This is a genomic window from Akkermansiaceae bacterium, assembly GCA_024233115.1.
Lineage (GTDB): Bacteria > Verrucomicrobiota > Verrucomicrobiia > Verrucomicrobiales > Akkermansiaceae > Oceaniferula.
Genome location: JACKQB010000005.1, coordinates 403,700 through 461,370, shown reverse-complemented (window position 1 = coordinate 461,370; position 57,671 = coordinate 403,700). Strand labels below are relative to the sequence as shown.

Below are 57,671 nucleotides of genomic sequence, written 5' to 3'. Positions count from 1 at the left end.
TCGACTCGGAGAACAACATCGTTTTCAACGCCCGCAAGGATACCAAGATAGCGCTGTTAGGTGTTGATGATTTGATTGTGGTCCAGACCGATGACGCCCTCCTCATCGCCAACCGCCACCAGGCCGACGCGATTAAAAACCTCGGGCCGCAGCTGCCCGATCATCTATTGTAATTTATTTCGGACAGGATTAACTATTCTAATTACCCATGACCCCAGAACACCCAGTCCTAGCCATCGACCACGGTGACGCCCGTATCGGTATCGCCGCGACGGATCCGGTCGGCATCATGGCGCATCCGGTGGAGACCATTCAGGTCAGGGTGTGCGACCCTATCGAACGCATCGCGGAACTCGTGCAGCAACGTCAGATCAAACAGATGGTGTTAGGCCTGCCGCTCCGCCTCGACGGCAGTGAAGGCAGCGCTTCTGAGAAGGTGCGTAAATTCGGCAAAGAACTCGCCGAGCGACTGCCCTGCATCCCGCTTCATTTCTGCGATGAAACCCTGACAACCGTCGCAGCGGCGGAAAAACTCCATCAGGCAGGAAAAAACGCCAAACGCCAGAAAAGCCTCATCGACCAAGCGGCAGCGGTGGAGATTTTGAACAACTGGCTGGGGTGGAGTTAACCATCGGATTAGATATCCCGCCTTATTCTCCTCCGCATTCCCGCAAATTTGGCAAGAATGGGAGTAACCGATGGCCATTTTGAATGGTATACTGATACCTGCGCCATTTTACCTCTATATTAATTATGAACGAAAAACCACGTCTCTCATTCTGGCAAATCTGGAACATGTCCTTTGGATTCCTCGGTATCCAGTTCGGTTGGGGCCTGCAAATGGCTAACATGTCATCGATTTACTCTTTCCTCGGAGCCAAGGAGGACCAGCTTTCCATCCTCTGGATCGCCGCGCCTCTCACCGGACTGATCATCCAGCCGATCGTCGGTTATATGAGCGACCGGACCTGGACGGGACTCGGCAGAAGGCGACCGTATTTCCTGGTCGGGGCCATTCTCGCTAGTATCGCTCTGGTGGCGATGCCACATTCGTCGGCGCTGTGGATGGCGGTCGGGCTACTGTGGATTCTGGATGCATCGATCAACATCACCATGGAGCCGTTCCGGGCTTTTGTGGCCGACAAGCTCCCAGCCGATCAGCGCGCCAAGGGTTTTTCCGTGCAGAGTTTATTCATCGGTCTCGGTGCAGTGATTGCCTCTGCCATGCCGTGGATGCTGACGAATTGGTTTGGGGTGGAAACTGGCGCCTCTGAAGGTGACTCCATCCCGAAGGCGGTGATGATTTCCTTCCACATGGGTGCGGCAGCCCTGTTTATTGCTGTGGTTTATACCATTATGACGACTCCAGAGTATCCCCCAGAGGATATGGAGGCATTTAAAAAAATGAAAGCCGAGTCACGTGGTGTCGGTGGCTTTCTGGTGGAGCTCGTCGAGGGAATCGGCTCGATGCCAAAAACGATGCGCCAGCTCGCGGTCGTGCAGTTTTTTACCTGGACGGCCCTTTTCTGCATGTGGATTTACTGGACTCCCGCGATCGCACGCCAAGTCTTCGGTGGTGACCCCGCCAACGAAGCGGCATGGAAATCGGTGATCGAGGAAGCGGGTGCCTGGACAGGTATCTGTTTTGCCACCTATAACCTGGTGTGCTTTGCCTTCTCCTTTGTGCTGCTGGCTCTCTCCAGAAAATTCTCCCCCAAGATGATCCACCTCGTCTGTCTCTTGATTGGTGGAGCGGGTCTGATCAGCGTCAAATTCGTTACTGACCAGCACATGTTGCTGGTTTCCATGACCGCCGTGGGCATCGCCTGGGCATCCATCCTGTCGATGCCCTACGCCATCCTGTCATCCGTCCTGCCCCCGGCCAAGATGGGATTCTACATGGGAGTCTTCAACTTCTTCATCGTCATCCCCCAGGTCGTCGTCTCCCTGAGCATGGGGAACATTGTCGGCTCTGTCTTTGGTGGCGACTCGATGATGGCTATTCTGACCGGTGGAGTTTCGCTCATCGTCGCCAGTTTGTTCATGCTCATCGTCCAAGAGGATGGCAGCGGTGCAGATACCAGCACCCTGCCCGCAGGCCACTAATACCCCTTCCGCGTATTCAGTGTATTCCGTGGTTTTCGAAATTGAACACATAAGCCAAGTCTTCCTTTCGCGCATTTCGCGTCCTTTCGCGGTCATCTTCCTCAAAAAATGAAATACCTCCTCCTTGCAATCATCTTCGCGCCAGTCACACTGCACGCCGTGGATCAGACTACCCGACCGCATATCTATCAGCTCATGGTGCGCCATTTCGGCAATACCAATGAGACGCGTAAAACCGACGGCACCATGGCCGAGAATGGTTGCGGCAAGTTTGACGACATCAATGACGCGGCCCTGAAATCAATCAAGGAGCTCGGCATCACCCACATCTGGCTGACCGGTGTGTTAGAGCAGGCCAGCTCCACCGCTTACCCAGACCGACCCGCCGACAATCCCATTCTGGTCAAAGGCAAGGCAGGCTCGCCATACGCCATCCGTGATTATTTTGACGTTTGCCCCGACTACGCCACCGTTCCTGCCAACCGACTCGATGAGTTCCGCGCCTTGCTCAAGCGCATTGAAAAACATGGGTTAAAGGCAATCATCGACTTTGTCCCGAACCACGTCGCCCGCTCCTACAGCAGTGATGTTAGACCCGAATTATCCTTTGGGAAAAACGACGACACCGGTCACTTTTTCAACATCAACAACAACTTCTTCTACCTCGGTGATCTTCACCCCGGTGGTGGTGCCCCCCTCAAGCTGCCTACCAAGGATGGACAGCATGTGCCTTACGAGCCTGAGAGCAAACACGGCAAGGTCACGGGCAACAACGTCATCTCCTGGTCACCGTCGATCAATGATTGGTTTGAAACCATCAAACTCAATTACGGTCACGACTTCACCTTGGGGCCGCCGCGTGACGACCTCCACCCGCTTCCCAAGGCGGATGCCAAACCTGGTGACACCCCGGATACCTGGCGGAAAATGGATGCCATCCTCGCCTACTGGCAGGATATGGGCGTGGACGGTTTCCGGGTCGATATGGCGCACATGGTGCCCATGGCTTACTGGAGCTGGCAGACACAACGCTGCAAGGCGCGCGACGAAAAGGTGTTTTTTATGGCGGAAGCCTACGATAACGACCCCTCCAAACTCACCGAAGGCAACGTCCTTGAGGACCTACTGACAGCTGGGTTTGACGCTGTTTACGACGACCCCACCTACGACACCATCAAACATACCGTTGAGGGCCAAAAATGGGCCAACGACATCGATGGGGCCGCCAATCCATTTTCCAACCTGCTCCACAAATCACTACGCTACGCCGAGAACCACGATGAAGTCCGGCTCGCCTCCAAGGGGAACTGGGCCGGCAGCGGCCGGGAAATCGGCATTCCTGTCTCGGCCATTTTATTTGGTCTCGGACGCGGACCGATCATGCTCTACAGCGGTCAGGAAGTCGGCGAAGCCGCCGAGGGCGCCGAGGGCTTCAGCGGTGATGACGGCCGTAGCAGCATCTTTGATTACTGGTCGCTACCCAGCATGACGCCGTGGGTCAACAACCATCGATACGATGGCGCCAAACTAACAGCCGGACAGAAGGACTTACGGAGCTTCTACTCCAGACTCATAAACACCTGTGCCGAACCCGCGTTCACCCGGGGTGATTTTTACGGGCTTAACCATGCCAACCAGGGAAATGAACATTACGGCAGAACACACGGCGAAGCAGCGTCCGGCCACTGGCTCTATAGCTTCCTGCGTCGGGATCAATCCACCGGCCAGGCATTCCTCGTTGTCGCCAACCTCAATCCTAACGAGGCGCTCAGCAACGTCCACATCCAGATCCCGGACGGTGCCATCGAATGGTTAGGCGGTAAACTCAGCACCCGGGAATTACTGACGTTTACGGATCGACTCGGCTCAAACATCACCCTCAAGGCCAATGATACCGATCTTCCTTCGAAGGGGCTGGTGATTGACCAGCTACCCGCCAAGGCAGCTCTCTATTTGGAGATTGAGTAATTAGGAGTGCGGCGAGCAATCGCCGCTTTTGGATCACCGAGGATATATGCTCCGTCAGGAAAGGTGACACGCCAAACAACTCGACTTCTGCAATCGAAGAGCAAGGACATGCCAAAGCGGCAATCGCTCGCCGCACTCCCAAAGATCAGAAGTCATCACGCACATTGACTCGATCAATCTTAAACGACTCCACTGTTTTCCTAAATGCAGGTGCAGCATGTTCCGCAAACCATGCGGCAGAGCACCAGTCGTAAGCTTCGGCATGAGTGACCAGGCCGTATTTAACCGGGTTCTCATGGACGTAGTGCAGTCTGGCGTAATACGATTTCTCGAAAGTAATGTGGCTTTCCCAATAATTGTGCCAGACTTTTCTTCCCGGCGTCTCATCAAGCTTGTTGACCATGGTGGCAGACCGGCGATGCAGTGCCCCAAGCCACCTTCCTAAATTCTGTGCACCATCCTCTGGCGATGATGCGATAAAGTGATAGTGATTGGAAAACACAGCCCAAGCCTGCATCTGCCACTGGTGTTGCTTTGCTAGTGCAATAAGGTTGTTGGTCAGATGCTGGAGGCGATTTCTGTTACGGAAAAAATGCTCTTTCCCGTATGTCCCGGCCGTTACCATATACACCCCAGCAGCCCCAAGATAATGCGGTGGAGCATGTGGCCAGAGTACAGGACTGGCATCACTAGACATGGATGCATTTTACCCCGCCTAACACATGCATCAATATTTTTCGAGGTCAATCTTTGGGAGTGCGGCGAGCGATCGCCGCTTTGGCGCGCCCTTGCACTTCGATAGCAGAAGGCGCGTTACTTGGCGAATCCACCTTTCATGACGGAGCATACATCACCGGCGATCCAAAAGCGGCGATCGCTCGCCGCACTCCCAAAGCAACCAATCACTTCAGCCTGATATCCAACCACTGCTGCATGGTCTCGGCGGGGGGGATTCTGGATTCGCTGACCAGTAAAACGTCATTTCCCACATCATCGGATGGACTCGTGATAGAAAAACTCCCTGCCAAGGCTGCTCTCTATCTGGAGATTGAGTAAGTTATCGGTCGGCGAACAGATTCGGCAGACGCTCGGCGAGCCATGGGTACTTCCTCATAAGACTTTGAGTGGGATAGCTCGTCACAGCTCCATCTATTCGCAGCACGACCCACTTTCCCCTGACCGGTCTGGGGGAGATGATGAGGGGATACTCGTTAGATCCTTCCTTTTCACTGCCATCGAAAAATGACTTACCTTCCCCGAGGTAAATCCATGGCTCGGTGGCCCTTTCTCGCTCTGGATGAAAACTTAATTCTTCCATCGCCCCAGCTGAAACAAGCCCCTCAATGACGAGAGCTTGCAAGTGGTCCGGGAACTGCCCGTGCTCATCTTCATACTCAACGAGTGAATAGAAAATCTGCTTCGCGTTACTCACGTTCACAGTGAGGAGCGCGCGGTTGCTGCTTTGGGTCAGAGGTTCACGTGCCATCCACCCGAGCTGATGGATGATTCCTGTCATTGAGATGGAGGCGGCAAAGAGCATCAACATCATGGCCGTCATGCTGACCGTCCACGACCACTTCCACGGTTTGTCTTTTCTTACCCAAATGAGAAACCGGTGGAAACCAAACACAGCTAACAGCAGTGCGCCTACCCCACAGGCTGCCATCTCCCAGTTGAGTTCCAATGCCCTGACATTCGACAGCAGGAAGAAAACCCAACCAACGGCGAGATGGTAGGGAATTTCGACTAAAATCGTGGACCCGAAAACGACCACGCCAAAAAAAAGAAGGACCAAACCGATGACAAGGCACCCTGCAAGTCGGGAGACCTGCGTGGCTGCTTTTTTCTTAGCTGGCTGATTTGCCGTTGATGCTTCTTCACTCATCGCGTTCCAATGCTGTCCTCAGCGTATCTTCAGACCATGCTTCCACACTGCCATCGGTGAGTATGACAAAGCGTTTTCTGCCCATCACGCCCGGCTCATAAACAAGGATGTCCCGCCCACCACCTAGCTTTTGTGTTGGAATGTAGGCATAGTATCCCGTCACCTCTGGCAATGCCCAGTGGTAGGAGTCAAACGACTTGTCAAAAATCCCGTGCGGTAATTTTCCATCGTGTTCCCTCGCGTATACCCAGAGCTTGGTTTTGAGTTTTTGAATGGCTTCTTTGCGGACCTCCTTGCTTGGCGGCTTTTCCCCTGAGCTTAACTCATAGCCTATACCTTGTTTTTTCCAGGCTCCCGGCGTCAGCAATTCCCGCGCACCGGAGATCATGGTGAGAATCACGTAGAGAAACAAACCACTTACCAGCATCAACGCGAGCGCACGTCGGTAATTAATCCGTGGCATCCACCCGAACGACTTTGCCAGATAGTTCCAAAGCAACTTCACCCCCCATGCTAACAACAGGTAAACGACGCAGAAAAAGGAAACGCTCTGCAACCGGGCCTCGGCCACATCGGTGAGTGTAATCACCGTCATCCCGGCATGCACAGGCAAGCAAGAACCCAACAATAAGCCTGCAACCAGCGCTGAAAATTTTCTAGCCACGCCGACAGGCTAACACGTTTGCGCCAGCTGACGGAACCATAAAAAGGCGAAAATCACTTTAACCTGATATCCAGCCATTGCTGCATGGTCTCGGCTGGATTGTTGGCGCGCATCAGGGTTTCACCGACCAGGATGGCGTTGGCTCCGGCCTCGAGGACGCGTAAGCAGTCGGCTGCCGTTTTAATCCCCGATTCACTGACAAGTAGAACATCGTCACCCACCTCATCAGCCAGCCGTTCGGTGGTGGCGAGGTCGGTTTTAAAAGTTTTCAAGCTCCTGTTATTGATCCCGATCAGATCCGCCCCGAGGTCGAGCGCCCTGTCCATTTCCGCCAAATCATGGACTTCCACCAAGACATCCAACTGGAAATCGCGGGCCTCCCGATAGAGGCGTTTCAGGGTTTCATCGTCGAGAGCGGCGACAATGAGCAAAATAGCATCCGCGCCCGCAATGATCGCCTCGTAAATCTGGATCTCGTGACGGATGAAGTCTTTTCTAAGCAGCGGGATATTGGAAATGGGGGAAATCCTTGTCAGGTCCGCCAACGAGCCTTGGAAGTATTTCTGATCCGTCAGCACCGACATACAGCTGGCGCCCCCGTCGAGGTACATGCCGGCCTGGCGAAGTGGGTCAAAATCGGGGTCAATCACCCCAGCCGAGGGGGATGCGTGTTTCACCTCCGCGATGATACTGAGTCGGTCCGGGCCTAGATCAAGCGCGGCCCGGAATCCACCGAAGTCGTTTCTCTCAAGGGCGGCGGCGCGGTATTTTTCAAGATGCGGAAGGATCGCTTCCACCTCACTACGCTTGTGCTCCATGATTTCGCTGAGAATGTCCATGCGCAGTCTTTTAAGTTCCAAATTCCAAATTCCAAATACCAAGTTACAGAATCCGCATTTTTTTCAAAAATTGGCTTGTCACTAGCCGATCTAAGTGTAAATAAGCCCCCGCACCGACCAACCAGTCAGTGCCCCAACACTCAATGCGGGTGTAGCTCAGTGGTAGAGCGCGACCTTGCCAAGGTCGATGTCGAGAGTTCGAATCTCTTCACCCGCTCCAATTTCTAAAAGCCCGGATGACCATCAATAGTGATCCGGGCTTTTTCGTGTCCACAAACCAACAAGTGAAGAGATGAGAACGAAGTTCGAGCGCACAACGCAGTGCCGTGGATCACGGCTCTTTTAGAACGGGAATCCGGAGGAGGATTCCCGCAAACTGGCACAGGCCGAGTGGGCGAGGCCAATCTCTTCACCCGCTCCAATTTCCTAAAGCCCGGATGACCATCAACAGTGATCCGGGCTTTTTCGTGTCCACAAACCAACAAGTGAAGAGATGAGAACGAAGTTCGAGCGCACAACGCAGTGCCGTGGATCACGGCTCTTTTAGAACGGGAATCCGGAGGAGGATTCCCGCAAACTGGCACAGGCCGAGTGGGCGAGGCCAATCTCTTCACCCGCTCCAATTTCCTAAAGCCCGGATGACTCCAACTAGTTATCCGGGCTTTTTTGTTGTTTTGCAGGCCTGAATTTGGGGCATATTCAACACATGCTCCGCTTGTTTTTCGCACTCGTGTATATTTGCCTGATCCAGCCGGACCTTCGTGCTGATGACATTGATGTCAAAATTCTGACTTACAATATCCGCTACGATGCACGTGGGGACATGGGCGTGCGCGACTGGCAACAGCGTAAGAGCGCGGTCACCGACTACCTGGCAAACAGCAAAGCCAGCATCATCGGACTGCAGGAAGTGGTGCACAATCAGCTCCTCGACGTCGACAAAGCTTTGCCGGGCCACGCCTATGTCGGAGTCGGGCGCGACGATGGTAAAACGCGCGGTGAATACTCCCCTATTTTCTATGATACGAAATTATGGAAACTTGATCCGAGCGAGCAAGGCACGTTTTGGCTTTCGGATACTCCGGAGGTTGTTAGCAGTCGGACCTGGGGCAACGGCATCCCGCGCATCTGCACGTGGGCCAGGTTGATTGGAAAAAACGGCAAGGCGGTCTACGTCTACAACACCCACTGGGACCACCGCAGCCAGAACTCGCGTGTGCACGCCGCCGGACTCATCCTCAAAAAAATCCGTGCCCGCACCCACGCCAGTGAGCCGTTTATCCTGATGGGCGACTTTAACTCCAACACGGAAAACCCCGCGATCCAAACCCTCCTCAGGTCGGGCATACTGACAGACCCAGGCAAAAAACAGTTCCTCACCTTCAGTTCATGGAAAGCGGGACTCGTACCCGGACTGCGCATCGATCACATTTTCACCTCCACCTTGATCAAGAAGGCCAAGGTGGAAGTGCAATCGAATGACGACGACGGTGGCCACGCGGCATCCGACCATCATCCGGTCGTGTTGACGATGCGGAGTCCTTTCAAACCTCCAAGGTGATATCGGGGCTCCAACGTAGGACAGTTTTCAAGCTGTCGGCAGGATGGGTGCCTGGGTTGCCGACAGCTTACAAAGCTGGCCTGCCTTCCGCCGCCATTTCAACCCACGCCGGGTCATCCTTTTTTACACCTGCTTGCCTGAAGTCAAATGGCTTGAAACCGATCTTCTTGAGTAGCGAAGTGTTCAGCGGGGTGAAGTCGCCGCGCGTGGCATCGACAAATTGCGGGTCACCAATCACGCTTTCCGTATCCCTGCCGCTTTTCCGCCACGTCGCCCACGAGGCACCACCAAACATACGCCCTTTCGGATCAGTGATTTTTTTCGGGTCAGCACACCAGATCAGGTTATGGTTGATCCGGTTTTTGATCTTCATAAACTGCCCGGCGTAGAGTGTCCCTTGATAAAAGGAAATGATGTTGCGGCTGAACTCAAATGACAGGTGCGACTCGGGTCGGGTCGCCTGCACCTGATAGAGGGTGCCGTCGGCAAAGATGTTGTTCCTGATGATGTTTTCCTTGCCGTAGTGCTGGTGAAACCCACCACACTTGGTGTTATACACGAGGTTGTTCTCCATTTTGATTCCGGTGCTGCCCTCGTCGGTATAAAGCCCCCAGCCGCCGTAGCTGTAGCTTTCGATCCCGTGCACCACGTTGTTGGAAACCTCGGTGCCGGGGCTGGTCCCCAGGCAGTAAACCGCCCCCATGTCACTGAGCAACCCGTGACCGATATCGTGGATGTGGTTAAAGAGGATCTTGTTATTGGTTGCCAGGCTTTTGCCATACCCCCAGGTCCATCCGACGGATACGCCCGTGTAATAGAAATCGTTGATTTCGTTGTGGGTGACCCGGTTGTCCGGGCTTTGGCCGATCCATACCCCCACCGCGCAGGGGAGCAATCGACCACCCCGGCGGATGATACAGTTATCGACCACGGTGTGTGACGTTGGAGTGCTGCTGCGGGGGTGCATTTCCCCGATCCTAACACCTCCGGCACCAAGGTCTTCAACCAGGCATTTCCTGACGCTACACCGCTGGCAGTTTTCCCGGAACCACAGACCGTAACGACCTACTTGTGAGATACTACAGTTGGAAAAATGGATCTCACTCGCGTGATCCACCATCACTGCGGCATCGATGCTGCTTGCCGCTTGGTTCGGAGGCATTCCGTTGGGCAAGTTCAGGGTCGAATGCATCCACCGGAACCCCTCGAAGCGAATGTGCTGCACGGGCTTGTCCTGCGCTCCCTTGATAACCAGCAGTTTTTCTAACTGCGGTGCCATCAGCTCCGTTTTACCGAGCACCTCACCTGGTCGAGGCGCGTAGTGAAGGGTGCGACCGTGCAGCATCCAGTGCCCGGGTTCCAGCTTCGCGCCCGCCACATTCTGCAGGAAAAAGCGTGTCCCTTTTCCCCACTTGTTCCAGTCCTTCATACCCCCGCCACGCGTGACGATGGATTTTTCACCCCTGTCAAAATCGAGTCCATTACGCAAGGTGCAATCCCACTTGTGCAGCACATACATACGGGCGTTTGTTAGATCGATACCCGATAATTGTCCGGCCGCCTGGTCATCGAGCTGGATCGTCTGCGTTGCCTTATCCGCGAAACGTTTGTTCTTCCCCTGCACTTCCACCTTCTGCTGCACACCCTGCATGGAAATAAATCCCTGCTTGGGAAACCGGGCTGGTTCTGCACGGACACCATCGACAAAAAGCTGGTCGAGTTGAAAACCCTCGGGCAATTCACAAGTCCAGTATCCCGCAGGAGCCTTCCTCATAGCGGGCACCGCCTTGGCCGAGCTGAACATCGTCTTGTCCGGCTCAGTGACTCTAAAAACAACGGGCCGCCCTGCCGTGCCGCTGTCGTCGGGACTCAGTGAAACAGGTTCACTCAGTGTGTAGCGACCAGGCGGGATGTTGACCACCACCGGCCCCTGGCCTGGTTTGGCCTTGAGCTGTCGGGCTTGCGCAATCCACTGGTTAAAATCACCCGCATCCAGTGATGCAGCGCCAAGGGATATGGATAAAAATACACCTGGAACAACATACCTCATCTTCATACCCGTGGCTACGTGTGCGGGTACTCGTTTTTTACAGCTATTTCCACCAGCTGGCCTTGCCCCACACAAACGGCGCAGAAGAAGTGGCTGGGGTGAGCGGCCAGCACATTTGGCTTTTTGCATAGGTTGTCGACTGCTTGCAAAGCTGTCCTACTCGAAGGCCGAACGCAGGTCGTTGGCCGCGGAGCCGGGGTCGGGTTTGTTTTCCGGCTCCGGCCCGGTGAAGCCTTCGAAGCCGAAGTCCTCATCAGCGGGGGCGGTGAAACCTTCGCTCGGGGTGATGGCGAATTCCCCACCGCTGGGGATCGGCTGCTCGACAGGAGTTGGTAAATCGGCGTTCAACTGGCGTGGGACGGCCTCGGCGGGGTTGACGTCGTTGAGCTTGGAGTCTTCCGAGGCCGCGCCAAGCTCGGGGAATTTTCTTGCGCCGGGGATCACGGAACGCTCGAAGGAGCCGACCGCACTGTTGTAGTTCTTCACGGTGGTTTCCAGGTTTTTACCCACTTTGGTCAGGTGCGAGGCAAAGACGCCGAGACGCTCGTAGAGGGTTTTACCGATGGCGGAGATTTCCCGGGCATTTTGTGCCAACGCCTCTTGTCGCCAGCCGAAGGCCACAGCACGCAGCAGGGCTATCAGGGTGGTGGGTGTGGCGAGGATGACGTTCTGGTTGACCCCCTTTTCAATCAATCCCGAGTCCTCATTGAGGGCGGCGGAGAAAAACGACTCACTCGGGAGAAACAGGACCACAAACTCCGGGGTGGTCTCGAATTGTTGTTGGTATTTTTTACTGCCAAGCTGCTGGATGTGGGTGCGGACCTGGGCGGCGTGCCGGGCCAGGGCGGCGGCGCGGACGGTGTCATCATCGGTTTCGATGGCATCCAGGTAGGCATCCATCGGTGCCTTGGAATCAACCACCACCTGCTGGCCACCAGGGAGTTTGACGATGAGGTCGGGCCGGAGACGTCTACCCTCGTCGGTGGTGGTGGTGGTCTGGGTTTCAAAGTCGCAGTGCTCCTGCATACCGGCCATTTCCACGACGCGGCGCAGTTGCATTTCCCCCCACTGGCCGCGACCGGTCGGCTGGCGCAGCGCCTTGACAAGTTTCCGGGTTTCCTTCTGCAGTCCGAGGTTGGCCTCGGTGATATGGACGATCTGCTGCCTCAGTGCCTGCTTGTCGCCTTCGCGGAGTTTTTCGGTTTCGGAAATCTGGACCTGGACTTTTTCGAGTGTCTGCGAGATCGGCTTGACCAGCTGCTCGACGGCGACTTTGCGTTTTTCCATCTCGTTGGTCGCCTCCTGCTGTTGCGCTTTCAGGCTGTTTTTGGCCATCGAGAGAAACTGGCCCTGGGTCGACCTCAGGGCCTCGGCCGACAGCACCTTGAAGGTGTCGGTCAGACGCAGCTCGGCTTTTTCCAGCAGTGCCTGCTTCTCGGCGGCGGCTTTTTTCTCCTCCTCGAGCCGGACTTCGAGCTCGGTCTGACGCTGGCGCAGGTCGCGTTCGCTGTTATGCAGTGTTTCGTAGCGGGCCTGCAAGGCCTGGAAATTCCGGGCTGTTTCCTGACTGCGCTGTTGTTCAGCCTTCAGTTTTTCGGCGTCCACGCCCGCCCTGGCCTTGTTTTTTGTGGAAAAAACGAGCCATGCAATGAGGACACCGACAAGGAAGCCGGCGGCGGCGGTGACAAAAGGTAGTTGTTCGGGAGAAATCATCATGGGAATGCTGACACAGAGTTTTACTTGCGGTGACGGATAGCTGCGGCATAGTGCCGTGGTCATCCGCCCGTGGGATATCAATAGTCCTACGTCACCGGGATGACAACTCATACAACCCAAAAAAGAATTATGGCCCACGAATTACCCGAATTAGGATACGCCTACGACGCCCTGGAGCCGCACATTGATGCGCGCACCATGGAAATCCACCACAGCAAACACCACGCAGCCTACGTCGCCGGACTCAACGGCGCGCTCGAAGGCAAGGACGACCTTCAAGGCGTTTCAGTGGATGCCCTCATCCAGAACCTCGACAAGGTTCCTGCCGACATCCAGACCCCTGTCCGTAACCACGGCGGCGGCCACTTCAACCACAGCCTTTTCTGGAAGGTGATCGCCCCCGGTGGCGCATCCGCCCCTTCCGGTGACCTGGCTGCCGCCATCGACGCCAGCTTCGGCTCACTCGACGCGATGAAGGAGGCATTTGCCAAGGCAGCCGCCACACGCTTCGGCTCCGGCTGGGCATGGCTCGGCGTACAAGGTGACGGCTCACTCTGTGTGTGCTCGACCGCCAACCAGGACAACCCGCTGATGGGTGAGATCGCCGGCGCCTGCCCATGCAAGCCGATCCTCGGACTCGACGTCTGGGAACACGCTTATTACCTCAACTACCAGAACCGCCGCCCCGACTACATCAGTGCATTCTGGAACGTGGTAAACTGGGACGTGGTCGCCGTTAACTTCTCCGGCACCCAGTGCTGCGGTGGTTGCGGATGCAGCTAGACCCCTGGACGACTACACTCCAGGATTAACTCCAGGATCAAATAATCAACCAGGCGTGGCTCGGCAGGTGATCTGTCGGGCCACGTTTTTTTATACCCGCTGGATGATGATGCTTATTCGGAGGCCGCCTGACGCTTTTGCGCGGCATCCTCAATCGTCCCGGTTGTTTTCTGCTCGCCTTCCGTCACGGGCTGTGGCGCGTCATCAGTTAGACCGCTCACTCCCGCAGTCCGACCTACGGCCCGGAGGAGGCCAACGGGGATTTTGAGCAGACTGTTGACAAGTCCGCACGACGACAGGAGACCAAGGCAAAATGCTACGACGATGATACGAGTGGCTTTCATAGGATAAAGTAGGTGGTTCCTCCACACCCTAGGTGGTAGCACCTATCCGTCAATGCACAAGTGACACCCCGGCGCCGGCTCAGGGACTCGGAGATGTGGTTTCCACCCCTTCAACGCTGAGTAGCCCCCCGGAAAAACCACACCCGTTGCTGTCGGGCTATGCCCCGTGGAAGCGGTCGATCGCGAGCCGGATGCCCTTGGCTTTATCCAGGGTCTCCTGATACTCGGCGGGTGGATCGGAATCCGCAACGATACCGGCACCAACATGGTAGTGCAGGCTGTCACCATCCCTGACCAGCGTGCGGATGGGGATATTGAACTGGCTTTCACCATTAAAACCGATGTAGCCGATGGCTCCCGTGTAAAGACCCCGTGGCACTGGCTCAAGCTCGTCGATGATTTCCATCGCCCGCTTCTTGGGTGCCCCCGTGATACTACCACCCGGAAAACACGCGGCCATGGCATCCAGGTGATCCACATCCTCGCGCAAGGTCCCTGTAACCGTCGATACCAGATGATACACATGCTCGAGTTTTTCCAGGGTAAGCATATCCGCCACCCGGACACTGCCAAACTCGCAGACCTGGCCCAGGTCGTTGCGTTCCAGGTCCGTGATCATGATCAGCTCGGCATTCTCCTTTTCCGATGTCAGTAACTCATGCGCCGACGCCCGGTCCCTTTCCCCATCCTCAAAACGAGGGCGCGTGCCCTTGATCGGCCGGGTTTCAATCGCCCTGCCACTGATCCGCAGAAATGTCTCCGGCGAGGACGACAGCACTTCACGCCCCTCAAGCCGCATCCAGGCCGCAAGCGGCGCTGGCGCACCCTCCCGCAAATGACGGTAGAGGGAAAAAAGGGAACCTCCCGATACTTCAGCCGCGAACCGTTGGGTCAGGTTGACCTGATAGATATCTCCGGCGGCGATGTAATCGTGAATCCTGCGCACCCCGGCTTCATATTCGGGCTGGGTCATCGACGACTCGAATGGGCCGATTTGAAGAAGCCCCCCAGTGCCTGGCTCAGGTGAAATCTCATCCGCCAGTCCTCCACACTGCCACCACTGCTGTCGATCGTGCTGATAAACCAACATCTCCGGATATATTCCAAAACAATACGTGCCTTCGTAATCGACCCAGCCACAGGCACCCCCCGCAGGAAAACCAAGAGAACGCGAGTGCACGTCCCACTCGCCCAGGGCTTCACGCAAGCGGTCCACATCACCACGATCATGGATCTGGCCCTGGAGGATTTTTACCGGACGAGCCGCAATGATCGATACCGGTGCATGACCGCGCGACGGGATGTTTCCCGAGGTATCAAAAAACACCAAACCCGGAAGATGCTGTAAACCCGACGCCACCTCCATAGGCGACAGCGCCAATGCCAAGGGCCGGGGTGCAGGCACCGGGAAAGATGCCGCATCGCTGCCTGCTTGACCGGGTGAATGATCCACACCCGAATGAAAGGGCAAACCCCTCCAAGAGCAAGCCCGATCGTCATGCTCCGGGCTTCTCTCTGGCCCAAACCCCAGCCGCCATGCCCAAGCTCATCAAAACACCCAGCATCTGTGATTTGAAAACAAGACGTGATAAAGCACCCATCCGGGACGGCATCAATCAGGATGCAGCATCGGGCCCCCGAGACTGACTGGGTCAAACACGGAACCCACAACGCCGATCGCAGGGCTTCGTTACAAGCACCGCTCAAAACCTACAAATAAGACCTGTCCCCATATAAAGAAAAGTTGACTTAACCCTGTTGTTTGCCAATATCTCTTCGCCATGAGACAGAAACGCTTCATTCCGCCGTCGGCCGAGACCTCCCCCTGCCTTTACCACTGCGTTTCCCGCGTCGTGGACCGGGACTTCAAGTTCGGCCCCAGGGAAAAGGAGGTGTTTGTAAAAATGATGCGTGCATACGAGGAGTTCTGCGGGGTTCAGGTGCTTGCCTATTGCGTGATGGGCAACCATTTCCATGTCCTTGTCGAGGTCCCTCCGAAGGTGAGGGATGCCGCTGTTTCGATGTCCGACGAGCTGTTCCTTGTGAAAATAAAAAAGCTCTACTCAAGGGCGTATTACCTGGATGTGAGGCAGATGCTGGAGCTCCTCCGCGAAGGGGGCTCGGACAAGGCCGCCGAGGAGCTCAAGGAGAAATACACACGCCGGATGCACGATCTATCCTTCTTTATGAAGGGGCTGAAACAACGCTTCACCCAGTGGTTCAACGGCCATCACGGACGCAGGGGAACCTTGTGGGAGGGGCGGTTCAAGAGTGTGCTGGTGGAGAGCGGGTATGCCGCCCGGGTGATGGCGGCCTACATCGATCTGAACCCGGTCAGGGCCGGCATGGTGGAGGAACCCGGGGACTACAAGTGGTGTTCCTACGGCGAGGCCGTCGGGTCGGAAAACAACGGCAAGGCGCGCGCCGGATTGTGCCGGGTGATGCAAAAACACACGGCGTCCCAGCAGCAGCGCGACGACACCGGGGTGGGGCTTCCTGATTGGCATGGCGAAGTGGCTGGGATGTATCGCGTGATGCTGTTCTCCGATGGTGAGGAGGTGTTTACCGATCAGAGGGAAACAGGCACCGGGCACAAGCGGGTGCGCAAGGGGTTTAAACGCAAACAGGTGGAACGCGTGTTGGCCGGGGGCGGCAAGCTGACGCTGGGCGAGACGCTGCGCTGCAAGGTCCGGCATCTGAGCGACGGCGTGACCTTCGGGAGTAAAAGCTTTGTCAACGAAGCCTTTGCCCAGGCGAGGGAGTGGTTCAGCGGAACCCGCAAGGACGGAGCCCGGCCGATACGGGGCGTCGGATGGCGGAAAAAGGAAACGCGGCTCTATTCGATGAGAAGCCTGCGCAAGGATGCCCTGGGCTGAGCGTAAGGGCTCAACAAACGATCGCGTAACAAAATCGGCATCATTCCAACGTGCGCCTAGTGCTAGTGCTGCTGGGAACAAGCGTTCATGCCGTCCACCAAACCCATTTCCCTGGCCTTTTGCATGGGGATGGCTTTGGCCTGACAGACTTGTTGCCAACCAGGGAAGTTCCATTTGTTAGGAAAACCGCGGCATTGCTCGGGTTTGACCGGGTTGATCCGGCAGGAGGTGCCGTCGAGCATGCTACACTCGTGGTTTTCCTTTTCAATCAGGGAGAGGCCCGAGCGGTTGGTACGGAGACGGGTAAATTCATCAATAAACGCCTGGGTCTCCATGCCGAGAAACGCGGCTATTTTTTCGATCTCGTCATCCTCGACACGCACATCACCTGGCCACTTGCAGCAGGCGGTGCAGCGGTCGCATTGATACCATACGTCGGACATGTCGGAGGGCCGGAATCGGGATGTGTCTCCTGTTAGGAAAAAAAATCAGGGCAGCCGGAGCCTCTGGCCGATGCCAATGGTGGTGCTTCTCATCCCATTGGAACGCTGGATGGCACTGACGGAGGTATGGTACCGGCGCGACAGGCTGTAGAGGGTATCACCTCTCTTAACGGTGTGGTAGCGTGTGACGGGCCGGGGAGCGGGCTTCTTAACCGGACGCGATGGCGTTGCCACCGGGCGTGGAGCAGAGGCAACCGCAACCGGGCGGGAAGCCGTTGCAACAGGAGTTCCATAGCTGCTGGATGGCCGGGTGGGTGCCACAGGCATCGGCACACGTGTCGGCGGGCCACCACTGATGGATTTGTAATGGGTATTGACCTTGGCGAGGAACCATTGCCACTTGGCTCCCGGATGACCATTGTCGAGCAGGTAGTGCGGGCAGTTTTTATGAGGTTGGCTGAGTCCGCGGCGTGGCCAGTGGTAATGGGGGACCACTTTGCGGAGCGGGATGTCATACTTGTGCATCAGGCATGCTGTTAGCTTGGCCGTGCGCTCGATGGTGGCCGTCCGGCTGTTGCCTTTGTTTTCGCACATCTCAATCCCGATCGAGTAACGGTTGCCCGGACCATCGAAATCGGCGTGCTCTCCCTGCTCATCGGTCGGGAGGTGCTGGACGGCGCGGGTCTGGTCGGTGGTGTAGTGCCAAACGAGGTAACCGATGCGATTGCCGCCCTTGCGTTTGTAGGCGCGGAGTTTGCCGTTTTTCAAGGCCATCGAGTGACGCAGGGCGTCGGCACTGCGGGAGTAGTTCTGGGTGCTGTGGATGGTGATGTATTTAGGGGACATCGGCCTGCGGTATTTACGCGCGTGGGTGCCGCGCGGGATGATGTCCTGTTTGACATTCACCTCGCGGTAGAGGGCGGCGGGGCTTTTGGTAGGAGTGCCGGGAACAAGGCGATAGCCGTTGCCAGACGACGCGGTCGCACCATACGACGACCCCGCTGATGAACGGTCAAACCGATGTTTTACCGCATCCATCGTTGAACACGACGACAGCACAACAAATACCCCTAACAGCGTCAAACACTGCGATCCGATGATGATACCCCATTTCATGGGTCGATTATTACCTCAAATCCGCGCGAAACGAAAGGGATCATTTTATTTATTTTCATTTTCTTAACTATCAGGAAGTTCGCACCTTCTTTACGCATGGCATCCGTCCAGCATCATGCTGCTTGCGCTTGTCCCGCAGTCCAAGTATACAACTCTCCCGGTGTCCAAAACGCCCCCCAACCAGCCTCCGGTCACCCCCCCCGGATCGATCCCGGTCCCAGGTATCACCGGCTCAAGAGCCACTCCACCGTTCAAACAACGGCTGGAGTCGCTTGTCCGTGGTCAAAAACCTAGACGCACGGCAACCGGACCGGCAAGGTTTGAGCCGGTGGACGAATCGGCCTGTGCCTTTGTCACGGCTCTAGCCGCCCACACCCTTCAAGAGAGCCACCAAGGTGGCCGACTCTGGCTGACACACCCGAACCCCCGGGTCAGGGACCGGATTGCGGCGGAGCTGGACCTGTGGCAAGTCAGGCCGCTCGTGCTTCCGGACCTGCCTGACTCCAAGGACGACGAGGTGATGGCTGCGCCGGAAACCATTGCCGAACGCCTCTCGGTGATGAACACACTGTGCTCCCACGCCCCGGGGAACAAACCACAGGTCGTCATCCTGTCGCCCGATTCGCTCACAGACGCCACTCCATCGCCCGAGAGCCTGCGGGACTCCGCGCTCAGGCTCACCATCGGCGACGACCTCGACCCGGAGGAGTTGGAAAAACGGCTCATCGCCCACAGCTATGAACGGGTCACCCAGGTGCACGCACACGGACAGCTGGCCCGTCGCGGCGGGATCATGGATGTTTTTTCCTGGCATGCCTCGTCGCCATTGAGGATGGAGTTTTTTGATACCGAGATCGAGTCGTTACGTGAATTTGACATCGACTCCCAAGTGTCCACACGCCGGGTGAAACAAGCCGAACTCACACTGGCGGAGGCTGAGCAGTCGGCGACGGTAGCGGACTACATCCAACCGCACGACCGCTTGTTAGCCGCCGGTGATGAGATCCCGGCCGACGTCGACGGGCTCATCAGCGAGCTAGGTGATGTTGATCAAGAGCCGCTCTGCACGGGAAGTCCGTTAGGGACATTCGAGGCCGGGGACTTCATTCTCAACGAAGCCAGAAGACACCGGTTTTTCCAACAGATCGCCGAGTGGCGGGCGGATGCGTGGTCGGTGTTTCTGACCTTTTCCAACAAAGGCGAAAAAGAACGCTTCGATGAGCTCGTGGGCGATGGTTTTTTTACGGAGGGCAGCGTTACCCCATTGTCGGGTGAACTGGTCCAGGGCTTTACCGTCCCGGCCGGCAAACTGGCCTTTATTTCCTCGGCTGAACTTTTTGGTAGATACCAGACGCCGCAGACCCGGAGGAAAACCAACCGCTTGGATCATCAGCGGCGCGCGCGCGCGCAGACAGCGCTCGAGGACATCAACGACGGTGACCTGGTGGTGCACGCGGAGTATGGGATTGGCAGGTTCGAGGGGATCGAGGTTGATGACGAGGGGCATGAGGAAATTCATATCGGGTATCGCGATGGCGCCATTCTCAGCGTGCCGTTAGACCACTCCCATTTACTTTCCAAATACATCGGCCTCGGCGGAAAAGAACCCGATCTCACACGCCTCGGCAGCACCTCGTGGAGCAAGGCGCGGAGTTCAGCGGAAAAGTCGATTCTCGATTATGCGGCCAAGCTGCTCCAGATGCAGGCGGAGCGCCAGACGATGGCGGGCTACTCACACCCGCCCGACAGCCGCTGGATGTGGGAGTTTGAAAATTCGTTCCACTACAACCTGACACCCGGTCAACGCGATGCGATCGAGGATGTGAAGGAAGACATGGAATCAACCAAACCGATGGATCGCCTGATCTGCGGCGACGTCGGGTTTGGCAAGACCGAGGTAGCGATCCGGGCGGCGTTCAAAGCCGTCACAGGCGGCAAACAAGCGGCCGTTCTCGTCCCCACTACCGTTCTAGCAGAACAGCATTGGCGCACCTTCCGCGAGCGTATGTCCGACTACCCGTTGCGTATCGAACTACTCAACCGTTTCCGCAAGGCGAGTGAGGTGAAGGAGACGCTCAAGGGGCTGAAGAATGGCTCCGTGGATATCGTCATCGGCACCCACCGGCTGATTTCGAAGGATGTCCACTACAAGGACCTTGGGGTCGCCATCGTCGATGAAGAGCAACGATTCGGAGTGAAACACAAGGAGCGTTTCAAGGAAATGTTCCGCAACATCGACGTCCTAACACTTTCCGCAACACCCATCCCACGCACACTCTATCTCTCGTTGATGGGTGCGCGTGACATGTCGACCATTGATACGCCGCTACCCGGCAAGGTGCCCATCAACACGTCCATCCACGGCTACGATGAGCGGGTGATCCGCGATGCGATCCGTCGGGAGCTCAAGCGGGGGGGGCAGGTGTTTTTCCTCCATAACCGGGTGCAGAGCATCGACCTGGTGCAGTCGATGCTCAAAAAACTCGTGCCCGAGGCGAGCTGTGTCGTCGGCCACGGCCAGATGGAAAAGGATGAACTTGAGGTGGTCATGCGCACCTTTGTGCAGGGGAAAGCCGATATCCTGCTCGCTACCACCATCATTGAAAGTGGCATTGATATCCCGAACGCCAACACCATCATCATCGATCGCGCCGACCGCTTCGGCCTCGCTGACCTCTATCAGCTCCGTGGTCGGGTCGGGCGCGCCGGAGGGCAGGCTTATGCCATTTTACTCCTTCCCCGCGACCTGATCAACGGCGACGCACGCAAACGCATCAATGCAATCCAGCAATACACGGCACTCGGGTCGGGGTTTAAAATAGCGATGCGCGACCTGGAAATCAGGGGAGCCGGAAACCTCTTAGGCACCAAGCAGTCGGGCCACATCGCCGCAGTGGGTTTCGATCTCTACTGCCAGCTGCTACGCCAATCGATCGACCGGCTCCGCAGCGGCAAAGCCAGCCAACGCGTCGATGTCACCCTGCGCACCGACTTCCTCTATTTCAACGAAGCTGAATCAGTCCAACGAGATCAAGGACCAGCGGACGACCGCCAGGGAGTGCAAGCCTGTATAGGCAACCTAGGCAACCTGCCTGCCTATCTTCCCGCCAACTACATGCCCGAGGCGCGACTCCGGATTTCCGCCTACAAAGAACTCGCCGAGCTCATTTCCTTTAAAGAGCTCAATGCCCTCCGCGCCCGCTGGCAGGATCGCTTCGGCCAGGCGCCGGCGCCGGCCCGACACCTCCTGCTGACCACCGAAGTCAAGCTCGCGGCGGCGCAGGCCAGCATCAGCACGGTTGAAATCCGGGAACAACGGCTTATGCTCACACGAAACGGGGAGTATATTTTCCTGAAAGGGAAACGTTTTCCCCGCCTCACCGAGGTGGAGCCCCTCAAGAAGCTTCAGCAGGCCCTGCAGATGCTCAAATCGATCTGAATCCGCCGACTTTACCCACAACACAGCATAATACGCACAGTTTTATGAGCAAATTTGGACAGGTTTTAGTAGCATCTGCCTAGACACGATGTCTAGTTAGCCCTAGGTTATCAACCTACATTTGGCCCAAGCCTCATCATTTTTAAACTAGAACCAATATGAGCAATCCTAACAACACAAAGACTCCGTCGACATCGAAATCACCCAAATACCCCGGTGAACCGATCACCTGCAACGGCAACACCCTGGTAGCAACCCACGTCGAGGCGCGTATCACCGACGGCGGCATTTTCTACCCCATCACCCCGTCCACCGAGGGCGGCGAACTCTACCAGCAATCATGGGCCCAAGGTGAGCTGAATGTCTTTGGCCAACAAAAAATCGCTGTCGAAACCGAAGGCGAGCACGCTGCCCAGGGTGGCGCGACAGCCTTTGCCATCACCGGTCGGCGTGCAGTCAACTTCACCTCGGGACAGGGCATTGCCTATGCCATGGAGCAATATTACCATGCTCCCGGAAAACTCTCCACCATGGTCCTCGAAGTCGGTGCCCGCGCCCTGACCAAACACGCGCTCAACGTGCACTGCGGACACGATGACATATACTCCGCGCTCGACACCGGCTGGATCATGCTGACTGGAAAAGACGCCCAGCAGGCAGCCGACCAGGCGATCATCCTGCGCAAGGTCTGCGAACTGTCGCTGAACCCCGGTATGAACATCCAGGACGGTATGCTGACTACCCATGCCGAGCGCGTGTTCCGTCGGCCGGAAGCCGGCCTGCTTCGTGAGTTCCTCGGTGCGCCCGACGACATGATCGACTGCCCGACGGATGCCCAGAAAGAGCTCTTCGGACCACGCCGCCGCCGTGTGCCCAAAATGATGGACATCTGCAGCCCGGTTCTGGTAGGCCCGGTCCAAAACCAGGAACACTACATGAACGGCGTGGTGGGTCGGCGCAACCACTTCAACGAGCCTATCCTCGGTATGCTGCAAGACGCCTACAAGGAATTTGCCGAGCTCACAGGCCGCGAGTATGGACTGCTCTCCGAATACCGCACCGACGATGCCGACACCGTCTTTATCAGCATCGGCTGCGCCGCAGAAAACATTGAAGCGGTCTGCGACTACCTCCGGGAAACACGCGGGGAAAAAGTCGGCTCCATCCACTTCAACGTCCTGCGCCCGTTCCCAGAATCGACCCTCATCGAAGCCATCCGCGGCAAAAAAACACTCATTGTCCTTGAGCGCACCGACGAAGGATTGTCGGGCGACAACCCCCTCACCCGCGACATCCGTGCCGCGATAGGCAAATCACGCGATGCCCGCCAGTGGGCCGGCAACATCCCGGCACTTTCACCCGAGGAAACACCCCGCCTTTTCCGTGGTGTCTACGGCCTCGGCTCACGCGATTTCCGCCCTGAGCATATCATCGGCGCCTTCGAATTCTCGCAAAACCAGATCGCCCGCCAAGACGGTAAAAAAGCCGAGGACGGCAGCACCTTCTTCACCCTGGGCGTCGACCACAAATACGCCGTCATTGCCGACGAAACACCCTCGTTACTTCCTGAAAAATCCATCGCCGTCCGTTTCCACTCTATCGGTGGCTGGGGGATGATCACCACGGGTAAAAACCTCGGTAACATCCTCGGCGAGTTTGGTGACCTCATCTCCGAACGCAACCCCGAGTATGATCCGGTCACAGGGCGGCTCGTACCCAAACTCCACATCGCCGCCAACCCGAAATACGGCTCTGAGAAAAAAGGTGCTCCCACTAACTACTTCCTGGTTGTCGCGCCTAACCGCGTCCGCGTCAACTGCGAGCTCAACCACGTCGATGTGGTGCTTTGCTGCGATCCAAAGGCATTCACCCATTCCAACCCGCTCGCCGGTATCAACCCCGGCGGCTGCCTGGTCTGGGAATCCTCGATGGACCCGGAAACGGCCTGGGAATCGATCCCGACAGAATACCGTCAATTCATCCGCGACAACAAGATCCGCATCTTCATCCTGCCTGGATTTGAAATCGCCCGCGCCGCCACATCGCGTCCCGAGCTCCAGATGCGGATGCAGGGAAACTCCTTCCTCGGTGCCTTCTTCAAGGTGTCCCCGTTCCTGAGCGATAACAACATCACGGAGGAAACCTTCCGCAAGACCGTCCGCAAGCAATACGAGAAGAAATTCAGCCGGTTCGGTGCCAACGTCGTTGAAAGCAACATGACCGTGATGACCGAAGGGGCGGCCCGGGTCCAGGAAATCAAATACGGTGAGCTGGATGCCATCGACACCTCGTCGCTGCGCCTCCCACCGCTGGCTCCGGTCAACTCGGAAAAACCCGTGTTACCGACGATCCAGTGCGCCGGCATGGAGTGTTACATCCCCCGGCCCGATGACCAGGTGCTCCGCTCACCGGTCAAGACCCAGGAAAAATTTGACAGTGAATTCCGCTCCGGCAAAGGCTACCACCAGCCAGCCAGCGCCCTGGCCAGTGTCGGTGTCATGTCGGCTGCGACCGGCGCCACCACCAGTAAGTATGTCGCCCGCCGGATGACCCCCCTGTTTATCCCGGAGAACTGCACCCAGTGCATGGACTGCATCACCGCCTGCCCGGATACCGCATTACCTAACACCGCCCAGGAAATCGGCACCCTCCTGCGCACGGCCACCCGCGCCTACGTTTCAGATCCCGAGCAACGCGCAGCTCTGTTAGCCGAGCTCCCCAAGGTGGAGGAAAACGCCCGCAAGCGTATGATGGAAGTCGTCGAAGCCAAGGAATCGACCCCCTTCAAAGACATCATCAAGGACGAGGTCACCGCTCTGAACGGTGCCGTTTCCCAGCAGGCCAAGGACGAGCTGTTCGCCATCCTCGACGTTGTCCCGGTCGCCTACAACAAGACCGCCGCCATCTTCCGGGCGAAAGAAAGTAAAACCGGTGACGGTGGTGTCTTCTCCATCTTTGTGGCCGACCTCTGCAAAGGCTGTGGCGAGTGCGTCGAGCAATGTGGACACGGTGCCCTGGAAATGGTGCCTGACACCGCCGAACTCAACAAGACCCTGTCATCTGCCCAGCTGTTCTCCCGGATGCTTCCCGATACTCCAGGAAAATACCTCGGTCTCTACGACGATGAAAACCCGGAGGACTCGCGGCCTGCCGCCCTCAGGAACCACCTGATGGTCCGTCGCAACTACGAGGCGCTGGTCTCAGGAGACGGTGCTTGCGCCGGCTGCGGTGAGAAAACCATCCTCCGCGCCATCGCCTCCGTGACAGAGGCGTACATGCGCCCGATGTACCATAAAAAGGCTGCACGTCTGCTGAAAAAGGCCGATCTCATCGAAACCCGGGGCAGCGAACTCCTTGCCCAGCTGAAAGCACGCTCCGAGGAGGAATACGAACTCTTCAGACGTTCCGTCGCCCATGTCATCATGGGTCTCGGTGGGGAAAACGCCGCCGATACCGATGCCCGACTGAAGGAAAACGGCCTCATCTCAGACGAGGACATCCTCACCGCCCTGGTGTCGGTCATGCGTGTGGACGCCTACAACCACAAGTCGCTGCAAGCGGTGGATGGTCGCCTCGCCAACGGTATGGCCACCATGATGATGGGTGCCAACACCGGTTGTAACACCGTTTACGGGTCCACCCCACCATCCAACCCCCACCCCTACCCGTGGATGAACTCCCTGTTCCAGGACGGGGCCACCATTTCCTGGTTGATGGGTGAGTCCCTGATCCTGCGCCACAGCCGCCGTTCGGTTGCCCCCGAGCGTATTTCCTCGGCCTTGCTAGGATTGTTAGAAGACAAGAACGCCAAGGTGATGGATGATGCCAAGTACTTCTCGATCACCCACCTCAGTGATGCCCAGATGACGCCGCAGGAGCTCAAGGAGCTTCCCAAGGTCTGGTGTATCGGCGGTGACGGTGCCCTGGGTGACATCGGTTTCCAGAACCTCTCCAAGGCAGTCCTTCAAGGCCGCCCGAACGTCAAGTTCCTCATGCTTGACACCCAGGTCTACTCGAACACCGGCGGTCAGAACTCCGACTCGTCATTCATGCCGGGCGGTTATGACATGAACCAGTTTGGTGAAAGCACCCAGGGTAAGATGACCGAGAGGAAGTCCGTCGCCGATATCCTGACCACAGGTCACGGCTCGCCATACGTCGCCCAGATCTCGATCACCAACGCGGCCAAACTCTATCAGACGATCCTCGAGGGGCTCGAATACCGGGGTGCCGCGTTCTACCAGTGCTACACCACCTGCCAGCCCGAACACGGTGTCGGCGACGATGCATCCGCCCACCAGGCCAAGCTCGCGCGCGACAGCCGCGCCATGCCTGAGTTTGTTTTCAACTCCTCCCTCGGCGAGTTCGTCCAGGAGTGTTATGACATCAAAGGCAACCCGAACACCAACCGCGACTGGCAGCAGTTCACATCCAAGGCCGATAAATCGATCAGCTATGCCTTCACCACCGCCCACTGGTGCACCACGGAAGCCCGCTTCCGCAGACACCACAAGGTGGTCACGGAGGAGCAAGCCAAGGAGATGATCCCTCTGGAAAACATGCTCCAGCTCATCACTCAGAATGATGTGGCGCACTTCCTCTTTGCCGATAAAAACGAAACTGCCTACGTGCCCGACTTCGGGGTCTTCATCCGCACAGAGTTCGGTGACACGGTGAAATACCACTCACTGAGCCGTCAGCTGGTCCTCTTCTGCGTCGAACGCCGCAAGGCCTGGCGCCTGATGCAATCGAGAGCCGGTATTGAAAACACGGACTACGCGACGCAAAAGGCCATCCTCGCGAAGCTCGCCGCCGGTGAAATCACCCGCGCCGATGTTTTGACTAAAGGTGCCGCAGTGCTCGAGGCATAACGCCGCGCCCTGTTTTTCTATCACCGCCACGGGGTTCTGCTCCGTGGCGGTTTTCCTTGGCACCCAGCAATCCTCCAAGCGGACAGCCCGGGCTCCATTATACCTTGCCATAATCACCAGATAGTCTATGAATTTACTTCAAGCTTGATTCATCCCTGTATAGAATAATTTCCAGACAACAACCGCTGGCAAGCTCTTCGTTTTCCTCTCCACACCCTCCCAACAATGACCATACTCAATTTCATCCTCCGCTTCTCATTGATTCCCGTTACAGGCCTTTCCCTGCTTTCCACCGCCGCCACCGCGCGCGAGGTCACCGGCATCGCCGCCAAGGTAAATGGCCGCGTGATCACCAAGAACGAGGTCAACTACCACCTGACCCCCTATCGGCAACAACTGGACGCCTCCATGCCCCGCAAAGGCCCCCAGTATTCCGCTCTACTCAAAAAAGCCAAAGACGAGATCCTCGACAGCCTCATCGAGCGCGAGCTGATCCTTTCCGAGTTCCGGGTCAAGACCAACGGCGACGGCAAGATCCCCGCCCACCTGATCGACCAGGAAATCGACCGCCAGGTCCGTGAGCTCTACAATAACAACCGCAACGAGTTTAACAAATCACTCCGCCAGGCCGGTGTCACCCCGGCACAGCACCGCCGTGAAACCGAGAAAAAACTCGTCGTCCAGGCAATGCGCTCCCAGCAGTTTAAAAACGCCGTGCCGCCACTCCCTAACGAGGTCGCCGCCGAGTACAACAAACACAAAATCAAGCTGCGCGACACCACAGGCGACGCGCTCGAATACCACAAGATCTATATCCCTAAAACCGACCCCCAGAATGCTCTCGTAACCGCCGAAACCCAGCTGCAATTGGCGGAGGATATCGTGGGCAAACTCGAAAAGGGTGCCAATTTCGAAGAGCTCGCCAAACAACACTCGAAGGATGCCTGGGCCGCCGAGGGCGGCAAGGTAGAGAAAACCAAACGCACCGACCTCTCCCCGGCATTCGCTGCCATCCTGATGGAAACCCCGATTGGAAAAGTCCTCGGCCCCCTGGAGGACGGCCGCGGCTACACCATTGTCCGACTCGATAAAAAACACTACGGCCCAGCACCGTCTTTGAATAAAGTCCGACCCGAAATCGAAGCCCGTGTCCGCGCCCGCAAAAACAAAGCCAAACACGACCGCTGGATGAAGCGCCTCCGCGATAACGCGATGATCGAGAAAAAGATGTAACGGCCAAACTCCCAGCTGCAAACCCTGAAAACCAGGACCCATGGAACAGATCAAATCCCTCTTCGACCTCACCGGACATGTCGCCGTTGTCATCGGCGGCACGGGCAACCTCTGCGGCAGCATGGGTATCGCCATGGCCCGCGCCGGTGCCGAGGTTGTCCTCGTCGGCCGCAACCCGGAAAACGCCATCGACAAACTTGCCGCCATCGATGAATTCGGCGGAAAATCCTGGTTTCATAAAGCCGATGTCAGCCAACGTCAGGAAATCGATGACCTCCTCTCCACCGTGTTACTCAGGTCCGGAAAAGTCGATGTCCTGGTCAATGGCGCCGGTCTTGGCTCAGGCACTCCCTTCCTCGAAATCACCGAGGATGAACTCGACCACCTCATGGCCGTGAACTTCAAAAGCGTTTTTAACGCCTGCCAGATTTTCGGGCAGTTCTTTATCGATCACCATGAGCCGTGCAGCATCATCAACATGGGCTCCATGGCTGGCAGCATGCCCGTTTCCGGTATCTTCGCCTACTCTGCCGCCAAGGCCGCCGTGCATAACCTCAGCAAAAACCTCGCCCGCGAATGGGCCGAGCACGATATCCGGGTCAACACCCTCGTGCCCGGCTTTTTCCCATCAGAACAAGCCTCTCGCCAGGGTGATGAAACCCGTGCCCTGGAAATCCTCCGCCACACCCCGATGTCACGTTTCGGCACCGCCAACGAACTCACCGGCGCCACGCTCATGCTCGCCTCCAACAACGCCGGCTCGTTTATCACCGGCACCGAAATCGTCATCGATGGCGGCTTCTCGGCGATGACCATCTAACTCAAGCGGGGCAAATACCGGCTCTGACTGGAACAAAACGGTATTCGATTCCCCTTGAAAATGGGGCCGATCATTGATATCGGTTAGTCAGCATGAGACGTTCTATCTGTTTTGTATTCGGCCTTCTCCTCGCTTGCCTAACAATCACCATCGATGCTGCTGCGGAGGACTTGACGCAACTTGACCTCGTCACCCTCCGCAAAAGGGCGGAATCCGGCCGACTTGCCGCACAGGTCGAACTCGCCTACCGCGCGCTCGAAGGAAAAACCAAAGACTTCGATGAAAACGCCATTTACCAGACTTTCGAGAAAGGTGCGGCAGGTGAAATCCCCCGCGCCTTTGTCGGCCTGGGCCTTTGCCGCTATTACGGCATCGGAACCCGAGCCGACCGCAAACAGTCCAACGCCGACCACAAACAAGCGGCGGAACTCGGCGATCTCCGCGGCATGATGATCCATGGCTGGGTTCTCTATTCCCAAGCAAAGGACCAGTCCGACTCTGACCGTGGGCTGGCATTGATTCAGAAAGCCAGGGATGCCGGTAGTGAGGAAGCATCTACACTGCTCGCCAATCTGGACCTTCGCCGGCCTGACAACCAACCCGGCGCTACCCAAAAAGCCCTGAAGACGCTGGAACACCTCGCACTCGAAAAAGGCAACCATCACGCCATGAATAACCTTGCCGATTATTATCGGAAAACCGGCAAGCAGGATCTCGCGATCAAATATCTCAGAATGAGCGCCGACGCGAATTCCACCTATGCCTGTGTCGCCCTGGCTGAGTTCTTGATGGCAAAAAAAGCAGGTGGCAACGAAAACGAGATCCTTACCCTGCTGCGTAAGGCAGCTGCCCGCGGTAGCAATCACGGCAGGTTCCTGCTCGCACGCAAACTGATGCGCCGCACCCATCTACAACTCCCGGGTGAGGACTGGTACCAGATGCTGCTGCTGTCTCACCAGCACGGCCATGCACAATCCAGCTTCGAGCTAGGAGCAGCCCACCAACACGCACCGGGCTACACCTTCCGTGATCTCGATTGGAAACTAGCGGTCGAGTTTTATCAAGCCTACCTCGATGCTTACAAAGACGTCCCTCCAGCCATGTCACACCAGGAGATGCACACGGCCATTCACTTCATCTGCGAATTATACTTCAAGGGCGGCCTCGGGTTAAAAAAAGACCTGCGGAAATGCCTGGAAACAGCCCGACCCTACCTGGGAATTTGTGGCGTTGCCACCGCCCACGCCGGCAGGGTTCTCCTCCACCCGGACACCCCCCTGGGCACCACCCGTCAGGCTCGTATCCGCGGCTACGCCTGCATGCTCAGCGCAAGGAAGTCCCATTACACAATCAGTGATCATACTCTGTTTATCATGCGAAGCCGCTTCAGCTTTACTCGCGAAGAAGTCGCCGAAGCCCAGAAACTAAGCGATTCGGGTTTCCCAACACCCGATTCAAAATTGCTGCCGTAACTAACAGCTCAACCATCGCCCCCGCCCAATCCGTTTTCCAACCCGCACATTGCTTCATGAAAAAAGCCATCCTCATCGTCTGCGCCGCGGCCGTGTCAGCCCCCGTCTTCGCAGAAAAACCAACCACCTTCAAAGCGCCCAAGGTTTACCAGCCGGCCAACGATCTGTTCATGAAGGCATACAAACTTCAGAAAGAACAAGGCTCGGTAAAGGCCATCGCCGAGTTGAACAGGGTGGCTCCCGACATCTTCGATAACGATCAAGTGCCGGCCTTCGCGCAATATGATTTTTACCGCTATGCGTATAACGCCGCCTTTATGGGGTCTGGATTAAACGATCCGGAATGGGCCGGCATGCTGTTAGAATGGATCTACAACCACAGCCGGGAAAACGGGGAAGGTTACTGGTATGGCAAGATCACACTGGACCTTCACCGCCACTACATGAGCCGGGCAAGATACAACGATGCGCGGCAGCTGATGACACGCGAGGTCAACCAGCTCGGTGAAGGGCTCGGGACAGATATCGAAATCAACCGCTTACCCGGAAAAAAACCGGTTCTAAATAACTTCCCTGAGTTCAAGGACCGCAAGCTCACCCGGGGCTTGATCGATCCTCGTAATAGCCAGCTGTTTGCGTGTCTGGCATCCCAGGATCTCGCCGAGGGCAAATGGCGCAGGGCGCTTGAGCAGGCCCATGTGGCCAGGAAAAAGGGTGCCATGGGTGTGCGTTGGTATTCCAGTCGACCCAAAGTAAACGCCTCCAAAATCAGCGTCGACTACAGCCTCGACCTCTGGCGATGGGCGTCTCTGGCAATGGCACACAGCTATCAATTTCTCGACTTACAAGAACTTGCCCTGAACGAATACCGCGAGATCACCAAGTTCAAACCCAAACTGGGCCATCACACTCACATCGTCAGCTCGGCGGTGGGTGAAGTCGCTTATTACGAATTCCTCAAAGGAAAAACACCTGCCGCAGCAGCCATCCAGAAAATCAACAAACAACGCAAGCTGCTTTACGATTTCACGGCATACCCGACGGCTGATGACATGGATAGACTCACCCGTTACAAAGTAGACATCCTGTTCCGCAGTGGCTCACCGGACAAGGCGTGGGAACTTCTTGATAGCCTCCGCAACTCGGAAAAAACCAGCCCCCGCAGTCGTTTCCTTGCAGACATGGCCTGGTGCGGACACCGTCTCGATGCGGGCATGACCGATGACATCGAGCCGCTCCTGATCAAACTGCTCACCACCGCACGCCAGGGAGGTATCAAGACCGATGAAATTGAGCTCTATCACATCTACGCCCGTTACCTCATCGCCACGGGCCGACTCGATGACGCCCTGAAAATCCAGCGCGAGCTCATTCGGCTGCTAGAGTCGTTCGATGTTTTTACTCGCCTGCCCGGCGCCTACCGCACGCTGGCCGAAATTTATTCCGCCATGGGTGCCAGCACCGCCGCCAAGAACGCCGCCAGCATGGCTACACAAGCCCTTAAAAACCGGAAAGTGCCGCAGGCATTCAGCCAACGCATCAAAACAATGCTGGCCAGGCCCCTGCCCAAAGCAGCCACCGATCAGGAGACGAACAAAAATGACGTCGCTGATATCCAGCCACGCCGCGCCAGCGTCACCCCACTCCATGGAATGCCCGCTCGCGGTCTCTTCACCCTGACAAATCCAACCCAGGAAAACATCAACGGCACCCTCTCGTTCACCGGCAATGGTGTCAGCGCGAAAACCCCCGGCCAATCCTCCCTGGTCAAAGTCGTTGTGGCTCCGACCGAAGAAAAAACGACATCCAAGGTCACGCTCGAACTGGCTCCCGGACAAGTCGTTTTCATCGACATCGAACAAGCCAGATCCGCCGAGAACCAGGTCACCGTCGAGTGGGCTCCCACAGGAGGCAAAACCATCGAGGCCAGCTGGCAGGCCCAGCCCGCCGAGGAGGGGTTCAGCGTCGCCATCGTCGATGCAGGTGAATACCTGGACAACCCGTTCTACCTGATTCCGTTTTACCACCTGCTGCAATACCGCGACTCCTTTCCACAGGCCATGGACATGCGTATCGTCGCCTCGCAGCCGACACGGATTGAGGTTTACGATCAGCACGACCGCATTGTCTGTGTCGATGCCACCGGCGACGGGGATTTCAGTGGCAGCGGCGATATGACGATGCAGGATTTTAACCGGAACCGTCTGCCCGACCTCAAACTGGCCGACTCCGGAAACGAGCAGCGTTTCCGTGCTTTCATCCGGCCCGCCAATGAAATCCCCAAAGAGGGAATCACCCTCTCCCTGCAAATCCGCGAAGGCGGCAAGTGGGTGAAAATCTCCGAAGACCGTCTTTTGGCTCGCGATTAACACATGAAACAGCTATCCCGGCGGGGCCTGTGATTAGTAATTCGTAATTCGTAATTCGTAATTGGTGATTGCTTGCGCCAGCAAGCCCTTACTTGGTATTTGGCGTTTAAAGCTTGGAGTTTATGATCATCTACATCCACATCCCCTTCTGCCACCGGATCTGTCCCTACTGCTCCTTCTACAAACACACGCCCGGAGATACCGATAAACGGGCATTTATCCAGGCGATCCTCAGGGAGGCCAAGTGGCATGAACGTCGCGGCCATGATCCTATTTCCACCCTCTATCTCGGTGGTGGGACGCCATCGATGCTCTCACCAAGCCACCTCACCGAGTTATTCGAGGGACTGCACGAGACCCTTCCGTTGGAAAACACCCACATCACTCTTGAGGCGAACCCCGCCACCTTCGGCCACGCCAAGGCCGCCCTGTTCAAGGACCTCGGGGTGAACCGGACTTCGCTCGGCATCCAGTCGTTCTCCCCCCACGTGCTCAAAACACTCGGTCGCGAACACAATCCCGACCAGGCTTCCGAAGCCGTGCACACTCTCCGCGCCTCCGGGATGGAGGAAATCAACATCGATCTCATGTTTTCAGTGCCAGGCCAGACCTTGGACGACTGGTCACATTCCCTCGACACCGCCATCGCTCTGGAGCCCGACCACATTTCCGCCTATAACCTCACCTACGAGGAGGATACCGAGTTTCTCGACCGGCTGTCAAAAGGGCACTATTCCGAATGCGAGGACACCAATGCGGATATGTTTACCCTGGCGCAGCGGAAACTAACAGACGCCGGTTTCATTCATTACGAGACATCCAACTACGCCCTCCCCGGCAAGGAATCGCTCCACAACCTCTCCTACTGGCACGGCCACGACTACCTGGGCCTCGGCCCCTCCGCCGTCTCCACCGTCGATGGCACACGCTGGAAAAACCTCCCCGACACCGCACGCTACATCCACGCGATCGAAACCGTCGGCCACGCCAAATCCGAGCAGGAAACCATCGACGCCGATGCCTACCGCACCGAGCGTATCGCCCTCCTGCTCCGCACCACCCACGGCCTTCCAGAGCAATACCTTCAGGACTCACCCGTAGGCAGTGTCGAAGCATTGTTAGAAAACAAGCTCGCTGAACTCCACAACGGCCACCTCCGCCTCATCAACGACGGCCGGTTACTCGTCGACGCCGTTGCAGGGCAGATTCTCTAGGAAAAAAGAACACTATGATCAGGAACGAACGAACCTGCAAATAATGAGACTTGTAGGTAGGCCCTTGTTTTATTAGGGTTTCTTAAGCATTTGCACTCTAAACTCCTATGAGAATCACCTTACCTCTCGTACTCGTCCTTTTTTGTTACAGCCGTCTCTACGCCGAAACCGGTCCCAATGAATCCAGTCTAACCCTCGTCAATGATGTCTCTTTTAACAACATGACAGTTACTGCCTCGGTGCCTATTTTTGGCTCTGACAGCAAGACATCCGTCCTGTCGGGTGACATCACAGCGACAACCGACATCTCACCCGTCACGGCATTCAACAATCAGCTGACATTCACCCCTGGCAACAGCACCGCGTCACCTGTTGGTTTTTCACTTGGAAATTTTGTCTCGGGATACGTCACCCTCAATCTTTCCAACCTCGGCATTTCTCTATCCACGCCGTTCGCCCCGGGTAATGTCGATGCATCGACAGGAATTTTTGATGCCAGCCAGCACGACTTTACCATCGATCAAGGCACCATCTCCGTCACCGTTCCCGGAAGCAACACGCCGACTGATATCCAGCTTTCCGAAACGGTCGTTACGGGGACAGGCTCGGGAAACGGCACCGTCACCATCACTGAAAACGGAACCACAAGCACGAGGATCACCTATAACATCACCGTGACCATGCCCTTCACCGCCACGACCCAGGTCCCGTTGGGTTTTTCACTGGGTGATGATGAGGTCACTGCCACACTCACCTTCGACGGCACAATCAAGGCCACCAGCACCGTTTACGTCTACATATCCGCCTACCTTCAGTGGACGGAGGAAAACAACGCCCCGGGAGGTGCCTTCGATTCCCAGGACATCGGCACAATCCCCAACGGCATCCTCTGGGCGCTCGGTTATGACCTTGGAAACCAACCGGACAGGCTGATTATTCCTGTGGACGGCAAACTCACCATTCCCCTCCCTCCAGGCGGAACGCTCCACCCCATGATCATCGAGTGTTCCACTAATCTGTCCGACTGGGATCCCATCGATCCGTCAAAGGTATCCACTGGCAGTAACACGATTCCACCAGCAAGCACCGGGACGGTCACCATCACGCCCAGCGGACCATTCAGTTTTTACCGGATCAAGGCGACCCAGTAGTCGTAAATGGCGGTTCCCATGCTTCCAAACGGTCTGCAGCAGCTCGATTTGACCGATAAGCATCATACCCGTCGCCCGGACGCGGCAAACAGTTCGTGCTGATCAGCGGAAAAACCACACCTTGCGAGGTGAAAAACGCGATTATCATGCTACGTTACCACTCGGCCCCATCCGGCCATCCATAACAATCACTGCCCTCCCCCGCGCTACGCGTACTTTCTGCCATTGACATCACAACCTCCATCCGCTTTTAACCCCGCATGAAACCTGTGCTCTACCTGTTGATTCTTCTCGGAGCCACCCTGCTCGCCTTCGATCTCGCCAAGGAGGTCAAGGACATCGAGGTAGAACCAGCGCCGGAACCCACCCGACCCGTCCGGCCACAGGACTCCGGGGCGGCGCCTTCTTCGTCGGCGCAAGCCCCCGATGGACATGCCGAGGCGATGCAGGCCATACAGCAGCAGGTGGCTCAGCAGACGGCGGCTATCGGGCAATCCCCCGATGACGCCGGCCCCTACATCAAACGGGCCGAGCTTTACGCCCAGATGCGACAGTTCCCCGCAGCACTCGCCGACCTCGACAAAGCGGCCACCCTGGCACCCGGGGCAGCAGATGTCTTTTTCCAACGCGGCTATGTCATGATCGCCACCGGCCAGACTGAAAAGGCGCTGGCCGATTTCTCCCGTGTGCTCGAAATCACCCCGGCCCATACCAAGGCCCGGCTCTACCGGGCGATCATCCGCTACCGCAACAAGAGTTTCCAGCCCGCACTCGACGATTGCCTGGCACTGCTCAAACACGATCCCACATTCCACGACGCCCACATCACCGCCTCACGCTGTTACATGGAACTCAACAACAAGGCCAAGGCCATCGCGCATCTGGAAACCTATATCGCCCAGGCCAAGGACCCCGACGGCATCCGCGAAGCACGCCGGTTGATCGAACTGTGGAACCAGCAGGAACCCGGACAGGCACCAGGCAACGACAACCAACCAAACCCCTGATATGAAGACATTTCCATCCACCGGTCTACTTACGACTGCCGCCCTGCTTGCCCTGCTCCACTGCTCATGCCGTGAAAAAGGCGAGGTGCAGCACTTCCGTACGCCCAAGGCACCACGGGCCGAGGCCACAGCACCGGCACAACAGCCACCACAAACTCCAGCCACGGCCACAAAAGCACCCTACACCTGGACCCTCCCCGACGGCTGGACCGCCCAGTCTGCCAGCGGCATGCGCCTGGCCACCATCCTCATCCCGTCGGGTTCCGGCACCCTCAACGCCTCGATCACCGAGTTTGGCGGCGATCTGGCTGGTAACGTCAACCGTTGGCGCGGTCAGATCGGTCTGCCACCCCTTCAAGAATCCGCCATCGCCGCTACCCTCAAGGAAGTGGAGACAGGACTTGGAAAAGGCTACATCGTTTCGCTTTCGAACCCTGCCTCACCGGACAGCGGGCTGCTCGCGGCCATCATTCCCCGGCCGACAAATACCTCCGTTTTCATCAAAGTCCCCGGCAATCCAGCCGACCTGGAAAAAATCACCGCCGCCTTCACCGGGTTCACCCAGTCGCTGGCCCCAGCAACCAACTAGCTCATGAGTAAACCACTCCCCGCCGTACGGCTGCTCAAGCCGCTCGCATCCGCCGCCATTTTCTACTACGCCACACTCTGGCTGGTCGTTCTGGTGGTTGTGGGCACCATCAACCAGAAATACTTCGGCCTCCACTACAGCCTGGAAAAATACTTTTCCGCCTGGTGCATCCAGCCGATGGAGTGGCCTCTCTGGCTACCCGGCGGTCGACTGATCATGGCCGTCATCCTGGTAAACCTCACCGCCAAGCTTTTGGTCGGCACCAAGTGGAAGTTCCAGAATATCGGCATCAACATCACCCACCTTGGCGTTTTCCTGCTGATGGTCGGCGCCGTTGTCACCGCCTACACCACCACCGAGGGACATATCAGCATCCGCGAGGGCGAGGAATCATCCACTTTCCTGAACTCCCACGAGGTGGAACTAGCCGTCACCGACCGCTCCAACCCGGAATACGACGACACCACCAGCTTCACCCAGGGGTTTTTCCACAGCAAACAACCATTTGGCGATGACACCGTGCCGATGGCTTTCAAGGTCACCCGCATGTACAAAAACTGCAAACCTGTGGCACGTCCCGACAACAAAAAATCGGACAAGTTCAGAGGCCGCGCCGCCAACGTCGAGCTGGAGGAGCTTCCGGGAGACCCCAAGGACCAGAACCTGCGCGGCATCGAGGTCGAGATCACCGGCTTGCCCGACGACCAGTCGGGTAGCTACATCTTTATCGCCCACCCCGAGTGGAAACCGGCCATACTAACAGCCGGTGACGGAAAAACCTACGAGGTCTCACTGCGCGCGCGTCACCACCAGCTGCCGTTCAGCCTTTACCTGAAGGATTTTGAAAAGCTCAATCACGCCGGCACGATGATGGCCCGGGCGTTTTCATCCAAGGTCCGGGTCACCCAGGACGAATCCACCGAGGATATCAAGATCTACATGAACCACCCGCTGAGACGCAATGGCTACACCCTCTACCAGGCGTCATTCAGTCAGGTGGGCGTCGAGACGACGGTGCTTCAGGTCGTCTACAACAAAGGCCAATTGATGCCCTACATCTCCATCGTGGTGATCACTCTCGGGCTGCTCGTCCACGTCGTGATGCAGGTTCCACGCCTCATTGTGGCTGCGCAAAACAAAAACCAGCCACGTAAAGCCTCTTAACGCCATGACCCGTTTTATACCCATCCCCTCGCTCAGAAAAATGGCACCCCTGCTGGCGTTGTCCCTCGGCCTCGCCATCTCCGGCCAGCTCCTCGCCCAGTCGCCCGCCACACCACCGGAAAAAGACATCTCGCCCGGTTCCGGCAAGCTGCTGGCGTCCATCCCGGTGCAAAACGCCGGTCGGATCAAACCCTTCGACTCCTTTGCCCGCTTCACCCTGCTGGCATGTTACCACAAATCAAAAATCGGCGACCTCTCCGCCAGCCAGTGGATGGCCCAGCTCCTGCTCGACCCCGAAGCCGCCTATGATGTCAAGTGTTTCAGGATCAAGAATGGCGATCTCATCGACGACCTCGGACTGGAAAAAGAAGGCGCCGGCCCATACATCTACAGCTTCAACGAACTGCGCACCGTGATCGACGCCCAGCGCTCCCGTGCCCAGACCATCCAGCAACGCAACAAGGACCATCGCACCTTGGTCGAAGAACAGCTCCTCAAGCTCTACAACACCGTTTACAACTACTTCTCGATCAGCCGGTCGCTCACCTGCCTGACACCCGAGCTGGTCATCGAAAACGAGCAGCTCGCCAAGGAACTCAACCTCCCCGCAGGCAAACCATTCAGCTTTTTCCAGATCCACCAACGCTGGGACCTGTTCCGGACAACGGTCGAGAAACTCAAGACCACCTTCGATCGCAATAACCCGTATGACCTGGCGATCTTCGACCTGGTCAGCCGGATCAGGGACTTGCAGCAACGCGACTCCGCCGTGGCAACATTCACGATCATCCCGCCGGACGATGATCCCATTCACAAGGAATGGCTCACCCCTTGGTCGGCTCTCGATCCCCAGCGGACACCGACGGATAAGGAGCTCCATCTCATCACCGAGCTGGAGGCAACCATCGCCGCCCTTTCTAACAAAGACGAGGAATCAGCGGCCAGCCACAAGGAAACCTTTCTGGCGGGCTCCCATAAAGTCACCACCACCCTTGCCAAACGTGAACTCTTTTACAACCAGTTAGACGCCTTCACCAAGAGCATCGCCTTCTACATCCTCGGCTTCCTGTTACTCGCCCTCAGCTGGCTCTTTGCCGGCAAGGCGATGCGCTGGGGAAGCTGGGGCGTGGTGCTCACCGGCTTCCTCCTCCACGCCGGCGGCATCCTGCTGCGTATGATGATCCGGGGCCGACCCGCCCCCGTCACCACCATTTACGAGTCGATCATCTTTGTCGGGTTTATCTGCGTCCTGTTAGGACTCATTATCGAGTTCCGTCGCCGCGACGGGCTCGGGCTGCTGATCTCCACCGTGCCCGGCATCATCCTTCACTTTGTGGGATTCAAGTACGCCATGGAAGGCGACACCATGGGCCGACTGGTCGCGGTGTTGGATTCCAATTTCTGGCTAGCCACCCACGTGGTCAGTATTGCCATCGGCTACGGCGCGGCGGCTGTCGCCGGCCTCACCGCCAATGCCTATCTCTTTGTCCGTCTGGTCCGGCCCGGAAACAAGGATCTTATCAAAAGCATCTCCAAGAACTTCATCGGCGTCACCCTGGTCGCGCTGTTGTTCTGCATCGTCGGCACCATCCTCGGCGGTATCTGGGGCGACCAGTCATGGGGTCGCTTCTGGGGCTGGGACCCCAAGGAAAACGGTGCCCTCCTGCTCTGCCTCTGGCTACTGATCATCCTGCACGGAAAATGGGGTAAACAACTCAAGGAGCTCGGCATCGCCACCATGCTGGCCCTGACCAACATCGTCGTCCTCCTTGCCTGGTTCGGGGTCAACCTCCTCAGCGTCGGCCTCCACTCCTACGGCTTCACCGAGGGTGCCCTGTTCAACCTGATCATCGCCTGCGCCATCATCCTCGTCCTCGCCGCACTCCCATCCTTCATCATCTACATCCGCGACACCTCCCAAGTTAAAGAACCCCAAGCTCCAATCACTCCTCCCGCCTCCTGACTCCTGACTCCTGACTCCCGAAATGACTTCCCGACAACGCTTCCTCGCCGCCATCCGCCGTGAACCCACCGACCGCACTCCCGTCTGGGTGATGCGCCAGGCTGGCCGCTATCTTCCCGAATACCGCGCCCTCAAGGAGAAGTATTCCTTCACGGAAATGGTCAAGTCGCCCGAGCTGGCGACCGAGGTCACTCTGCAGCCGCTGAAACGCTTCCCACTCGATGCCGCGATCATTTTTTCTGACATCCTCATCATCCCCGAGGCACTGGGTCAGCCGTATCATTTCCGTGACGGCGGTGGCATCGGCATGGACTACCTGCTGGATTCTGTCGAAAAAATCAACGCGCTCGACGCCTCGGGCATCGAGGAGAAACTCGCCTACCTGCCCGCCGCCCTGCGTATGACACGTCAGGAAATAGGCGAGGAGAAAACCCTGCTCGGCTTCGGCGGCTCACCATGGACGCTCGCCGCTTACATGACCGAGGGCGGCTCGCTCAAGGACCTCGCCGCGCTGAAAACCCTCTACTACTCCGAGCCCGCCACCTTCGATCTGCTGATGGAAAAAATCACCTCCGCAGTCATCGACCTGTTCAAGATGAAGATCGACGCCGGGGTGGACGCCATCCAGATCTTCGACTCCGCCGGCGCTTTCTGCCCGGCCAGCCACTACGACGGTATGTCGCTCAAGTGGATCAAAAAAATCATCGACGCCCTGCCCGCCGATTTTCCCGTCATCATCTTCGCCAAGGGCATGGCCCACCAGCGGGACGCGCTCTGCACCACCGGCGCCAGCGTCTTGAGTATCGACTGGACCATCAACCTCCCCAGCTACTACGACGCCCTCCCTGACAACGTCGCCGTGCAAGGCAACCTCGACCCCCTCATCCTCTCCTCCAGCGCCGATGTCGTGCGCACCGAGACCACCCGGCTGCTGGAAAGCATGAAAGGCCGCCACGGCCACATCCTCAACCTCGGCCACGGCATCCTCCCCTCCGCCAAACCTGAGAACATGCAAGTCCTCTGCGACACAGTGGCGCAGTTCAGTGCATAAGTCCCATAGGACCCATAAGACCTATCATAAACTTACCATGCTCATCCCAGAACTAGATCTCATCCGCAAGTATAACCAGCCGGGCCCGCGTTATACCTCCTACCCGACCGCCCCCCATTTCAGTGAGGAGACGGACAAGGCGATACTCGCCGCCCAGACCGAGACCGAGGACTCCGATCTCTCGCTCTACTTCCACATCCCCTTCTGTCGCTCGCTCTGCTGGTTCTGCGGCTGCACCAAGATCATCACCAGCCAGCAGGACAAGGCGGACCACTACCTCGACCTCATGGAAAAAGAGATCGAGCTCTTCCTGCCACGCATCAAGCCCGGCAGGAAGGTGCGCCAGCTCCACTTCGGCGGCGGCACCCCGAACTACCTGACCACCGCGCAGATCGACCGCTTTTCCAAGTTCATCCACTCACACTTCGAGTTCCACGATGACGCGGAACTTTCCACTGAACTCGACCCGCGGACCCTCACCGAGGAACACATCGCCGCCTTCCGCGCCATGGGTATCAACCGCGCCTCCATGGGGGTGCAGGACACCAAAATCGAAGTCCAGGAAGCCGTGCACCGGATCCAATCGGACGAATGCAACCGCAATGCACTCAAGTGGCTGCGCGACGCCGGTATCACCTCCTGCAACCTCGACCTGATCTACGGGCTACCGAAACAGACGCCTGAATCGTTTGAGCAAACCCTGCACCACATCCTCGACTACGCGCCGGACCGACTCGCCGTGTTCTCCTACGCCCACGTGCCATGGATCATGCCCGCCCAGAAAATCCTCGAAGCCAAGGATCTGCCAGACCCGGAATCGAAGCTGAAGATGCTGGAGAAAATCATCACCATCCTCACCGACCACGGTTACCACCACCTCGGTATGGATCACTTTGCCAAACAGGACGACCCCCTAACAATCGCTCAGAAAAACGGCACCCTGCAGCGTAACTTCCAAGGCTACTCGACCCACGGCGGCGTCGAGATCTGCGCCTTTGGTATGTCCTCCATCTCCCAGACATCCCGCTCCTACCGACAGAACTTCAAGGACATCACCGACTACGGCCAAGCCGTAGCAGCAGGAGCCTACCCCATCGACCGCGGCATCCTGCTCACCGATGAGGACGTGCTGCGTCGCGACATCATCATGTCGATCATGTGTCAGCTCAAACTCGACTACACCGCCAAGTCCGAGCAACACGGCATCGATATCAAGTCCCACTTCGCCGACGCCATCGCCTCGCTCAAACCCATGGAAGCCGACGGTTTGTTAGAACTCAACGAAGACTCCCTGCAAGTCACCGCGCAAGGCCGTCTCTTCATCCGCAACATCTCCATGGCCTTCGACGCCTACCTCCAAGGCGGCGACTCCCAGAAAGGCAAGTTTTCAAAAACGGTTTAATTCATTTTTCAACCCGCGAAAGACGCGAAAAAACGCGAAAAATTTGGAGTGCGCGCGGCCTTGCCGCCGCTTTCTTCTGAACCGGCTTGCCGGTTCTCCCCCTGCGCAGCAGCACTTCCAACAGCATACTTCACGATCAGTCGAAATCCGGCCACTCTTTGATCATATCAACCACAAGACCTTTATCCTTGATCTGCTGGATTTCCTTCCGCGCCTTCTCGATGAACTCCCGCTCCTCGTCGTTTTTAGCGACAAGCGGCTGACCCGACATAATCGCAAGGGCAATCTCCTGAAGTCTGTCTGTGTAGATCATTATGACGCTTGTGCTTGATAAATGTGTTCCTGAAAACCGATAAACGTTTCGCGGATCTCTTTGATCGGGCCTAACTACACCCTGGCATCATTGCGAGCACAGCATCATCTCAAGGCTTATCCAATCCTTATCGACCACCATCTTGAAGTCACAAGCTTCATTACTCCGCCTCCCCCATAGTTTGCCAATCTCGTCTTTTTCTTTTGCATCGGTGACGAGGTGTTTTCCTTTATATTCGATCGCTATAATCTTTCCGCTTGTTAGCTTCACAATAAAATCCGGGTAGAAACGACCGCGTGAAGTTTGAAGCCAAAAGGCACTCGGCTGCTTGTCCACATTACGCACCCACCATTCCACGTCTGAGTGTTGGTCGATTCTACAGGCACAGTCGAACTCCTCCCCTTTGGCTTTAAGGTCGCCTATCTGTGGGAAAAAAATTGCTGTGGGAAATCGTATCTCCCCGAATACGTATAGTTAAGCTTAAAGCGACAAACAGCGTCCTCCTAAAAGCACTTCCGCAGCATGGCCAGTGACTCGGGAATGCCTTTCAGCGGATCGGCCTTGCCTTCGAATTCGAGCGACACGTAGCCGGTGAACTTCGCCTCTTTCATGATTTTGGCGATGCGGGCGTAATCTAAATCCAAGGTGTACCAGCGGCCGCCGCCGAGGTAGGTTTTTGCCTGTAAGAGGACGGTTTGCGGGGCGAGCTTTTGGAGTCGGTCATATGGGTCTTCGAGGAAATTGCCGGTATCGAGTGTCACCTGCAGCCAGGGAGACTTAACGGCGTCAACGACACGTTTCACCCCTTCGGGTGTGCGGCCCAGGCCCCAGTGGTTTTCCAGCCCCATGATGACACCACGTTTTTCGGCTTCGGGCACGAGTTTTTCGTAGGCGTCGATCACCCACTTGTAGGCGTCTTCTTCGGTGTATCCTTTGATGGGATTTTCCTCGCCACGATTGGCCATGAGGGCATCAAACGACTTGGAGGTCCCCCATCTACCCGAGTTCACCCGCATGGTCGGGATGCCGAGTCGGTAGGCTTGTTCGAGGCAGTCGATGGTGTGGTCGATGTTCTTCTGCTGCTCCTCCTTGTCGGGTGATAAAAACCCCTGGTGGGTGGAGAAGCCCATGAGGTCGAGGCCTAACAAAAATGCGTGGCGCTTGATTTTCTGCAACGCCGCATTGTCGGTGGAGACCAGCTGGCGCTGGAGGATTTCCAGTCCGTCGAATCCCATACGGGCCGCGTGGTCGAGGCAGACTTCGAGCGGGCGGTATTCCTCACGGTGGAACGCCCAGAATGAGTAGGATGACACCCCGACGGGATTGGGCCGGGCCGCGGCATGCCTGGGTGAAACAGGACCGGTTTTCTTTTCCTGGGAAACAAGGAAGGGAGTGGACGCGGCCATGGCGGCGGAGGCGGTGATGAAGTGACGGCGTTTCATAGTGGTGGCACTGGAAGCTGTGCATGGTTCGTGTTTGATCCGTGCTATTTCATGGTCTAGCATTAGCTTCATCCTGACACGGATGGAAGGGAAATTTGTGGACTATGTGCAGTACATTTGAAATCAAAAAGGTATCGGGCAAAGACCTGGCGTCGGTGACCGCATCCATCCGCGCGGACGGCCAGGAATCAAAGATCATCCGTAGAACCGACATAGCGCCGGTCTTTCTCAGCGGCATGGGTATCACGGAGATGCGCTGGGGTTTTGAAAGGCCGAGGCTTGGGGTCGTCAACAACACGCGCAGCGAAAACCTGGACAGCCCCATGTGGCGGGAGTCGATCCGTGCCCGCAGGTGCCTGATCCCCATGTCCGGATTTTACGAGTGGTCAGGAGCCAAGGGGCACAAGCGCACCCACCGGTTCGGCCCGAGGGAGGGCCTGCTGCTATGGGCGGCTGGTATCTGGGAGGATTCGGAGCAGCTGGGCCGATGTTTCTCCATGCTCACCACGGCGGCCAACCGTCTTATGGCACCTGTGCACCATCGTATGCCTGCCTTGCTGACGGCGGCAGAATGCGACTCCTATCTCGAAGGGAACATGAGATCATTTTCACCGGGCGACGGGATGCTGGTGGTCAATGACGCGGCCAACCCGCTGACTCGAAAACCACAGGATGACAGCCAGGGGGATTTGTTTGATTTCTGATGCTAAACAAGCTCCCTTGACCGTGTTGTCATGCTTGTTTCGCCCGCATCCCTGCCATTTGCGACATGAGAACTCACGGAGTATTTGGCATTGCAGGAACCGCTGAAAAGTGGCACCTTGTTACCGTCGACAACGGGGTGGATGCAATTTCTAACAATCGTCACACCAACTCCTCCATACATCTATTTTTCTTTTTCCTCCCTCGCCCCCCCTTTTCCAACTGACCTCCCCAAACCTTAGATTCCCATATGATGAAAATGAGTCCACAAGCTCGAAAACTGGCCCTCACCCTGGGTCTCCTTACCTTTGCAAGCATCACCCCGTTCACTGTTGCGGAGATGCACACCTTCACCAATACCGAAGGCAAGAGCATCGAGGCCGAAATTGTCGGGGTCTCATCGGGCAAAGTGAGCCTGAAGATGAAAGGCGGCAAGATTTACACCCTGCCATTTACCAGTCTATCAGAAAGCGACCAGGCATACATCAAAGACTGGCACGCACAGAACAAAAGCAACGTCAACCCGGGTGATTTAAGTCTCACGGTCACCAAAAAATCCGCACGGGTCCGCGTTCCCCGTGACAAGGAAAAATCAAAACAAGGTGCCAGCACCAAACTCTCCATCCAGGAGGTTAGTTATCAATTCAAGCTCTCGCAGAGGAAAGCCACCCCCATTGAAAACATCGTTGTCTACAGCCAGATCATCAAGCGCACCACCACCCGTGGGGATGACGCGGGAGATCCGGAATACAAGGAGATCGTTGATGTCAAGGAAATCGAATCCCTGTCGTCCAAAAAACCCGAGGAATGGGAAACAACCCCCGAAAGCTGTGAGGATGTCAGTACCAAATCAAAGACAGCGAGCAGCAGTTCCAAGCAGGATGTCATTGGTGTCATCGTCACCGTCTCCGCTGGCGGCAAAGAACTCTTCAAGAAGTATGAGCCAAGCACCTTTGAAAAGGAACTGGAACGCATCCAGGAAAAAAATCCCGAGGTAGGGCAATCGAAGCAGGGCGCAAAGCCGGAGGAAACACCAGAGGAACCTGCCGGGAAAAAAGCAAAGAAGAAGAAAAAGGCGGCTAAGAAAAAAGCCAAGGAAGAGAAAAAGGAGGAGGATAAATAAGAGTGCCTGTCTCCATCTACGCCTCCTCCCTATCAGAACGTATAGGACAGTGTAGCGGGTTATCGTCCACCCACAGGAACCCTACAACTTGACCAGGACCTGTCTTCCCGGTCCGTGGACTCCTTCGATCAGGATACCTTCGACGTCGGCTGTCTTTGATGGTCCGGTCGCCCAGATGATGTTAGGGCTGGCCCCAAACGCGGCCACGGCATCCGGGATGCTGCGGAGCAGGCTGGACTCATTTTCCAACACCGCGATATGCACCCATGGGCTGAGAGCCGCCAGGCGATCGGAGGTGGTTTCATCGTTGAGTATGACCGAACCGCTTTCAGCAATCGCTCCAGCGGCCCGGGTGATACCGAACTGGTAGTCGTCGTAACGCTTGCGGTCGTATTCGGTTTCAACGGTTAGACCCGCTGCGACCAAGGAGTCGCCAATCGTATGCATCAGCGCCGGATCACAGTAGCCGTGGTTGCAGTCCGACTCTTTCAGCAAATCAAGCAAACCCTCGGTGCCGGTCATGGAAATTCCACTGACGGCGGCAAAGTTCCTGCTGAATATTTCCCACAGATCATTCCCCTCTAACCGGGGTGCCGAGTGCAGGAGGGCGTCATCATAATCAGGCAGCGGGTGCCCGGCGGATGATTCGCCCAGCGCCTGGTGGATTTTTTCAAAAATGGAACTGCGTGAATTGCGTGAGCTCATGATAGATTAATCGTTAGAGGGTGATTTGGAGGATTCCTTCGTTTCTGTCGTTTCTGATTGCCGCCCCTTCATCCACTTGCGGAAATCGCCACCCTGCCACTTCGGCAGCGTCCTCTGGTTGAGCCAGTTTTGCAACGGCGCGACCGGTGTGTATTGGATCGGCAGGTGGTTCATCATCTTGGAAGCGGTCATGGCGGTGCGCCAGACCAGGGGACTGGTCGCCAGCACGGCAAAGGGAGCCATCGGCAAGGCACCTACGGATTTAACCTTTTCCACCTTCGCCTTGTCGCGCAAGCGGAGCAGCAGATCGGGGATCGGGATATCCACCGGGCAGACCTCGTTACAGGCGCCGCAGAGCGAGGATGCCTTCGGCAGGTCGGCCAGCTCGGCAAAGCGGTCACCAAACAGGATCGGCGACAGCACCGCACCCACGGGGCCACCGTAAACGGAGCGGTAGGCGTGGCCAGACGACTGCCTGTAAACCGGGCAGACGTTCTGGCAGGCGGAGCAACGGATACAGCGCAGGATTTCCCGACAGTTGGATTTCAGCACATCGGTGCGACCGTTGTTCATAAAGACCACGTGCATGTGCTCGGGGCCGCTTGGCTGGTCGGGGTGTCTTGGGCCACCGACAAATTGCGTATAAACCGTCAGTTGCTGGCCGGTGGCCGAACGACCTAACAAATTCAGAAACAGCCCGAAATCCTTGTCGCGGGGAAGCAGTTTTTCGATGCCGACCAGGACGATATGCACGGGTACGGGTGCCATACCAAAGCGGGCGTTACCTTCGTTGGTGACCAGGGCGATGCGGCCACTCTCGGCGGACACAAAGTTCGCCCCGGTGATTCCCGCCTCGGCCTCGAAGTATTTTTTCCGCAGGTAGGATCGCGCGCGACGTGTGATGGTCTCGGGATCGTTATTAAGATCCTCGGCGATGCCCTCGCGTAAAAAGGTTTCGGCGATCTCGTTCCGGTTTTTATGGATGATCGGCTTGACGATATGGGATGGGATGTCGTCGTCCAACTGGATGATAAACTCACCCAGGTCGCTTTCGAGGCATTCGATGCCGTTTCTTTCCAAATGCGGATTGAGATGAATCTCCTCGGCCGCCATGGACTTGGACTTGGTCAGTCGCTTCACCCCATGTTTTTTGAGAATGGCCAGAACCGTATCGCGTGCATCGGCATCGCTGTCGGCAAAGTGCACCGTCGCGCCGTTTTCGGTGAGCTTTTTCTCCGCCTGTTCAAGGTACTTGGGTAGATGGGACAAGGTGTGGTCCTTGACCTTACCGGCAAGTTTCCGTAGTGCGTCGGGGTCTTCGTAATCTTTGAACAGCACACTGTAGCGCTTGTAGGTTCCCGAGGAGGTGCCGTCGTACACTGAGTGACGTTTTTCATCCGTCATCTTTGACGCATAAGAGTCAATGGGTTGTTTGGAGGCGTACATCTTAGAATGGTGAATTTTGAATAGTGAATAGTGAATTACCAGACTGGCTAGTCGATCGCCCCACCCTTGAGGGCGTAGAGGAGGATTTGGGCGGCGTGGCGGTATTGGAGTTTGCGTCCTTGTTTCTCGGCAAGCCCACCGAGGTGCATCATGCAGGAGAGGTCGGCTGAGACCAGGTAGTCGGGTGTGTTTTCCAACAGATGATCAAGTTTCAGCGTTCCCATCTGCCCCGAGATGTGGGGGAAGGTGACACAGAATGTGCCGCCGAATCCACAGCACTGCTCACCTTGCCCGTATTCGACGAGGTCGACGCCATCGATGCTGGAGAGCAATGTCTGGGCACCCGGCCGGGTGCCGCTGCCACGGGTGTGGCAGGAATGGTGGAAGGCGATTTTTGCATCCAGCTTTCCCGGCCACTGAGTGACACCGAGGTGGTTGACAATGTAGTCGATGAGTTCGAACGAACGATCAGCGAGGTCTTTGACGGCGGGTAAATCGGGTTCGTTCTCGAACTGCAGCAGGTTCCCGTGCTTGTGCATCGCGGTGCAGGAGCCGGAGGGAATAATCACGGGGAGATCCCCTTTGAAAACCTCCACCGCGTGACGGGCCACGGTGCGGGATGATTTCCAGTCGCCTGAGTTAAACGCCGGCTGGCCACAGCAGGTCTGGTTTTCCGGATAGACCACCTCGACGCCGAGGTATTCTAACACTTCGACCATTGCCTTGGCGGCTTCGACGTAAAAGGCATCGCACAAGCAAGTTCCCATCATGAGAACCTGCTTGCCCTTGGCGGAGTTTTGAATGGATTCGGCTGTCATGGGAATTATCCGTAAATGGGACCGTAGTTCTGGCAGGCACGGAAGTCGGCGCCTTCCAGGCCGTCAGTGCCATGGGCATTCCACGAGGATGGGCGGAAGATACGCTCTTCGTCGACGTTGTGCATGTAAACCGGGATACGCAGCATCGAGGCGAGTGTGATCAGGTCGGCACCGATCAGTCCGTAGCTCATCACGCAGTGGTTGGCACCCCAGTTGTTCATCACCGTGTAGGTGTCGCGGAAGGCGCCTTTGCCTGTGAGTGTCGGACAGAACCAGGTAGTTGGCCAGGATGGGTTGGTGCGGTCATCAAGCACCTGGTGCACGTCCTCTGGAAGTTCGACGGTAACGCCCTCGGCAATCTGCAGCGCAGGCCCAAGTCCCTTGACCAGGTTGAGCCGGGCGATGGTGGCTGGCATTCCCCCCTTGGTCTTGTAACGGGTGCTCATACCGCCTCCAGGGAAGTATTCGGTAATCGACGGGTGCCAGGTGGTGGCGTCGAGGCAGGCCTGGACTTCCTCATCGGTGATTTCCCAATGTGGTTTCATCGCTGGTTTGCCGTCCTTGGTCATCTCGCCGGTGCCATCGAGCGCGGCAGGGCCGGAGTTGATCAGGTGGAGAAGTCCGTTGGATGCGGCACCTGTCAGCTCGTGACCGGAGACACGCTTGACGGCGTCGGGCGACCAGTAGGTGCGCAGGTCGGCGAAAATCTGGGCGGTATTGGTCAGCAGGTTGCCAAACAGCATGGTCACGGCGTTGAGCGCATCGTTTTCTGTGGCAAACTGGTAGGGGGCACGTTTTCCATTCCAATCGAATGATGATGTCAGGATCGCCTCCATGAAGTCGCCGTTCGGGTAGTGGTCGGTCCACTGCCGCTGGCCTTGGAAGCCGCCGCAGATCGCGTTGCGACCGTGGGCCTCCTCCCCGTATCCCATCTCGGCAAGCTTCTCGTTGCCAACCATGAGGTCGCGGGTGATGATCGCCATTTTGACGGATGTTTCCCACTCCTTGTCGAGTACCTCGCGAGGCCGCTGGGTCTCCGGTGAGTTGTAGTCTTTTCCTTCCGGGCAGTTTTCCTTCACCCAGGCAAAGGCTTTTTCATACTCCTCCTGGTCGTAGATGCCTCTTTCGAACCGACGGGCCAGCTCGGTCATATCGACGGCTTCCACGCGGATGCCGAGGTAGTCCTGGAAAAAGTCGGGGTCGACGACTGAGCCGGCAATACCCATCGAGGTGCCACCGAGTGAGAGGTAGGATTTTCCACGCATGAGTGCGACGGAGATACCGGCACGGCAGAACGCGAGGATCTTGTGCGCGACGTCATCAGGGATGCTGGTGTCGCTGGACTCCATGACGTCACGACCATAGATACCGAATGCCGGCAGACCCTTCTGGGTATGGCCAGCCAGAGCGGCGGCGAGGTAAACCGCCCCCGGACGCTCGGTGCCGTTGAAGCCCCAGACGGCCTTCGGTGTATGCGGGTCCATGTCCATGGTTTCAGAACCGTAACACCAGCATGGCGTCACTGTGAGTGACACGCCGACGTTTTCGCGTTTGAATTTATCGGCACAGGCGGCGGCCTCGGCCACCCCGCCGATACAGGTATCGGCAATCACACACTCGACAGGCGAGCCATCAGGATAACAAAGGTTCTCTGCAATGAAGGCTGCCGTTGCCTTTGCCTGGTTCATGGTCTGGTCTTCGAGAGACTCACGGACGCCGCCGAGACGGCCATCAATAGTGGGACGGATGCCGATTTTTGGCATGTTGTCTTTGTTGAATACGGTTTTCATGGTTGGTGCTAATAATTGCTAATGGGTTAATGGATCAGTGTTAGAAATTTTTCGTAATGCGGCTGCCATACACTTGACGCACTCGGGGTGAAGGTTTTACTTTCCATCGAGGCAGCGACCAGTTTGCGGCCGGCCGTGATGTCGGGCAGCTCCCCGGTAGCCACCATCTGGGTGATGATATTACCACAGGAGGTCGCCTCCGTCGGGCCTGCTATTACAGGGATACCGATCGCGTCGGCCGTAGCTTGCATCAGAAGTTCGTTTTGTATGCCGCCGCCGCCGGCATTCAGTGCGTCAAATGTTCTGCCAGTCACTTTTCCGAGCACTTCGATGACCTGGCGGTATTTCAGTGCCAGGCTATCGGTTGCGATCCTGAGGATACGGCCCTTGCTTTCCGGAACCGACTGGCCTGTTTTCTTGCAAAAGGCACGGATCTTACCAGGCATGTCACCGGGTGAGGCAAAGGTGGGGTCATTGGGATCGATAAACGCGGTGAACGGCTCGGCCTCCTCGGCGAGTCGTGCCAGTTCGGCATAACTCATTTCCTCACCCTGCTCGGCCCATTCACGGCGGCATTCCTGGATGATCCAGAGGCCTGAAACATTGTGCAGCAGCCGGGTGGTCTTGTTCACTCCGCCCTCGTTCGAGAGTTTCGCCTCAAAGGCCTCGGTGGTGGTGACGGGCTGCTCGGATTCGACACCTAGAATCGACCACGTGCCTGATGAGAGCCAGAGACCTCCCCGTTCCATCGGTAATCCCGCTACCGCGGAAGCGGTGTCGTGACCCGCCGATGCGACGACTTTCATGCCGTGGGTCGCACCCGTTTTTTCTGCCATCCCGTCCGTGAGGGGGCCAAGCACTGTCCCGGACGACACGATGTTTCCAAACATCTCCCGGGGCAGTCCGAGGGCATCGATGACTTCCCACGCCCAGTCGCGGGCAATCGGATTGTAGAGCTGGCTGGTGCTGGTGATCGTCCTCTCATTGGCCCGCACGCCGCTGAGCCAGAAAGCCAACAGGTCCGGCGTAAACAGCAGTCGATCCGCGATACTGAAACATGGGTTTCCCTTGATGCTCTCCGCGAGTAAATGAAGGCTGCTGTTATAAAACGCCGGCTGGATACCCGTGTGCGCAAACACCTCGTTCAGCGGAATCCGCTCGTTCATCGCCTGCTGCATTCCTTCTATGCGAGGGTCACGGTACTGGCGGTGTCCGCCGAGGACATTGCCCTGGCAATCCAGCAAGGCAAAATCACAGCCCCAGGAATCGGTCGCAACAGAAACCACACGGTCACCATATTTCTCAATGGCTTTCTGAATACCCTCCGTCACATTGGCAAAAATCCGCGGCGTATCCCAGTAGTAGCCGCCGTTGATTTCCACTCCTTCGTTGGAAAACCGGTGGATTTCCTCCAGTTGAAGCGTTGCTCCATCGTATTTTCCGGCGACGAGTCGACCGGAGCCGGCTCCGAGATCAATGGCGAGATAGACCTGCATCATTTCGTGGGTTGGGTTTATTTGGGTTTATTTGGGTTTCCAAGTCAAGCGGTGATCACATCAACATCGATGCTTTTCAGTGATTCAAGAATAGCGTCATCCGCATCCTTGGTGGTGATCAAGGTGGTCAATTCACTGCAATCAGCGAAAAAGAACGCCGAACAGACACCGATTTTCGAACTGTCAGCCAGAAAACAAACATCCTCTGCATCCGCAATGACATGCTCTTTAAAGGCCGCCTGGCGTGAGTTTGCCTCACTGACCCCACGTTTGAGATCCAGACCATTGCCAGAAAAAAACATCCGGTGGATATTGTACCGCTTGAGTGTGCGTTCGGCCGCCAGACCAATCATGGACCGGGAACGCGACTCAAAAAGTCCGCCCGTGCTGATCAGGTCGATATGCTCCACCCCTGCCAGGGCGGATATGACATCGTGGGAATTGGTCACCACCGTAAAATGAAAATCCGGGATAAACTGGGTAATCGACAGTGCCGTGGAGCTGGCGTCGACAAAAATCGTCTCATTCGGCTGGATCCGACTGGCCGCAGCCTTGGCAATCTCGTTCTTCGCCTCCCGGTTGATCAATTGCCGTTCAGTCAGGGTAAGGTCAGCGTTAAACCGCCTTGGAATAATCGCGCCACCGTGGGACCGGACCAATTTCCCCTGCTGCTCAAGTGCCTCGAAGTCCTTTCGGATCGTTTCATCCGTGACACCGAGCTTGTCCGCAATATCCTTGGTACGAACTGAACCACGCTTGGAAATACTTTCCATGATCCGGTGATGTCGTTCGGCGGCCAGCATAATCAATCTTTGTTTGGTTGGTGTTTATTTGTTTTTTCTGTGTTTTTCGTTGACTTGTCAATAAAAACATGTGAAATCTCGCCCGTCAGCCGAAAAAACTATGTCTTCCAGTCAACCAAACAACACTCCCCGGGGCGTCATCGAGCACATGGTGCGCGAGCAGGTTTACCGCGAGATGGGACTTTCCCTACCTCCGCAGGCCAAAGCACCCAATGGATTTGTCGTCAATATCAGTGCCCGCCATTGCCACCTCACCCAGGATGCCGTCGAAGCGCTGTTCGGCCCGGGCCACCAACTGACACCTAACAAGTGGCTCTATCAGGAAGGTGCCTACGCGGCCAAGGAGTCGGTCACCCTGATCGGACCACGCAGCCGGGTCATCTCCAACCTCCGCATCCTCGGCCCCTGCCGCGACCTCAACCAGGTTGAGCTGGCGTTCACCGATGCCATCGCGCTCGGATTCGACATCCCGATTAGAATGTCGGGCGACACCGCCGGAACCCCGGGTTGCATGTTGATGGGGCCCAACGGATATTTCAAAATGGACGAAGGCGTCATCCGCGCCCAACCCCACGTGCACATGCACCCGGATGACGCCAATTTTTACGGCGTCAAACACCTCGATACCATGAGGATGAAAGTCCACAGCCCATGCTCGGTGACATTCGACAACATCGTCGTCCGGGTCGATAAAAGCTTCAACCTCGAAGCCCACATTGATACCGATGAAGGCAATGCCTGCGGACTCCAACCCGATACTTTCTGTGAACTCATCAAAAAATGAGTTCACCCATCGACACTAACCAACCAACCATAACCAAAAACCACAACCCAACAATACAATGAGCAAAGCACTCGGAATGATTGAAACAAAAGGCTACGTCGGTAGCGTGGAGGCCGCTGACGCGATGTCCAAAGCCGCTGACGTAGATATCACCAAACAAGTCCAGATCGGCGCAGGATACCTCACCATCCTCGTCCAGGGAGACGTAGGCAGCGTCAAAGCAGCCGTCGACGCAGGAGCAGAAGCCGCAGGCCGCGTAGGCGATCTCGTCAGCGCCCACGTCATCGCACGCCCCGCACCGGAACTCCTCAAGCAATTTGATCTCTAACATAAGATCATCACATCCACTTCAACAACTAACAGAATAACAATATGGCTAAGCAAGCACTCGGAATGATAGAAACACTGGGTCTCACCACCCTGATCGAAGCATCGGACGCCGCTATCAAAGCAGCTGACGTCACCATGACCGGCTGGGACAAAATCGGCTCAGGTCTGGTATGCGGATTCTTCACCGGCGATGTGGCTGCAGTAAAAGCAGCTGTTGACGCTGGCGCGGAAGCCGGCGCCCAGGTCGGCGAAGTAAAATCCGTACTCGTCATCCCCCGCCCCCACGAAGACCTCGGTCAACTCGGCCCCTGGATTTCCTAATCCTGACACCCGATTCCTGACACCTGTCACCTGAAATCATGCTCATTCTGATCGCCAACCTGGGGTCCACCTCATTCAAATACCGTCTCTACAAGATCGACGGTAAGGATGAGTCCGTGATCACATCCGGCGGTTTTGAACGCGTGACCGATTACGCAGAAGTCATCAACCAGGCTCTCTCTGATCTCGTCGACCAAGGTCATCTCAACGCCATCAGCGATATTGATGCGGTGGGATTCAAGACTGTGCTCGGCAGGAACCTGAGTGGATGTGTGGAAGCTGACGACTCCGTGATTGCTGCGCTTGAGGGCTTCCGTGAGGTTGCCCCGGCACACAATCCCCCCTACGCTGAAGGCATCCGCCAATTCCAGCAAATCCTCCCTGATGCCCGGCTCGTTGCCCTCTTCGAAACGGCGTTCTATCAGTGGGTCCCAGAAGCCGCGACACGCTACGCCATCCCGCAGGCGTGGTATGATGCAGGCATCCAACGTTATGGTTTCCACGGTGCCAGCCACAAATACGTTGCCGAGCGATCAGCCGAGCTGATGGGTCGCGACGATGTGGCTGAAACCGTGCGTCATCTCTACACCCATGGTCCGCAGGAGATCTCCGGCGATCCTCTCCGGGTCATTTCCTTCCACCTCGGTGGCAGCAGCTCGGTGACCGGAATCCGCAACGGCATCGCCGTCGGCACCAGCATGGGTTTCTCCCCCCAGAGTGGCCTGCCACAGAACAACCGCGTCGGCGATCTCGATTCCGGCGCCCTGCCCTATGCCGTCAAGGCCCTGGGTATCACCATGGAGGAAGCCGAACGCCAACTGACCAAGGAATCCGGTCTGCAAGGGGTTTCCGGGGTCAGTAACGACCTCCGGGACATCCACCAGGCCGCAAGCAACGGCAATCCAGACGCCCGGCTCGCACTCGATATGTTAGTGCAGTCGGCTCGAAAATGGGCCGCCAGCTTCCTCTTTGATCTCGGCGGTCTCGACTCCCTCGTCTTCACCGCCGGCATCGGCGAAAACAACCCGTGGCTCCGTGCCGCCATCTGCGCAGGGCTCGAAGAGTTCGGCGTAGCCATTGACAAAGAAAAAAACAACGCCTGCCAGGCAACGGAAGCCGTCATCAGCACGGACAGCTCCAAGGTAAAAGTCCTGGTCATCCCCGCGAACGAAGAGCTCGTTCTCGTCCGCGAGGTCTACCGCAAGGCCAACGCATAATTTTCCCGACTCTCCCATCAACCAATCAACCACCAACCAACCCAACAATACCATGGCTAAACAAGCAATCGGAATACTAGAAACTCGCGGCCTCGTAGGCCTTGTCAACGGAACTGACGCAATGCTCAAGTCCGCTAACGTCACTCTCGTCGGGCCTATGCGCCAGATCGGAAGTGCCATGTGCAACGTCGTTGTCGAAGGTGACGTCGCCGCCGTCAAGGCAGCCATCGACGCCGGAGCAGCAGCCACCGCACAAGTCGGTGAAGTCATCAGCGCACACGTCATCGCACGCCCTGACGCTTCCACCTCTGCCATCCTCCCCAAGAAGGCAGCCGCTAAGAAGTAATGTTTCCCCGGTGCCCGGATCCATTCTGAAGCACCGGTAGACATTAACTTCCCCAATCAATCATCCAACCACCAAGTCAGCACCATGTTTCTCGCAGAAGTCATCGGTCAGATCGTCGCCACCAAGAAAGACGACAGTATGCAGGGGAAAAAGCTCCTGCTGCTACGCCCACAGCTTGTGGACGAAAAAAACCCGGCCGCATTCCGTAACGGCAGCAACACCATCGTTGCCGTCGATAACGTCGGTGCCGGCGAGGGTGATCTGGTGATGTTCTGCCAGGGCAGCTCCGCCAGACAGGCTGCCGGACTCAAGGCGCTTCCTGTGGATGCCGCCGTCGTGGCCATCGTCGACACCGTCGATGTACTCGGCAAAAAAATCTACAAGAGTAACTAACTCATCCTCGAACTGTGAATACCATCGATCAAGATACACTCCGCAACGTGGTGGAGAACGTGCTCAGGAAGTTGAACAGCAATACCGCTGCCCCGACCCCTGCACCAACACCCGCACCCTCTCCCGCCGCCCCAACCACCACCACCAAGGCATCTGGCGCCCGTGGCAAACATGGCGTTTTCAAGGAAGTCTCCGACGCTGCCGACGCCGCCCACAAAGCCTTCCTCCAACTTCAGGAACTAGGTGTCGGAGGACGTCGGCGCGTTATCGAGATCGTCAAGAATCTCTGCGTATCCAACGCCGAGGCATGGGGTAAGTTCGAAATGGAGGAAACCAAGATCGGTCGGCTCGACCACAAGATCGCCAAACTCCAGATCGTCAAGGACGTCCCCGGGGTCGAGTGGCTTCGCCCCGACGCCATGAGTGGTGACGGCGGTATCACGCTGGAGGAATTCGCGCCCTTCGGAGTCATCGGTGCCATCCTCCCCGTGACTCACTCGGTGCCCACCCTGTCCGGCAATGTCATCAGCATGGTTGCCGCAGGTAACGCGGTTGTTTTCAACCCACACCCTGGCGGGGCAAAAAGTGCCGCCATGGCTGTCCGCGCCTACAACCAGGCGATCGAAAAAGAACTCGGCATCGACAACCTGATCTGCACCATCGAAGAGCCTACCATCGAGAGCTTCAACGAGATTTGTAAAAACGGGAACATTGCCATCATGGCCATCACCGGCGGCCCTGCCGTGGTCGACGCCGCGATGAAATCCGGAAAACGTTCCATCTGCGCCGGCCCGGGCAACCCGGTCGTGGTCGTCGATGAAACAGCCAATCTCGACAAGGCCGCCAGCTGCATCATTGAAGGTGCCGCCTTTGATAACAACCTGCTCTGTATCGGTGAAAAAGCCGTCTTCGTGGTAGATCAGGTTTTCGAGCCGTTCATGCAAGCCATGGAAAAAGCCGGAGCTGTCCGGCTCAACACAAGCCAGTTGGAAAAGCTCACCCAGGTTGCCTTCAACATCGAAAACGGTGCCGGTGGCTGCGCCCAGGCCGCGCTGAACCGCGACCTCATCGGAGTCGATGCCGCAGTGCTCGCAGGGCATGCGGGACTTAGCGTCGCCAAAAACACCAACCTCGTCTTTGCTGAAACCGACGCCGACCACCCCTACGTCCAGAAGGAGCAAATGATGCCGATGCTGCCCATCGTACGGGTCCCCGATTTCAAAACCGGTGTCGAGCTCGCCAAACAAGCCGAGCATGGTTACCGCCACTCGGCAGTGATCCACTCCCGGAACGTCGACAACATGACGCACATGGCCAAAACCATGGACACCACCATCTTTGTCAAAAACGGACCATCGACGGCCGGACTCGGACTCGGTGGTGAAGGCTACCTCAGCTACTCCATCGCCACCTCCACCGGCGAAGGGATCACCACTCCCAAGACCTTCACCCGCATCCGCCGCTGCGTCATGGTTGAAAATCTGCGGATCATTTAAATTCCAAGTTTCAAACTCCAAATACCAAGTGGGCGGCTCCGCCTTAAACG

At 56.9% G+C, this 57,671-nt stretch carries 50 protein-coding genes and 1 tRNA gene (1 of these 51 cut by a window edge); 32 read left to right on the top strand and 19 right to left on the bottom strand.

Features of this window, described 5'->3' with window-relative positions; all coding sequences use genetic code 11:
• From H7A51_15630 to H7A51_15615, 4 genes are all read left to right on the top strand, one after another.
• A protein-coding gene (locus H7A51_15630; protein MCP5537649.1) for an NTP transferase domain-containing protein crosses the window boundary here: on the top strand, positions 1–173 show its 3' portion. 907 nt of this gene lie to the left of the window's left edge; 173 of the gene's 1,080 nt are visible here — the last part of the coding sequence; its start codon lies beyond the left edge, outside the window; it ends in the stop codon at positions 171–173.
• A 35-nt stretch (positions 174–208) separates the two neighbouring features.
• Positions 209–628, top strand: a complete 420-nt coding sequence (gene ruvX / locus H7A51_15625) for a Holliday junction resolvase RuvX (protein ID MCP5537648.1) — start codon at positions 209–211, stop codon at positions 626–628.
• Between the two features lie 167 nt (positions 629–795).
• Complete coding sequence (locus tag H7A51_15620) at positions 796–2,106, top strand: MFS transporter (GenBank protein MCP5537647.1); 1,311 nt, start codon at positions 796–798, stop codon at positions 2,104–2,106.
• Between the two features lie 108 nt (positions 2,107–2,214).
• The gene (locus H7A51_15615) at positions 2,215–4,074 is read left to right on the top strand and encodes an alpha-amylase (GenBank protein MCP5537646.1); all 1,860 of its coding nucleotides are present in this window, start codon (positions 2,215–2,217) and stop codon (positions 4,072–4,074) included.
• A 145-nt stretch (positions 4,075–4,219) separates the two neighbouring features.
• Here the strand turns inward: H7A51_15615 and H7A51_15610 are convergent, their stop codons facing one another.
• The gene (locus tag H7A51_15610; GenBank protein ID MCP5537645.1) at positions 4,220–4,771 is read right to left on the bottom strand and encodes a transposase; all 552 of its coding nucleotides are present in this window, start codon (positions 4,769–4,771) and stop codon (positions 4,220–4,222) included.
• 2 nt (positions 4,772–4,773) lie between these two features.
• Between H7A51_15610 and H7A51_15605 the strand changes: the two genes are divergently transcribed.
• Complete coding sequence (locus tag H7A51_15605; GenBank protein MCP5537644.1) at positions 4,774–5,130, top strand: hypothetical protein; 357 nt, start codon at positions 4,774–4,776, stop codon at positions 5,128–5,130.
• A 1-nt stretch (position 5,131) separates the two neighbouring features.
• Here H7A51_15605 and H7A51_15600 read toward each other — a convergent pair whose 3' ends face one another.
• The 3 genes from H7A51_15600 to trpC form a co-directional block, all read right to left on the bottom strand.
• Complete coding sequence (locus tag H7A51_15600) at positions 5,132–5,959, bottom strand: hypothetical protein (protein MCP5537643.1); 828 nt, start codon at positions 5,957–5,959, stop codon at positions 5,132–5,134.
• Positions 5,952–6,554 (bottom strand): hypothetical protein, encoded by a 603-nt coding sequence (locus H7A51_15595; GenBank protein MCP5537642.1) that lies wholly within the window; start codon positions 6,552–6,554, stop codon positions 5,952–5,954. Before H7A51_15595 ends, H7A51_15600 begins: the two co-directional genes overlap by 8 nt.
• Before the next feature lie 122 nt (positions 6,555–6,676).
• A complete protein-coding gene (gene trpC / locus H7A51_15590; protein MCP5537641.1) occupies positions 6,677–7,462 on the bottom strand; it encodes an indole-3-glycerol phosphate synthase TrpC in 786 nt (261 codons plus the stop codon).
• A 145-nt stretch (positions 7,463–7,607) separates the two neighbouring features.
• On the opposite strand from trpC, the gene H7A51_15585 reads away from it, so the two are divergent.
• Together H7A51_15585 and H7A51_15580 are read left to right on the top strand one after the other, a co-directional pair.
• A tRNA-Gly gene (locus H7A51_15585) sits at positions 7,608–7,682 on the top strand.
• A gap of 486 nt (positions 7,683–8,168) precedes the next feature.
• Positions 8,169–9,023 (top strand): endonuclease/exonuclease/phosphatase family protein, encoded by an 855-nt coding sequence (locus H7A51_15580; GenBank protein MCP5537640.1) that lies wholly within the window; start codon positions 8,169–8,171, stop codon positions 9,021–9,023.
• Positions 9,024–9,090: 67 nt separating this feature from the next.
• Here the strand turns inward: H7A51_15580 and H7A51_15575 are convergent, their stop codons facing one another.
• On the bottom strand, positions 9,091–11,079 hold the full coding sequence (locus tag H7A51_15575; GenBank protein ID MCP5537639.1) for a right-handed parallel beta-helix repeat-containing protein: 1,989 nt from the start codon (positions 11,077–11,079) through the stop codon (positions 9,091–9,093).
• A gap of 150 nt (positions 11,080–11,229) precedes the next feature.
• Complete coding sequence (gene rmuC, locus H7A51_15570) at positions 11,230–12,789, bottom strand: DNA recombination protein RmuC (GenBank protein MCP5537638.1); 1,560 nt, start codon at positions 12,787–12,789, stop codon at positions 11,230–11,232.
• A 126-nt stretch (positions 12,790–12,915) separates the two neighbouring features.
• Here rmuC and H7A51_15565 point away from each other — a divergent pair, with 126 nt between their 5' ends.
• Positions 12,916–13,572 (top strand): superoxide dismutase, encoded by a 657-nt coding sequence (locus tag H7A51_15565; GenBank protein ID MCP5537637.1) that lies wholly within the window; start codon positions 12,916–12,918, stop codon positions 13,570–13,572.
• Between the two features lie 113 nt (positions 13,573–13,685).
• Here the strand turns inward: H7A51_15565 and H7A51_15560 are convergent, their stop codons facing one another.
• Positions 13,686–13,916 carry a hypothetical protein gene (locus H7A51_15560; GenBank protein MCP5537636.1) on the bottom strand — a complete coding sequence of 77 codons (231 nt, stop codon included), beginning with the start codon at positions 13,914–13,916 and terminating at the stop codon, positions 13,686–13,688.
• A gap of 157 nt (positions 13,917–14,073) precedes the next feature.
• Positions 14,074–15,282: an aminodeoxychorismate synthase component I gene (gene pabB / locus H7A51_15555; GenBank protein ID MCP5537635.1), complete on the bottom strand. Its 1,209-nt coding sequence runs from the start codon at positions 15,280–15,282 to the stop codon at positions 14,074–14,076.
• A gap of 415 nt (positions 15,283–15,697) precedes the next feature.
• Between pabB and H7A51_15550 the strand changes: the two genes are divergently transcribed.
• Complete coding sequence (locus H7A51_15550; GenBank protein ID MCP5537634.1) at positions 15,698–16,792, top strand: transposase; 1,095 nt, start codon at positions 15,698–15,700, stop codon at positions 16,790–16,792.
• A 62-nt stretch (positions 16,793–16,854) separates the two neighbouring features.
• Here H7A51_15550 and H7A51_15545 read toward each other — a convergent pair whose 3' ends face one another.
• Together H7A51_15545 and H7A51_15540 are read right to left on the bottom strand one after the other, a co-directional pair.
• Positions 16,855–17,235, bottom strand: coding sequence for a YkgJ family cysteine cluster protein (locus H7A51_15545; GenBank protein MCP5537633.1), 381 nt, complete (start codon positions 17,233–17,235; stop codon positions 16,855–16,857).
• Between the two features lie 45 nt (positions 17,236–17,280).
• Positions 17,281–18,351 carry an N-acetylmuramoyl-L-alanine amidase gene (locus tag H7A51_15540; GenBank protein ID MCP5537632.1) on the bottom strand — a complete coding sequence of 357 codons (1,071 nt, stop codon included), beginning with the start codon at positions 18,349–18,351 and terminating at the stop codon, positions 17,281–17,283.
• Between the two features lie 115 nt (positions 18,352–18,466).
• Between H7A51_15540 and mfd the strand changes: the two genes are divergently transcribed.
• From mfd to hemN, 14 genes are all read left to right on the top strand, one after another.
• On the top strand, positions 18,467–21,790 hold the full coding sequence (mfd, locus tag H7A51_15535) for a transcription-repair coupling factor (protein MCP5537631.1): 3,324 nt from the start codon (positions 18,467–18,469) through the stop codon (positions 21,788–21,790).
• 158 nt (positions 21,791–21,948) lie between these two features.
• The gene (locus tag H7A51_15530) at positions 21,949–26,661 is read left to right on the top strand and encodes a 2-oxoacid:acceptor oxidoreductase family protein (protein MCP5537630.1); all 4,713 of its coding nucleotides are present in this window, start codon (positions 21,949–21,951) and stop codon (positions 26,659–26,661) included.
• A 225-nt stretch (positions 26,662–26,886) separates the two neighbouring features.
• The gene (locus H7A51_15525) at positions 26,887–27,894 is read left to right on the top strand and encodes a peptidylprolyl isomerase (GenBank protein ID MCP5537629.1); all 1,008 of its coding nucleotides are present in this window, start codon (positions 26,887–26,889) and stop codon (positions 27,892–27,894) included.
• A 40-nt stretch (positions 27,895–27,934) separates the two neighbouring features.
• Entirely contained in the window at positions 27,935–28,714 is a 780-nt protein-coding gene (locus tag H7A51_15520; GenBank protein MCP5537628.1) for an SDR family oxidoreductase, read from the top strand.
• Between the two features lie 92 nt (positions 28,715–28,806).
• Positions 28,807–30,186 (top strand): sel1 repeat family protein, encoded by a 1,380-nt coding sequence (locus H7A51_15515; GenBank protein ID MCP5537627.1) that lies wholly within the window; start codon positions 28,807–28,809, stop codon positions 30,184–30,186.
• Between the two features lie 56 nt (positions 30,187–30,242).
• Positions 30,243–32,555: a hypothetical protein gene (locus H7A51_15510; protein MCP5537626.1), complete on the top strand. Its 2,313-nt coding sequence runs from the start codon at positions 30,243–30,245 to the stop codon at positions 32,553–32,555.
• A gap of 122 nt (positions 32,556–32,677) precedes the next feature.
• Entirely contained in the window at positions 32,678–33,769 is a 1,092-nt protein-coding gene (gene hemW / locus H7A51_15505; GenBank protein MCP5537625.1) for a radical SAM family heme chaperone HemW, read from the top strand.
• A gap of 107 nt (positions 33,770–33,876) precedes the next feature.
• Complete coding sequence (locus H7A51_15500) at positions 33,877–34,920, top strand: hypothetical protein (GenBank protein ID MCP5537624.1); 1,044 nt, start codon at positions 33,877–33,879, stop codon at positions 34,918–34,920.
• A gap of 260 nt (positions 34,921–35,180) precedes the next feature.
• Positions 35,181–35,927 carry a tetratricopeptide repeat protein gene (locus H7A51_15495; protein MCP5537623.1) on the top strand — a complete coding sequence of 249 codons (747 nt, stop codon included), beginning with the start codon at positions 35,181–35,183 and terminating at the stop codon, positions 35,925–35,927.
• 1 nt (position 35,928) lies between these two features.
• A complete protein-coding gene (locus tag H7A51_15490; GenBank protein ID MCP5537622.1) occupies positions 35,929–36,516 on the top strand; it encodes a hypothetical protein in 588 nt (195 codons plus the stop codon).
• Positions 36,517–36,519: 3 nt separating this feature from the next.
• A complete protein-coding gene (locus tag H7A51_15485; GenBank protein MCP5537621.1) occupies positions 36,520–37,680 on the top strand; it encodes a cytochrome c biogenesis protein ResB in 1,161 nt (386 codons plus the stop codon).
• A gap of 4 nt (positions 37,681–37,684) precedes the next feature.
• The gene (gene ccsA, locus H7A51_15480; GenBank protein ID MCP5537620.1) at positions 37,685–39,643 is read left to right on the top strand and encodes a cytochrome c biogenesis protein CcsA; all 1,959 of its coding nucleotides are present in this window, start codon (positions 37,685–37,687) and stop codon (positions 39,641–39,643) included.
• A 22-nt stretch (positions 39,644–39,665) separates the two neighbouring features.
• Positions 39,666–40,694: a uroporphyrinogen decarboxylase gene (gene hemE / locus H7A51_15475; GenBank protein MCP5537619.1), complete on the top strand. Its 1,029-nt coding sequence runs from the start codon at positions 39,666–39,668 to the stop codon at positions 40,692–40,694.
• A gap of 37 nt (positions 40,695–40,731) precedes the next feature.
• On the top strand, positions 40,732–42,096 hold the full coding sequence (hemN, locus tag H7A51_15470; protein ID MCP5537618.1) for an oxygen-independent coproporphyrinogen III oxidase: 1,365 nt from the start codon (positions 40,732–40,734) through the stop codon (positions 42,094–42,096).
• A gap of 136 nt (positions 42,097–42,232) precedes the next feature.
• Here hemN and H7A51_15465 read toward each other — a convergent pair whose 3' ends face one another.
• The 3 genes from H7A51_15465 to H7A51_15455 all read right to left on the bottom strand — a co-directional run bounded on the left by H7A51_15465 (position 42,233) and on the right by H7A51_15455 (position 43,851).
• Entirely contained in the window at positions 42,233–42,409 is a 177-nt protein-coding gene (locus H7A51_15465) for a hypothetical protein (GenBank protein MCP5537617.1), read from the bottom strand.
• Between the two features lie 87 nt (positions 42,410–42,496).
• On the bottom strand, positions 42,497–42,766 hold the full coding sequence (locus H7A51_15460; GenBank protein MCP5537616.1) for a hypothetical protein: 270 nt from the start codon (positions 42,764–42,766) through the stop codon (positions 42,497–42,499).
• A 146-nt stretch (positions 42,767–42,912) separates the two neighbouring features.
• A complete protein-coding gene (locus H7A51_15455; GenBank protein MCP5537615.1) occupies positions 42,913–43,851 on the bottom strand; it encodes a sugar phosphate isomerase/epimerase in 939 nt (312 codons plus the stop codon).
• A 104-nt stretch (positions 43,852–43,955) separates the two neighbouring features.
• Between H7A51_15455 and H7A51_15450 the strand changes: the two genes are divergently transcribed.
• Both H7A51_15450 and H7A51_15445 read left to right on the top strand, forming a co-directional pair.
• Positions 43,956–44,555 (top strand): SOS response-associated peptidase family protein, encoded by a 600-nt coding sequence (locus tag H7A51_15450; protein ID MCP5537614.1) that lies wholly within the window; start codon positions 43,956–43,958, stop codon positions 44,553–44,555.
• Positions 44,556–44,812: 257 nt separating this feature from the next.
• On the top strand, positions 44,813–45,676 hold the full coding sequence (locus H7A51_15445) for a hypothetical protein (GenBank protein ID MCP5537613.1): 864 nt from the start codon (positions 44,813–44,815) through the stop codon (positions 45,674–45,676).
• Positions 45,677–45,757: 81 nt separating this feature from the next.
• Here H7A51_15445 and H7A51_15440 read toward each other — a convergent pair whose 3' ends face one another.
• The 6 genes from H7A51_15440 to H7A51_15415 are packed head-to-tail and all read right to left on the bottom strand — an operon-like array spanning position 45,758 to position 52,704.
• Complete coding sequence (locus H7A51_15440; GenBank protein ID MCP5537612.1) at positions 45,758–46,381, bottom strand: LUD domain-containing protein; 624 nt, start codon at positions 46,379–46,381, stop codon at positions 45,758–45,760.
• A 6-nt stretch (positions 46,382–46,387) separates the two neighbouring features.
• Positions 46,388–47,827, bottom strand: a complete 1,440-nt coding sequence (locus tag H7A51_15435; protein MCP5537611.1) for a lactate utilization protein — start codon at positions 47,825–47,827, stop codon at positions 46,388–46,390.
• A 47-nt stretch (positions 47,828–47,874) separates the two neighbouring features.
• Positions 47,875–48,645, bottom strand: coding sequence for a (Fe-S)-binding protein (locus tag H7A51_15430; GenBank protein ID MCP5537610.1), 771 nt, complete (start codon positions 48,643–48,645; stop codon positions 47,875–47,877).
• 5 nt (positions 48,646–48,650) lie between these two features.
• Entirely contained in the window at positions 48,651–50,435 is a 1,785-nt protein-coding gene (locus H7A51_15425) for an L-fucose isomerase (protein ID MCP5537609.1), read from the bottom strand.
• A 26-nt stretch (positions 50,436–50,461) separates the two neighbouring features.
• Entirely contained in the window at positions 50,462–51,934 is a 1,473-nt protein-coding gene (locus H7A51_15420; GenBank protein MCP5537608.1) for a rhamnulokinase, read from the bottom strand.
• A gap of 41 nt (positions 51,935–51,975) precedes the next feature.
• Positions 51,976–52,704, bottom strand: coding sequence for a DeoR/GlpR transcriptional regulator (locus H7A51_15415; GenBank protein ID MCP5537607.1), 729 nt, complete (start codon positions 52,702–52,704; stop codon positions 51,976–51,978).
• A gap of 130 nt (positions 52,705–52,834) precedes the next feature.
• Here H7A51_15415 and H7A51_15410 point away from each other — a divergent pair, with 130 nt between their 5' ends.
• The 7 genes from H7A51_15410 to H7A51_15380 all read left to right on the top strand — a co-directional run bounded on the left by H7A51_15410 (position 52,835) and on the right by H7A51_15380 (position 57,621).
• Positions 52,835–53,518, top strand: coding sequence for a phosphate propanoyltransferase (locus H7A51_15410; GenBank protein MCP5537606.1), 684 nt, complete (start codon positions 52,835–52,837; stop codon positions 53,516–53,518).
• 58 nt (positions 53,519–53,576) lie between these two features.
• Positions 53,577–53,846 (top strand): BMC domain-containing protein, encoded by a 270-nt coding sequence (locus tag H7A51_15405; GenBank protein MCP5537605.1) that lies wholly within the window; start codon positions 53,577–53,579, stop codon positions 53,844–53,846.
• Between the two features lie 44 nt (positions 53,847–53,890).
• Positions 53,891–54,169 (top strand): BMC domain-containing protein, encoded by a 279-nt coding sequence (locus H7A51_15400; GenBank protein ID MCP5537604.1) that lies wholly within the window; start codon positions 53,891–53,893, stop codon positions 54,167–54,169.
• Positions 54,170–54,207: 38 nt separating this feature from the next.
• A complete protein-coding gene (locus H7A51_15395; protein MCP5537603.1) occupies positions 54,208–55,386 on the top strand; it encodes an acetate kinase in 1,179 nt (392 codons plus the stop codon).
• Positions 55,387–55,438: 52 nt separating this feature from the next.
• Complete coding sequence (locus H7A51_15390) at positions 55,439–55,732, top strand: BMC domain-containing protein (GenBank protein ID MCP5537602.1); 294 nt, start codon at positions 55,439–55,441, stop codon at positions 55,730–55,732.
• A gap of 84 nt (positions 55,733–55,816) precedes the next feature.
• The gene (locus H7A51_15385) at positions 55,817–56,125 is read left to right on the top strand and encodes a EutN/CcmL family microcompartment protein (protein ID MCP5537601.1); all 309 of its coding nucleotides are present in this window, start codon (positions 55,817–55,819) and stop codon (positions 56,123–56,125) included.
• 14 nt (positions 56,126–56,139) lie between these two features.
• Positions 56,140–57,621: an aldehyde dehydrogenase EutE gene (locus H7A51_15380; GenBank protein ID MCP5537600.1), complete on the top strand. Its 1,482-nt coding sequence runs from the start codon at positions 56,140–56,142 to the stop codon at positions 57,619–57,621.
• The last annotated feature ends 50 nt before the right edge of the window (positions 57,622–57,671 follow it).

Excerpts from the sequence above, each read along its gene's own strand:
- hemW (MCP5537625.1), top strand. The coding sequence starts at position 32,678 with ATGATCATCTACATCCACATCCCCTTCTGCCACCGGATCTGTCCCTAC.
- H7A51_15410 (MCP5537606.1), top strand. The coding sequence starts at position 52,835 with ATGTCTTCCAGTCAACCAAACAACACTCCCCGGGGCGTCATCGAGCAC.
- H7A51_15580 (MCP5537640.1), top strand. The coding sequence starts at position 8,169 with ATGCTCCGCTTGTTTTTCGCACTCGTGTATATTTGCCTGATCCAGCCG.
- H7A51_15510 (MCP5537626.1), top strand. The coding sequence starts at position 30,243 with ATGAAAAAAGCCATCCTCATCGTCTGCGCCGCGGCCGTGTCAGCCCCC.
- H7A51_15430 (MCP5537610.1), bottom strand. The coding sequence starts at position 48,645 with ATGACAGCCGAATCCATTCAAAACTCCGCCAAGGGCAAGCAGGTTCTC.
- H7A51_15545 (MCP5537633.1), bottom strand. The coding sequence starts at position 17,235 with ATGTCCGACGTATGGTATCAATGCGACCGCTGCACCGCCTGCTGCAAG.
- hemN (MCP5537618.1), top strand. The coding sequence starts at position 40,732 with ATGCTCATCCCAGAACTAGATCTCATCCGCAAGTATAACCAGCCGGGC.
- H7A51_15440 (MCP5537612.1), bottom strand. The coding sequence starts at position 46,381 with ATGAGCTCACGCAATTCACGCAGTTCCATTTTTGAAAAAATCCACCAG.
- mfd (MCP5537631.1), top strand. The coding sequence starts at position 18,467 with ATGCTGCTTGCGCTTGTCCCGCAGTCCAAGTATACAACTCTCCCGGTG.
- H7A51_15405 (MCP5537605.1), top strand. The coding sequence starts at position 53,577 with ATGAGCAAAGCACTCGGAATGATTGAAACAAAAGGCTACGTCGGTAGC.
- H7A51_15445 (MCP5537613.1), top strand. The coding sequence starts at position 44,813 with ATGAGTCCACAAGCTCGAAAACTGGCCCTCACCCTGGGTCTCCTTACC.
- ccsA (MCP5537620.1), top strand. The coding sequence starts at position 37,685 with ATGACCCGTTTTATACCCATCCCCTCGCTCAGAAAAATGGCACCCCTG.
- H7A51_15525 (MCP5537629.1), top strand. The coding sequence starts at position 26,887 with ATGACCATACTCAATTTCATCCTCCGCTTCTCATTGATTCCCGTTACA.
- H7A51_15390 (MCP5537602.1), top strand. The coding sequence starts at position 55,439 with ATGGCTAAACAAGCAATCGGAATACTAGAAACTCGCGGCCTCGTAGGC.
- H7A51_15485 (MCP5537621.1), top strand. The coding sequence starts at position 36,520 with ATGAGTAAACCACTCCCCGCCGTACGGCTGCTCAAGCCGCTCGCATCC.
- H7A51_15515 (MCP5537627.1), top strand. The coding sequence starts at position 28,807 with ATGAGACGTTCTATCTGTTTTGTATTCGGCCTTCTCCTCGCTTGCCTA.
- H7A51_15425 (MCP5537609.1), bottom strand. The coding sequence starts at position 50,435 with ATGAAAACCGTATTCAACAAAGACAACATGCCAAAAATCGGCATCCGT.
- H7A51_15550 (MCP5537634.1), top strand. The coding sequence starts at position 15,698 with ATGAGACAGAAACGCTTCATTCCGCCGTCGGCCGAGACCTCCCCCTGC.
- H7A51_15420 (MCP5537608.1), bottom strand. The coding sequence starts at position 51,934 with ATGATGCAGGTCTATCTCGCCATTGATCTCGGAGCCGGCTCCGGTCGA.
- H7A51_15520 (MCP5537628.1), top strand. The coding sequence starts at position 27,935 with ATGGAACAGATCAAATCCCTCTTCGACCTCACCGGACATGTCGCCGTT.
- H7A51_15500 (MCP5537624.1), top strand. The coding sequence starts at position 33,877 with ATGAGAATCACCTTACCTCTCGTACTCGTCCTTTTTTGTTACAGCCGT.
- H7A51_15600 (MCP5537643.1), bottom strand. The coding sequence starts at position 5,959 with ATGAGTGAAGAAGCATCAACGGCAAATCAGCCAGCTAAGAAAAAAGCA.
- H7A51_15400 (MCP5537604.1), top strand. The coding sequence starts at position 53,891 with ATGGCTAAGCAAGCACTCGGAATGATAGAAACACTGGGTCTCACCACC.
- rmuC (MCP5537638.1), bottom strand. The coding sequence starts at position 12,789 with ATGATGATTTCTCCCGAACAACTACCTTTTGTCACCGCCGCCGCCGGC.
- H7A51_15450 (MCP5537614.1), top strand. The coding sequence starts at position 43,956 with ATGTGCAGTACATTTGAAATCAAAAAGGTATCGGGCAAAGACCTGGCG.
- H7A51_15455 (MCP5537615.1), bottom strand. The coding sequence starts at position 43,851 with ATGAAACGCCGTCACTTCATCACCGCCTCCGCCGCCATGGCCGCGTCC.
- H7A51_15560 (MCP5537636.1), bottom strand. The coding sequence starts at position 13,916 with ATGAAAGCCACTCGTATCATCGTCGTAGCATTTTGCCTTGGTCTCCTG.
- H7A51_15435 (MCP5537611.1), bottom strand. The coding sequence starts at position 47,827 with ATGTACGCCTCCAAACAACCCATTGACTCTTATGCGTCAAAGATGACG.
- H7A51_15415 (MCP5537607.1), bottom strand. The coding sequence starts at position 52,704 with ATGGAAAGTATTTCCAAGCGTGGTTCAGTTCGTACCAAGGATATTGCG.
- H7A51_15395 (MCP5537603.1), top strand. The coding sequence starts at position 54,208 with ATGCTCATTCTGATCGCCAACCTGGGGTCCACCTCATTCAAATACCGT.
- hemE (MCP5537619.1), top strand. The coding sequence starts at position 39,666 with ATGACTTCCCGACAACGCTTCCTCGCCGCCATCCGCCGTGAACCCACC.
- trpC (MCP5537641.1), bottom strand. The coding sequence starts at position 7,462 with ATGGACATTCTCAGCGAAATCATGGAGCACAAGCGTAGTGAGGTGGAA.
- pabB (MCP5537635.1), bottom strand. The coding sequence starts at position 15,282 with ATGGAGGTGGCGTCGGGTTTACAGCATCTTCCGGGTTTGGTGTTTTTT.
- H7A51_15530 (MCP5537630.1), top strand. The coding sequence starts at position 21,949 with ATGAGCAATCCTAACAACACAAAGACTCCGTCGACATCGAAATCACCC.
- H7A51_15465 (MCP5537617.1), bottom strand. The coding sequence starts at position 42,409 with ATGATCTACACAGACAGACTTCAGGAGATTGCCCTTGCGATTATGTCG.
- H7A51_15575 (MCP5537639.1), bottom strand. The coding sequence starts at position 11,079 with ATGAAGATGAGGTATGTTGTTCCAGGTGTATTTTTATCCATATCCCTT.
- H7A51_15620 (MCP5537647.1), top strand. The coding sequence starts at position 796 with ATGTCCTTTGGATTCCTCGGTATCCAGTTCGGTTGGGGCCTGCAAATG.
- H7A51_15540 (MCP5537632.1), bottom strand. The coding sequence starts at position 18,351 with ATGAAATGGGGTATCATCATCGGATCGCAGTGTTTGACGCTGTTAGGG.
- H7A51_15615 (MCP5537646.1), top strand. The coding sequence starts at position 2,215 with ATGAAATACCTCCTCCTTGCAATCATCTTCGCGCCAGTCACACTGCAC.
- H7A51_15385 (MCP5537601.1), top strand. The coding sequence starts at position 55,817 with ATGTTTCTCGCAGAAGTCATCGGTCAGATCGTCGCCACCAAGAAAGAC.
- H7A51_15605 (MCP5537644.1), top strand. The coding sequence starts at position 4,774 with ATGCATTTTACCCCGCCTAACACATGCATCAATATTTTTCGAGGTCAA.
- H7A51_15595 (MCP5537642.1), bottom strand. The coding sequence starts at position 6,554 with ATGACGGTGATTACACTCACCGATGTGGCCGAGGCCCGGTTGCAGAGC.
- H7A51_15490 (MCP5537622.1), top strand. The coding sequence starts at position 35,929 with ATGAAGACATTTCCATCCACCGGTCTACTTACGACTGCCGCCCTGCTT.
- H7A51_15610 (MCP5537645.1), bottom strand. The coding sequence starts at position 4,771 with ATGTCTAGTGATGCCAGTCCTGTACTCTGGCCACATGCTCCACCGCAT.
- ruvX (MCP5537648.1), top strand. The coding sequence starts at position 209 with ATGACCCCAGAACACCCAGTCCTAGCCATCGACCACGGTGACGCCCGT.
- H7A51_15495 (MCP5537623.1), top strand. The coding sequence starts at position 35,181 with ATGAAACCTGTGCTCTACCTGTTGATTCTTCTCGGAGCCACCCTGCTC.